Here is a 57,411-nt window from a genome sequence, read left to right as displayed (position 1 = left end):
ATTGGGCCCGATGAGATCGGGGTCCAAACCGGCTGCTCGCCACGCGTCCGGCAAGGACTGGCCATCGCGAGCGACGAGTTTGTGGGCCTCGGCTTTGCTGAGCTTGCCCGCTGCCAATCGCGACCCCAAACAAGGCATCCCGAACCGGGCGCCCTCTTCGTCGGCCATTGCGACGATGGCCAAGGGTTTCGACGGCGTGATTCCGGCGTCCCGCATTGTCGCCACCGCCACCAATGACGAGACGACACCGAGAGGCCCGTCGTAGGCTCCGCCGCCGGGCACGGAATCTAGATGTGAGCCTGTCAGGACGGCGTCTGGGCCGGGCGTCCCCCACCACGCCCAGATGTTGGCGTTCATGTCTGTGACGATTGTCAGCCCTATCTGGGTGGCCTTGGCTACGAACCATTCCCGCAGCGTCACCTCTTCGGGGCGCAGGCAAAATCGTGAGTAAGAGCCGTCCCCGTTGCGTCCGATCTCGGCGATCTCAGCCAGTAGAGAGGCTGCGGTCCAGGAGGTCATCACTTCACCAATCCGTCGATGAGGGCATCATCGACCAGGTACGGCAGGGTAATCTGAGCGTCGTCGTGTTCCCGGTTGAACTCGGTGGCTGTCTCGATGGAGTGATCGTTGCGTGCCCAGCCGCGTCGGGCCACCCCGCACATGACATCCCACAGCAGGGAGCTGCGAATGACGGCGTCGACCCGTTCGGAACCGTCAAGGACGAGGCCAAACCCGCCATTGATAGCGTTACCGATGCCCGTCCCTCCGCCGTTGTGCAGGGTCACCAGGCTCATGCCGCGCGCCGCATTGCCGGCGAAGCACTGGGTAGCCATATCGGCCATGACATTGGAGCCGTCTTTGATGTTGGCGGTCTCGCGGAACGGGGAATCGGTGCCTGAGACGTCGTGGTGGTCGCGTCCGAGCATGACCGGCCCAATCTCACCGTTTCGGACCATCTCGTTGAAGCGTAACGCGATGTCCATGCGGCCCTTCGCGTCTTGGTAGAGGATGCGCGCCTGGGTTCCTACCACAAGGTTGTTGGCCTCGGCGTCACGGATCCAGATGTAGTTGTCCCGATCCTGGCCTCGGCGATTCGGGTCGATGCAATCCATCGCGGCATGGTCGGTGGCAATGAGGTCGTCATGCTTACCGGATAGGCACACCCAACGGAATGGTCCGTAGCCGTAGTCGAAGAGCTCCGGCCCCATGATGTCCTCAACGTAGGACGGCCAAATGAACCCGTTTCGGGCGTCTCCGCCCTTGGCGATCTCGGTCACCCCAGATTCAAAAACGGTGGCCATGAAAGCGTTGCCGTAATCAAAGAAATAGGTGCCACGGTCGGTGAGGGTCCGGATGAGCTCATAATGCTTGCGCAAGGTCTCGTTGACGCGGCGGGCATACTCGTTACGGTCGCGGGCCAACAACTCAGTGCGCTGCTCGAAAGTCAGACCCTGCGGGCAGTAGCCGCCGTCGTAGGCTGCGTGGCAGGAGGTTTGGTCTGACAGCAACGGAATGTCGATGTTGTTATCGACGGCGTACTGCAGCAAATCGACGATGCTGCCGTGGTAAGCGATGGAAATCGGGGTGCGATCCTCGATGTGCTTTTTCGCCAGCGTGAAGACCTCGTCGAGGTCATCGGAGACGTGGCCCACCCAGCCTTGGTCAAGTCGGGTCTGGATGCGCGACATATCGACCTCGGCAATGATCCCGACGGCGTGAGCGATCTCGGCGGCCTTGGGCTGAGCCCCGGACATGCCTCCCAGACCCGATGAGACGAAAAGCACCCCGGAGAGGTCCCCGTCAGCGGGAATGCCCAACCGGATTCGCCCTGCGTTGAGAATGGTATTGAAGGTGCCGTGGACGATGCCTTGCGGGCCAATGTACATCCAGCCTCCGGCGGTCATCTGGCCGTAGTTAGCGACCCCCATCTCTTCACAGATCTCCCAATCTTTCTGGTTGTCGAAATGGCCAACCATGAGGGAGTTCGTGATGATGACGCGCGGGGATTCCGGGCGTGACGGGAACAGCCCGAGTGGGTGACCGCTCATGACGACCAAGGTGGTGTCCTCGGTGAGCTGAGAAAGGTACTTCTTGATGAGTCGGTATTGCAGCCAGTTTTGGCAGACACTACCGGTTTCGCCATAAGTGACGAGCTCATAGGGGTACAGGGCGACGTCGAAGTCGAGGTTGTTGTCGATCTGCACCTGGAACGCCTTGCCCTCGGTGCAACGGCCCTCGTACTCGTCGATCGGGCGTCCCTTAATATGCCCGGCGGGACGCCACCGGTAGGCGTAGATGCGGCCATAGGTGCGCAATTCTTCGAGGAACTCTGGGGCGGCTTTCTCGTGGAGTTCGGGGGGCAGGTAGCGCAGAGCATTACGCAGTGCGATCTTGGTCTGATCGGGGGTGAGGTGGAATCCGCGTGACGGAGCTCGTCGGATACCGGGCTCGAAAACCGGGTCAGGAGGGAACTCGGTGTCGAGCTTGATCGTCATAGCTGCGGTAGTGCTGCTGTTGTCGTACATCGTTCAGTTCCCCCAGATGCGTTCGGTGTGGCGCCGTTGTGGCACGACGATCCCGGCGAGGTCACACAATGGCCATGGGCGAATCGCGTCGGTGTGATCGCCGTGGGTCCCCTCGTCAAGGAGACACCCCTGACGGTATCACTATGGGCGGTCGGTCAGCTTCGCCTGCTGATATAACCCCAGACCAACCCATGATTTACCGCTATGGGGGCCGTGCCTGGAGAGCTCGCGGCATGATCGCAACCGCCGCGCGGTGATCGGGCCGGTATCGGGCTGGGCGTTAGTCCATGACGACGACGTCGTCGGCGCGCACCCTCGTGGCTCAGATGAGTGCGGCATTGCGCTCGTCGGGGCCATGAGCCCATGTGGTGGCATAGTCCGGGGATTTTCCAGCGTCGATGTGGCGGCGGATGAGTCGCTTCATCCGTAACTGAGGGGCAACGTTGACGTACCAAGCCTGTGCCAATAGCGGTGCCAGCAAGGACCATGGCTCGTCGTCGAGGAGCAGATAATTGCCTTCGACGATGACGAGAGGCACATTTTTCGGCACCGGAATCGCCCCGGCGATGGGCTCACCGAACCCGTGCTGGTACATCGGGGCGTATATGACCGGCTCCCGGGCGGCTGCCAGTCGTTGCACCAGTGACAAAAATCCCCAACTGTCGAAGGTATCGGGCGCTCCTTTGCGGTCAGCGCGCCCGAGGCGTTCGATTTGTCCCTGGGCAAGGTGGAAACCATCCATTGGGACGACGGCGCACTTATCGCCCAGCTGCTCATCGATGAGGTGGGACAGGGTTGTTTTGCCAGCACCTGGTTCACCGCACAGGCCGAGCACACGGCGACGCCCGGACCTCGCTAGGGCCCGGGCGCGTTCGACTGCTTGATCTGGGGTCACGTCAGATAACGTTGACGAGGTCGCAGACGAAAACTAGCGTTTCACCGCCCGCGATCACGCCGGGGATTCCTTGCGGACCGTAGGCGAGATGGTGGGGGATGACGAGTTTGCGTCGCCCGCCGACCTTCATGCCCTGGACGCCGTCATCCCATCCGGGGATCACCTGGCCAGCTCCGAGCTGGAAGGTTAGCGGCTCACCGCGATTCCACGACGAATCGAATTCACGGCCATTGCTCAGGGCCACTCCGACGTAATGCACCTCGACGAGGTTGCCGGCGGTGGCTTCAGGGCCGTCACCGACGGTGATGTCCTCGATGACGAGGTCCTCGGGGGCGGAATCGGGCAGGGTCACTTCGGGCTTGCTCATGACGATAACCCTACGGGATCACCGCAACGAGCTTGACGACGTCTGTCAGCCTTCGACGTTAATTAGCCCAGAGTGGTAGGCCTTGACCAGATGTCGCGGGACCCGCAGGATTTTGCCCTCAACGCGGATCTCAACCAACTGTGTTGGCGTGGTCTTCCACTGGGCCCGCCGATGACGCGTGGTCGAACGGGACTTCTTTCGCTTCGGTACTGCCATGGTCTCACCAGCTTGACTTCGTGATTCCGGGGAGCTCGCCGCGGTGGGCCATCTCACGGAAACGGATACGGGACACACCGGCCTTGCCAACATAGCCACGAGGGCGTCCGTCGACTTGGTCACGGTTACGCAGCCGCACGGGGGATGAGTCGCGCGGCAGAGTAGACAGTTTACGCGATGCTGCCATGCGTTCGTCCAATGAGACGTCGGGGGATGTCACGATGGCTTTGAGCTTGGCGCGCCGTTCGGCGTATTGGGCTACCAGTTTCTCGCGTTTTTTCTGGGCAGCAATCTTGGATTTCTTGGCCATTAGCGGGTCTCCTTGAATTCGACGTGACGGCGCACGATGGGATCGAACTTCTTGAGGACGAGACGGTCCGGCGTGTTGCGTCGGTTCTTTCGGGTGACGTAGGTGTAGCCGGTTCCAGCTGTCGATCGCAGCTTGATGATGGGGCGCAGCTGTGTGGACTTTTTGGCCATCAGATTTTCTCTCCTCGAGTGAGCATTTCGGCGACGACTTTGTCAACACCGCGGCGGTCGATCTCTTTTATGGCCTTAGGGGTCAGAGTCAGGGTGACTTTTCTGCCCAACGACGGCACCCAATAGCGCTTTTTATGGATGTTCGGGTTCCAGCGGCGCCGGGTGTGGCGTTGGGAGTGTGAGACGTTGTTGCCGAATCCTGGCTTGGTGCCGCGGACCTGACAGCGTCGTGACATGGGTATCTCCTGCCATTGGTTGCTTATGAGAATCATTATCATATACTGTCAGTGGCGAGATGAGAACTCGTCATACGCCGGAAGGAGACCAATGAAGCAAGGCATCCACCCCGACTACCATCCGGTGGTTTTCAGGGATATCTCGGCGGGCATGATCTTTCTGACGAGGTCAACAGTCACGAGCTCGACAGAAATCGAGTGGGAGGACGGCAACACCTATCCAGTCGTCGACGTCGATATTTCTTCGGCCAGTCATCCCTTTTACACCGGCAGGTCCAAGATCGTTGACGTCGCCGGGCGAGTCGAGAAGTTCAACCGGCGCTACGGCAAGAAGTAGGTGATGGCGTATCAGAGCCGCTCAACAGGCTGGAGGTGATTCATTGACGTGGTGATGAGGCAGGGAACCTGGACCCGACCGGCAACGAGGAGTGTGCCGTCGCCGGTCGGCATGCCGACTGATCCCTGGCATTGTCCGGTCCCTGGGCGCGGCATCCGCATTGGCGGGTGCCGCGCATTGCGTTTCTTGGCGCGTCGCTCCGTGGAGGGGCCTTGTGGTGCTAGGCCTCCTCGCGGAAGACGGGGATCTGGTCAGAGGAAGCGTCCGCGCAATACGACCAGCCGTCGTCAAACTCGGTGAGTGCTTTGATGGTGCGCACCCTATTGCGGATCATCCATCCGGCCATCCGGCCCCGAGCCGTCTTGGCAGTGAAAGAGATAACCTTCCAGCGGCCTTGACGATCCCGCGATTCGAATCGCGGTGAGATGACCTTGACGTCGATGCCTTCGACAGCCTGGAAATATTCCGCCGAGGCAAGATTGACAATGGCTTTCGGCCCTGGAGACTCTTCGAGGTCGGCTGCGACAAGGTCGATGATACGGTTTTGCCACCAACTGGCGACGGTGGTGCCACGGTCGGTGTGCAAGGGCGTACCCATTTCCAAGCGGTAGGGCTGGATGCGGTCGAGGGGCCGCAAGACGCCGTACAAGCCGGACAAAATTCGCAAAGTTTTTTGAGCCTCGGTCCAGTCTCGGGTGGAGAAGGATTGCGGATCCATGCCCCGGTAGACGGCTCCGTCGAAGGTCACTGCGGCTGGCCGGGCGTCGTCAGGGGTGCCGGGTTGGAAGCGGCGATACCGCTCGACGTTGAGGGTAGCGATCTCTTCGGAGACGTTCATGAGGGTGCGCAATTGTGCAACCGACTTGCCAGACATGATATTGGCCAGCTCGACGGTTTGATCAAGCAAGCGGGGTTCAGTGGTGCCGCGTATGGACGCGGGGCTTTCAAGGTCCAGCGATTTTGCGGGGGAAATCAGGGTCAGCACACGGGCAGCTTATCGGGCAGGTCCGGCACGAATACCGATACCTGAGCCCCCGGCTTTACTATGAGTGGCGGTCAGAGATAATGGCTGTGCGGAAAGGGGTTCCTGTCGCATGGAGACACCGAAATTCCAACGGTGCCACGAGGATTTTGTGTGCGATCACTGCGGATGGCAGGTCCGCGGTAACGGATACACCGACCATTGCCCCCACTGTCTGTGGTCGCTACACGTCGACAATTCTCCGGGAGACCGTGCAAATCCGTGTCGAGGCCCGCTGGAGCCAGTCCAAGTGGAATTCGGTCAACCCACCAAGGTGTATTACACATGCCGCACATGCGGCGCACAACGGAAAGTGCGCGCCGCTGACAATGACAGCTTTGACGCGATGCTGGACATTGCTAAGAATGCGACGGCCATGTTCTTCAGCCGTTAAACGGTGTGCGGCTGCTCACCGGCCGGATCACGCTCATCGACTGACGGAACTGCCCCCGTCAGTCGGTGAGGTCACTGGGACTAATATCGTCTGATGCCTTCTCGAAGACTTCCGCGAAGTGACACCGGCAGGCATGTTCGCTATGCCCGTCGGAGTGCATCGTCAGAGTGGTTTCCTTGTCCGAACACAGTGGCTGCGCCCGCCAACACCTGGTGTGGAACCGGCATCCAGAAGGCGGGTTTGCCGGGGAGGGCACATCACCGTGCAGCAGGATTTGGTGACGTGTTCCCCGTGCCGAAGGATCGGGCACCGGCACCGCCGACAGCAAAGCCTGGGTATACGGGTGAGTGGAGCGTTCGTAAATCTGCTCTTCGTCACCGATCTCCATGATCCTGCCGAGGTACATCACGGCTACCCGATCGGAAATGTGGCGCACTACCGACAGGTCGTGGGCGATGAAGATGTAGGCCATCCCTAGCTCCCGCTGCAATTTCTGAAGCAGGTTGACGACCTGGGCCTGCACCGAAACGTCCAGTGCTGACACCGGCTCGTCGCACACCAGCACCTTAGGGTTCAGGGCAATGCCTCGGGCAATTCCGATGCGCTGACGCTGACCACCGGAGAACTCGTGCGGGTAGCGGTTGATGTGTTCTGGGTTGAGCCCGACGAGGTCGAGCAGTTCCTTGACCCGTTCGGTTCGCTTGCCACGCGGTACGGCGTCAGGGTGGATCCGGAACGGCTCACCGACGATGTCGCCGACGGTCATGCGCGGATCCAACGAGGTGTAGGGATCCTGGAACACGATCTGGATGTCACGACGCAGTTTGCGCATCGCCGATCCCTTGAGGTCGGTGACGTCGCGTCCCTCAAAGGTGATCCTTCCTGACGTCGGCAGCTCGAGGTTTACCAGCAGACGCCCCAGTGTGGACTTACCGCATCCGGACTCTCCGACGACACCGAGCGTCTCACCCGGGTAGAGGTCGAAGCTGACCCCGTCGACGGCTTTGACGTGGCCGACGGTGTGACGCACCAGCCCAGACTTGAGGGGGTAATGCTTAGTGAGGTCGCGCACCGACAGGATCGGTTCAGCTGTGGTGTTAGCGGTCACGATGGAGGACCTCCTCGGTGTGGTGGCAGGCGGCCCAGCGTCCGGGCTCGACCTCAATGAATGCGGGGGCACCGCCGACGCGGCACTCCGGTGTGGCCCAACGACACCGCGGGTGGAAGGAGCATCCCGAGGGCAGATTTGTTAGGGATGGTGGCAGTCCGCCGATGGCGTAGAGCTCGGTGCCTTTTTGGTCCAGGCGCGGAATGGAATCCAGCAAGCCCACGGTATACGGATGGGCGGGGTTGTCATAGAGGCGGTGGACATCGGCGTGCTCGACGAACCGGCCACAGTACATGACCGCGATGTCGTCGGCTACGTCGGCCACCACCCCAAGGTCGTGGGTAATAAGGATCAGCCCCATGCCGGACTCTTCCTGGAGCTCCTTGAGTAGGGTCATGATTTGAGCTTGAACGGTGACGTCGAGGGCAGTCGTCGGCTCGTCGGCGATGAGCACCCAGGGATTGAGCGCGATCGCCATCGCAATCATGATGCGCTGACGCATACCGCCAGAGAACTGGTGAGGGTAATTATTAGCGCGCTCCTTGGCAGCCGGGATATGGACCCTCTCCATGAGGCGAATTGCCTCAGACATCGCATCGGAGCGGTTCATACCGCGGTGAATCCGGAACATTTCCGCGATCTGCCATCCGACCGGGAATACCGGATTAAGCGACGATAACGCGTCCTGGAAGATCATTGAGATGTGTTCGCCCCGGATCTGGCGACGCTTTTTCTCCGGCATCGTGAGCAGATCTACCCCGCAGTATTCAATGCGCCCGCCAGTGATCTGGGCTGGTGGAGAGTCGAGGATGCCCATAATTGCCTGCGCGGTCACCGACTTGCCCGATCCCGACTCGCCGAGGATGGCAAGGGTCTCGCGTTCCGACAAGGTGAAACTCGTCCCGTTAATGGCCTTGGCCACCCCGTCACGGGTGCGAAACTCGACGTGCAGGTCGTCGACCTTGAGGAGCAGCCCGTCAACCGGTTCTAGGTGAAGCCGGGCGCTAGTAAGTGTTTTTCGTGCCATGTCGAAACCTCAGTGCTGTTTGGGGTCGAAGGCGTCTTGTGCCGCCTCGCCAAGGAAGATGAACGCCAGCACCGCCAGCGACAGAAAAAGTGACGGAAATAGCAGCATAAATGGCGCTGATCGGACGTATCCCAATCCGGAGGCGTCAGAAATTGACACGCCCCACGAGATGGCTGGTTCCTGCAAGCCGATGCCTAGGTAGCTCAGCGTCGCCTCGATGGCAATGTAGGCGCCCAGATTGATGGTGGCCACCACGATGACCGGGGCCACGGCATTGGGCAGAATGTGCGAGCGGATGATTCGCCACGACGACGCCCCCAGAGCCCGAGCCGCCTGAACATAGTCGTGCGGTAACACCTGCAATACTGACGACCTCATCAGCCGTGCGATGGATGGCCAGCCGAGGATGACGATCGCTCCCACCACCTTGAGCACCATGACGAGGTAGGGGGTGCCTGGCTCGTTGGGGAAGGTGTACAAAATGATGATGCCGCCGAGCAGCAGCGGGATGGCGTAGAAAACGTCTCCGGTCCGGCTCAATAGAGTGTCGAGCCAGCCCCCGCGGAACCCCGCTATGAGACCAATAAAAGCGCCAAGAATGGTTGTTCCCAAGGTGGCGAGCACACCGACGAGGATCGACGATCTAGCCCCGTACACCGTCCTGGAATATACGTCACACCCCTGGATGTCGGTACCAAACCAATGCACCGGTGAGGGTATGTGTCGGGCTGCGGACAGGTTGCAGTCGGTGGGATCTTTTGAGGTGAAGACCGCTGGGATGGCGGCCATGACGAGGAAGATGACGATAAGCGTCACCGATATCCAGAACAGCGGATTGTGTTTGAGGGAGTTCCAGGCGTCATTCCAGACTGAGCGCGGTTTGGAATTACCTAGGACATCGTTGTCGCCGGGCGCGGGAGTGGCGATGGCTTCCGGGCCACTAGCGCCGAGAAGGTTCGTACGTGGCTCAGTCATGGCTGATCCTCGGGTCGAGCACCCCGTACAGCAGGTCGACGAGGAGGTTTGCGAGCAGATACACCAACACCAGACAGGTCACCGCCCCGACTACCGAGACGCCGTCGCGCTGGTTGATCGACCGGTAGACGTAATTGCCGATCCCGTTGATATTGAAGATGCGCTCGGTGACGATGGCACCACCCATCAGGGCACCGAAGTCATACCCGATGAAGGTGATGACGGGGATAAGAGAATTGCGCAGGGTGTGCACAGTGACGATCCGCGACGGTGACATGCCCTTAGCCTTGGCCGTACGTACATAGTCGGCCCGTTGGTTCTCTAGCAGGTTCGACCTTGTCAGACGCGCAACGTAGGCCACTGACAACGCTCCCAGTACGAGTCCTGGCAGAATGAGTGTTCCCCACGAGCCGTCACCGGCTGTCACCGGGAACCATCCCAGCCGCAAGCCAAAGATGAGCTGCGCCAGCGAGCCGATGACGAAAATGGGGATTGAGATGACGATGAGGGAGGACACCAGGACGAAATAGTCAATGAACTTGCCGCGCCGTACGCCGGCCCACACACCGGCGAGGATGCCGACGACGATCTCAACGAGCAGGGCAATGATGGCTAGCTTGATTGTCACTGGGTATCGGGCGGCGAGCTCTGAGACGACGGTGTTGCCGTAATAGTCGACACCGAGATTGCCGTGCAACAGTTTTTCCAAATACAGGCCGTACTGGACGAGTAACGGCTTGTCTAGGTTGTACTCGGCCCGGAATGCCGCCACGTAGGCCGGTGGGCAAGGACGTTCACCGCAACGTCCAGCCGTCGGGTCGCCGGGGAGGGCGAAGACCAAACAGAAGATGATGAACGTCGTCCCGATGAGCACCGGGATCATCTGAAGGATGCGTCTGACGATGTATCTGAACATGGTGTTCCTCACGACACCGTCGGTCCACCGAGGCTCGGTGGACCGACGGGTGCGTTCTCAGGGTGAATTACTTCACGCTGACCGACTGGAGGTCAATCGTGCCGAATGGAGTGAGCTTGACATTGGCGACCTTGTCTGACCACGCGAAGGGGCTCGACGTCGTCCACAGCGGGATGTTGGGTGGATTGTCCGCCAGCATTTTTTCAGCCTCTTGGTACAGCTCGTTCGCCTGTGCGGCATCGGTGGCCGCTGCGGCGTCCTTCAGCTTGGCGTCAAAAGCTTTATTCGAGTAGTCGTTGTCGTTGCTCGAGGCGCCGGTGGCGTACAGCGGGGTCAGGAAGTTCTCAATGGACGGGTAGTCCATCTGCCATCCGGTGCGGAAGAAGCCTTGGAGCTGACGCTTGTTGACCATGTCGCGCAGCGTTTTGAAATCCGGAGTGACCTTGAGCTGGCACTTGAGGCCAAGGTCGTTCTTCCAGCCGTTGCAAATGGCCTGCGACCATGCCTTGTGGTCACCATCACCGTTAACCGCAATTGTCAGGGTGCCGTTGTAGCCGCCCGACTTCTTGTACAGCTCGACGGCCTTGTCCTTGTCGTACGTGCACATCTCGCCGCACTGGCCCTTCTTGTACCCGTCGACGACGGGGGAGACCCAGCCGTCAGCAGGGGTCCGGGAGCCGGCGAAGATTTGCTTCGTAATCGTCGCTCGGTCGATGTCCATGCCGAGGGCCTGAATGAGGTCCTTGTTACCGGCAAGCTGCTTGTCCTTGCTGGAGTAGGTCAGCGTCTGGTTGATACCCGCCTGACGGATGCCCCAGCGGCCAGAGAGGTCGTTCTTCCACTGATCATTGGTGAGCTGATCGGTCGGGATGAGGTCGTTGATGTCGAGGTTATTGGCGACGGTGTCGTTGTAGGCCGGGCTAGCGTCGTTGTAGATCTTGAAAGTGACCTTGTCGACGTGGCCCTTGTATGACCCGGCGTAGTTCTCGTTCTTGGAGACAGTAATCGCTGTGGCGGTGTTGTCTGTGACCTTGTATGGCCCGGCGCCGATCGGCATCTTTTCCCACTTCTTGTTAGTCGGATCCTTGAGGAAGGCGTCCGGCAGCGGGGCAAAGGCGGTATAGCCCAGACGCATCTCGAGGTTAGAGACTTTCTCAGTGGTCTTGATGGTGAAGGTGTGGTCGTCGACGACCTTGAGACCGCTCATGGTGTTGGCCTTGGGCTTGGTCTTGCACGTTTCGTCACTACACTGCTCGTCGGCGTAACCCTCGATCGGCTCGAAGAAATAGGCGGACTGCTGAGCATTGGGGCCGTAGGCGGCCCAGTTCCAGCCGTCGACGAAGTTCTTAGCCGTGACTTCGCTGCCATCGGAGAACTTGTATCCCGGCTTGATCTTGACGGTGAAGGTCTGGTTGTCCTTCGTCTCGATGGACTCGGCGATGTCCAGCTCTGGCTTGGCGGTGTCGGAGTTGTAGTGGATGAGACGAGCAGTGACGGCGTCGAGGATATTTCCGCCGCATGTCTCGTTGGTGTTGGACGGAATAAGCGGGTTCTGTGGGGTGCAGCCGCGAACGGTGATCGATCCACCGTCCTTGGCCGGGGCACTGTTATTGCTACCGCCAGTGGCCGACGCCCCGGAAGCCGTGTCGTCCTTGGCTGCGACGTCCTCGCCGCAGGCTGACAATGCCATCAAGCCTGCGAGGGACAGCGCAATGAGTGGCCTCATTCGACGCATGGTGTCTCCTTTTTGCCTCACGTCGGCATCGAACCGACGGTTTCGGGACACCATGCCACCATGGGGCAGTATTCGTCAGCTGTTTCGAAGGGCTGAGACCATATCGTGACCAATTTGAAACATGTGTAAAGTCATTCCGCTTAAGTGGACATCAATCTCACGATGTGAAGATATCTGGGGCAGAACGCCGCGTCATTGCAGGCTTTGAGGACGGCTAGCCGGACAAGTCGTCGTGTCGCGAGGTGTGCGAAAGGGGCCCACGCCCGCAGGCGTGAGCCCCATTAAGCCCTCGTGAATCAGGAAATTTCGTCGACGAGGGCCTTCGTGAAGACGGGTAGATCGTCGGGGTTGCGCGAGGTGAGCAGTACCCAGCCGTTGCCAGGGCAGCGGAAGAGCTCCTTATCCACCCAGGTCGCTCCAGCATTTTCAAGGTCGGGGCGAATGGAGATGTAAGACGTCAACGTCTTGCCCTTGGCGACGCCGGCGTCAATGAGCACCCAGGGGCCGTGACAGATAGCCCCAATCGGCTTGCCAGCGGCTGCGAACTCCTTGACGAGGCGGCGTGCATCGTCGTCAATACGCAAAGTATCTGCATTAACGGTGCCGCCGGGAATGACGAGCAGGTCGTAATCGGAAGCATTGGCGTCGGCGAGCTTGGAATCGGCGCTCACCGTGGATGCCCAGTTTTTGTCGCCGGTGACGGTCTGAATGGACTCGCCGCTATTGGAAGCGACGGTCACGTCGATGCCGGCTGTCTTGAGAGCGTTGAGAGGATCGACGAGCTCGGCCTCCTCAACTCCAAAGTCGGTGACGGCGATGAGAGCGCGTGCCATAGTGGTTCCTCCTTCTTGTTGCGTTCGGTGAATACAACAAGCCCCCAGGCCGACGTATTCCGCGACTCGGTTTCCACAGGCTCGATCCTGGTGCCGCACCGCAACAGACGGAAAAGCGCATGACATGTGGCGATGAAAACCATCACCTGGCGCATCAGATGGTCGGGGTGACAGGATTTGAACCTGCGACCTCTTCGTCCCGAACGAAGCGCGCTACCAAACTGCGCCACACCCCGCGACCACGGTCATACTCCCCATGGGGAAGGCCGACGAATACTTTAACCCAGCTTGGCCGAAACCGCCAAGCCGACCTTCATCGGGGCCGGGGCATGAGGGTAAGCAGGGTCGCTTCTGGGCGGCAGAAGGTGCGATACGGAGCAAAGGGGGAGCACCCTATCCCGGCTGAAACATGCAACCATGCGGTGCGCCCATCGCAGGTGTGCTTCGAAAGCCCCTTAACACGGTCGGTGTCCAAATCGCAGTTGGTGATGATCGCCCCTGTGAAGGGCAAACACACCTGCCCGCCGTGAGTATGACCCGCGAACACGATGTCCATGTCGTCGCTCACCATGGCGTCGAGGATCTTGAGATAGGGGGCATGGGTGACGCCGATATTGAGGTCGGCATCACTGTCGGCTGGGCCAGCCACTTTTTCGTAGTGGTCGCGGTTGTGGTGGGCGTCGTCAGTTCCGCGGAAGGCCAATCGATGACCGGCCACCTCAAGCGTCCCCGAATTGTCGTTGAGGTCGAGCCATCCTGCAGTGGTGAAAGCCTGGCGAAGCTCCTCGTGGGGAAGCTCCGGCACCGCCTCGTCGGTCAGATGAGATCGTCCCCGCACAAGGTACGACAACGGATTCTTAAACTTCGGTACCAGGTAGTCGTTGGACCCAAACACAAAGGCCCCAGGCCGTGTCAACAGCCCCGACATGTCGTCGAGGAGTGGCTGGAGTGCCTCGGCTGAACAAAAGTTGTCGCCGGAATTAATGACGAGGTCAGGTTCAAGGGCGGCGAGTTCTCGGATGAACTTCCGCTTAGCGTTCTGGCGCACTAACAGATGCACATCAGACATATGAAGTATGCGTAGCGGTGCACTCCCGGGAGTGAGTATGGGCACCTCGACGCGACGGACGACGAACCGACGCGCCTCGATAGCTCCGTAGGCTAGACCAGATGCGCCGATCCCGATAACGCTAGCCGCTGCTACGAGCGCTGGTTTCATGGTGGTTCTCATGTCAGCGAGGCTTCGTCGCTCCAGGTGGGTTTTGTTGGCCACCACCGTTGTTACCCCCATTATTTCCGCCGTTATTTCCTCGGGCATTGCCATTCCCGGAATTTCCATTGTTGTTGCCGGGCTGGGGTTGATTATTGGGTGGATTCTGCTGGCCGCCGGGTTGGTCATTTCCAGGGTTGTCTGGTTGATTCTGCTGCGGCGGGGCGAACGTCGGTTGAGGCTCTGGCTTCGGTCCCTTCGATACCTTGAGGGCCACGGTGACTCCAGAGCGGGCCGACCCCTCGGGATCAGTGCCAAGGTAGGTACCGGGCTCCGTGTCGTCCCAGACACGCCACACATTAGTGCGGAATCCCGCCTTGCGGAGGGCATCCCTGGCCTGGGAATACGTCATTCCGTCAGTATTTGGAATCGGCATAAGCTTGCCGTAGCGCACCTCGTCAGTGGGAGACGCAAAGTCTGTCCTGGGCTTGTCCTGGAGGACAGCGACCATTGCTGCGCGGTAGATCTTGCCGGCGTCACTGCCACCAGAACCGTTGAGACGGACACCTGGAGTGGTCTCAATGCCCTTGATGGAGCGGGAGCTATCGCCACGGAAGTAGGAGTTGCCGCTGTCCGCAGCGATCATCGCTACACCGGCAGCTTGGGGGGTGTATCCGTTGAACCAAGCAGCCTCATGGGCGTCGGTGGTACCGGTCTTGCCAGCCTGCGGATAACCACCCGGAATCCTTGCCGCCGCACCTGTGGCATCCATGACGCCCGAGAGCACCGAATTGACTCCGTCAGCAACCCACTGAGGCATGACTCGCTTGCAGTTGCCGGTCGGAACCTTGATCGGTGAACCATTGCGATTCTTGACCGACTTGAGGATGATCGGGTCGCACTGGATGCCGCGTGAAGCAAAGGTTGCGTAGGCCGAAGCCATAGACATCGGGGACACGTAGGCGGTACCGAGAGTGAACGACGGCACGTTCTGGAAACTCTTGACGATATCCTTATCGCTGGAGAGCTTGACGCCAGTATTCTGAGCCATCTTGGTGACGTCACACATGCCGACGTCCTGCTCTAGCTGGACAAAGTAGGTGTTGACAGACCATGCAGCCGCTTCGCGCAATCCGATGTCCCATGAGTGTCCGGTCGAGTTGCGCACTCGGAATGGCCCCGACTTAAAGCTGCCCGTACAGTTGGTGAATTTTTCACCGGTGAAGTCCATGGGGGAAGACGCAGTGTAGTGCTTACTCATGGGTATGCCCTTGGCAAGGGCGGCAGCGATGGTAAAGGCTTTAAAGGTCGATCCGGCCTGGAAACCGGTGGCCCCGCCCATCGAACTGGGTGCCATGTAGTTGTAATAGGTCTGCCCGGACTTTTGCCCCATGACGGGGCGAGATTGCGCCATCGCCATAATCAGACCGGTCCCCGGCTGAATAATGGCCGTTCCAGCAAGAACAGGGTCCCTGGGTCCGACAACGTCGGAGACAGCCTTCTGGGCGGCGTCCTGAGTTTTTGGGTCGATATTCGTCTGGATCGTCAACCCACCGCGCTTGACCAATTTCGCTCGTTCCTCTGGGTTCTTACCCAGACTCGGCATCTGCAACAAGCTGCGATATGCGTAATCACAGATAAACGGGTACTTCGATGAAATGCAGCCGTTCTTCGGATAGAAAACCTTCGACTTGTCGAAGACGACCGCCTCGGCCTTCCGTGCCTGGTCAGTGGTAATGACGTTGAGCTGAGCCATACGCGCTAGCACGATATTGCGGCGGTTCATGGCGGCCTCGGGGTGGTTCACCGGGTCGTAAGCCACTGGATTTTGTACGATGCCAGCCAGCATCGCTGACTGGGCAAGGTCAAGTTTGGCGGCCGTCGTCCCGAAGTAGTGTCGCGCTGCGGCCTCGACGCCGTATGCGCCGTCACCGAAGTAGGCAATGTTGAGGTAGCGCTCCAGGACTTGCTGCTTGGAGAGCCTCTTCTCGATCGCCACCGCATAGCGCAACTCCTGCAACTTTCGGGTGATCGTTGGCTCCTGGGCGGCCTGTACGCCCTCCTCATTGCCCGCAGCTACCGCAGCCTCGATGCGAATCTGCTTGACGTATTGCTGGGTGAGGGTGGAACCGCCCTGCCGTGCTGATCCGCTGACGTTCGTTACCAGTGCGCGTGCGGTGCCTTTCAGGTCGATTGCGCCATGGGAGTAGAACCGGTTGTCCTCGATGGCGACCTGGGCGGTTTGCATCTGCTTGGAGATCTTCGACAACGGGACGTATTCCCGGTTCTCGTCATAGAAAGTGGCTAGTACTGAGCCATCGGCCATGAGGATGTGAGACTTTTGAGCCTGCGGGGTGCTGATGAGCTCGGCAGGCAGATCATCCATGCTGGTAGCGATGGTCTTGGTAGTTCCGCCGACCAGAGCCGCGACGGGCACGATGAATCCGGCCATGATCAGTCCGGCCAGGATGCTGACGATTCCGAACATGGCTAAGGGGTAGAGCTTGCCGTGCCTGTCTGAGCGCATGGCATTCAGAATACGTGAGGGTTCAGACATACCCCAGGATCGCGGGCACGTCGTCCACGGGTTTACCCCTTGTTCCTACTATCGTGGCAATCGCGCCTGATGGCCATATGTGCGTCACGGCGTCACGCAAGACACTGCGCGCTCCCGTCATCGCCATGGCGGAGAGGCCATACTGACGCCGGTTAGACTTTGGTGTCCGAACCTGGCAGGAGGGTTGATGACGCGAGTCGTCCAGAAATTTGGTGGGTCCTCAGTGGCTGATGCCGCATCGATTAAGCGTGTGGCGCGCCGCATCGCCGCGACGAAACAGGCCGGCAATGACATCGTCGTCGTCATCTCAGCAATGGGTGACACCACTGACGACCTCATGGACCTCGCTTTAGAGGTTTCCCCACAGCCCGCTCCACGAGAACTTGACATGCTCCTGACTACGGGTGAGAGGCAGTCTGCTGCCCTACTCGCGATGGCCCTGTCAGATATTGGGATCCCGGCACGCTCGTACACCGGCTCCCAGGCTGGAGTCATCACCACTGCAGCCCACGGTAATGCACGCATTATTGACATCACCCCTGGGCGGATCGAAAAATCCCTGGAGGCCGGGGATCTCGTCATCGTTGCAGGTTTCCAAGGGGTCTCCCAGACAACAAAGGACGTCACCACGCTGGGCCGAGGGGCGTCTGACACCACCGCAGTTGCCCTGGCCAGCTCCTTGGGGGCTGATTATTGCGAGATCTACTCTGACGTTGACGGTGTTTTCACCGCTGATCCACGCATCGTTAAAGGTGCCCGACGCATCCCGAAGATCTCTTACGAGGAGATGCTCGAAATGGCCGCCTGCGGTGCGAAGATCCTCCATCTGCGTTGCGTCGAATACGCTCGCCGCGAGAACGTGCCCGTGCACGTGCGTTCCTCGTTCTCTGACAAACCTGGCACCTGGGTCATGGACCCTGCCGACATCACGAAGGGATCACACATGGAAGAGGCCATCATCTCGGGTGTGGCCCACGACCGCTCGGAAGCCAAAATCACCATCGCTGGCCTTCCCGATGCGGTGGGGCGCGCCGCTCAGATCTTCGAGATTATCGCTCGGGCTGACATCAATATCGACATGATTGTCCAGAACGCATCTCGGGTCATGAATGGCCGCACCGACCTCTCCTTCACATTGCCGATGAGTGACGGACCGACGGCAGTCCGCGCCCTAACCGCTGTCAAAGACGAGTTGGGCTATGAACAAATCCTCTACAACGACCAAATTGGCAAGGTGTCGGTGGTTGGCGTCGGGATGAGGTCCCACCCCGGGGTTACGTCGACATTTTTCCGCGCCCTGGCCGACTCTGGCATCAATTTGCAGATGATCTCGACGTCCGAGATCCGTATCTCGGTGGTTGTAGACGCCGACCAGGTCGACGACGCCGTTCGTGTTGCCCATACCGCCTTCGGGCTCGACGCTGAGGGCGAAGCCGTCGTCTACGCCGGGACCGGCCGCTGAGGCAACAATGCCTGATTCCCATGGTGACGACGTTTACGACCACCTTCGTCTTCCGGAGGCGGCTCCACCAATCGACGTCTACGACAGTCTCGACATTGACGCCGTCACTGTTGGCGCCAATGTTTCTCGCCGGGGTCTGACCAGGCCTGACTCTGACGAGGATCGCACCCGGATCATCCCCAGGATTGAGGTCACTTCGCCAGCGGTCTCGGCGGCTTCTGCGGCCACCGGAGAGGGGTCGCTGCGCCGCGCCAGCATCGTTATGGCCGCCGGCACGATGGTGTCGAGGATTCTGGGGTTCGTCCGTACCTACCTGCTTACCGTCATCGCGGCTGGCACGTCACTAGCCCTTGACGCTTTCCAAGCCGCTAACACTCTGCCGAATGTGGTGTTCATTCTGCTCAGTGCGGGGGTCCTCAACGCCATCCTCATTCCGCAAATAACTAAGGCCATGAAGCAGCCCGACGGTGGCCAAGAATTTGTGGATCGATTGCTTACGGCGTCGTTCGCGGCTGTGCTCATCGTCACCATCGTGGCGACAGTGGCCTCTCCATGGCTTTTAGACCTTTATTTCTCGTCGAGCGGGGCGACTCGTCACCTCACCGTCTTTTTCGGATTTATATGTATGCCGCAGATATTCTTCTACGGTCTCTACGCGATCCTCGGCCAGGTTCTCAACGCTCGAAATCAGTTTGCGTCCTTCATGTGGAGCCCCGTGCTGGCAAATATCATTCAGATTGCCGGTTTGGTGTGGTTCCTGGTGCAGTTTGGAGCCCACCCTGATCCTGCTACCTGGACCCCTGAAATGGTATGGGTATTGGCTGGGACGACGACCTTGGGCATCGTTATGCAGGGCTTGTTCCTCATTATTCCTCTGTATCGTGGCGGGTTCCGATGGCGTCCTCGCTGGGGGATCCGCGGCTATGGGTTAGGGGCAGCTGCTCGTATCACCGTGTGGACGTTTACCGCATTGGTAATTGCTCAGCTCGCCGGCATCATCATGAAGAAGATGCTGTCTCACGTGCGTCTGGTGCATCCGGAGGTCTCGTCGTCAATTAGTGCCTATGACAACGCATTCCTGATCTTCATGTTGCCGCAGAGCTTCATTACGACGTCGATTCTTACGGCTCTTTTCCCACGGATGAGCCGCGCTAATGCTGATGGCAATAACTCCGCCATGAAGAAGCTACTGCGGCAGGGGTTGGAAATGCCAGCCCTAGCAATCATTCCGTGTTCTTTGGCAATGGTTGTGCTAGCGCGCCCAGGTGTGCAGACGGTGTTCTCACTCGAACCCGGGCAGGTTGGGTCCCTGGCAGGAGCTGTGGCGATCATGGGTGTGGGTCTGTTGCCCTTCGGCATCACAACCTTGCAGCAGCGTTATTGCTTCGCTCGTGAGGATGGCAAGCTCAACCTCATCATGCAGACGGCTAGCACAGGCACCCAGCTCATCATCTTGGTGACGATGTTTGCCTTTCCACCTCAGTACGCACTTCTTGTTGTGGCGGCAGCCCAGACCCTCGCCAGTCTCGTTGGGGCGGCGGCCTGGCTCGCGGTGGCGTCCCGGCAGCTCGGTGGTATTGGCATGGCTGAGGTCAACCAGCTGTGGATGAAACTCGCTGCGGCTTCGATCGTCGCTGCGATTCCGACCTATGTCGTCGCCCACGGAATTGACGCTGCGGGACACGGGACGTGGGTTGGGCACGCCGGTGGAACCTGTGTCGGCGGGGTGCTGTTCATTGCGCTATTTCTCGCGATGGCGGCGGTGCTGCACATTGACGAGGTTATCGACCTACTGAGGCCCATACTGCGTAAGGTGGCGCGTCGTTAGGCGCGGGTCGTGCACGCGTGATGTCAGACAGTCATCTGTGCCGCGATCAGCTCTGGCAGCCGAAGCCACTCTGATTGACGGCAGTACCACGGCAGTAAGCCTTGCCGGCGTCCATGCCGCCAGTATTGACGGTCAGTTCGGAGACTGTGACAAGGACGATACCTTTGTGGCGGAGTGCCTCGATAATTCCGGTGGTTGCATCAGCGGTCGATGGATAGGTGTCGTGCAGCACGATGATCGGCTGGGTGTACGTGGTGGCGTACTCCGTCACGGCTTTGGTGGTCTTGCCAGCATCGCGACTTTGCCAGTCATTAGAATCGGCTGCCCAGTTGACCATCGCCAAGTTTTGTGTGGCCATCGCGGCATCGACCCGCTCGCTGTGCGCGCCATATGGCGGACGGAAGAGCATCGTCGGGCGTCCGGTGAGCTTGCTCAGGGCGTTGACGGCATCGTTGATTTCGGTTGTGCGGCCCTGGGGGCCGAGGCCCGTCAGGGTCTTGTTGGTGGCGGAGTGGCTGCCAACCTCAAAGCCAGAACCGGCCAACAGCTTGGTGGTGTCTGGGTGATTGTCGACGTTCGTGCCGAGCTGGAAAAAGGTTGCAGCCGCTTTCGCGTGAATGAAGCCATCAATAACCTTCGGCGTCGTATCAGCGGGGCCGTCGTCATAGGTCAGGGCGACACAACGTTGCACGATGCAATCGACGCCAATAGCCGTCGAGGGATGGGTCGGGTTACCGCTCGCCTTGGTGGCTGGCTCTCCCGGGAGGGGTTTGGCGTTCGGAGAGTCAGATGGCTTCGGGCTCGTCTTGAGCTTGGTAAACCATGTCTCATTCGCCGACGGGGTACCGGTGAAAGGCGTCGGGTGTAGTGAGGCCCCGAGCGCCTTTTGGCCAAGCCCGCTGAGCAGCGGAGAAGCGGTTTTAGAGTCGATAAGAATGGTGCGTTGGGCGCTATCAATGGCTCCAGCCGGGAACCTCACAAGAAGGTCTCCCTTGGAGTCAAACGATAGTGCGGGCCCGGTGCCATAGGGAGCCTGCGGCTGCTGAAGTGCCGCCTCGGCCTTTTTGCCGTCGAAGCCATCGCGAGTAGCGGCCTTAACAACCTGTTGGCTGAACGTCGGCCACCCAGGCCACGAGATGAGGGCACTTGCCGACAGAGTCTGCTTCATCGTGGCGTCGTACCACAGCGTCGTCGTCGACAAGGAGGGCCCCTCACCCTTCGTCACTTCTGTCTGCAACTCGACCCCAAGCAGGTCTGTGGTTGAGGAGGTGAAATGGCCAGTCATTGAGACCTTTGTCGCGGAATCCCATGCAGCGCCGCGCAACGTGCGTTCCCGGACGACCTCGATGGCTTGGCTGAGATTGCGGGCGGTGGTGATGGTCGGTACTTTGACCGAGATGTCTGACGGCTTCTGGAACGACGTCGACGTCATCGACGCCCCCGAGACGTTGGCGGCGGCCACCGACGTGGATTTTAGGGCCGAACGAATGTCTGAGGGCGACGTGTTAGGGTCCCCGCTGTCGTGAGAACAAGCTGCAAGTGGGAGCAGGGCAGCCAAAGCGATGGCCAGGGCTCGAATCGAGCGACGCGGGGAGGCACTCACGATTCATAGATTAAGGCCCTCTTCAAGCCAGGGAGAATCACAACGCCGGTTGCCAACGACATTCTGGGAGAGTTCTTCGGATTCTCAGATGACAAATGGCCCGAGCGCACATGATGCCAATGATGCATGGCGGCGGTGGTTATTAGTGCACCGATAACGGAAAGACGAGGACGCCCATAAGGAGTGCCGAGCTGACGCAGCAGCACGCTGCCAACGGGACGAATCGCGTCAACACCCCGCACCAAAGGCTCCGCTTTCCATGGCGATGAGTTTGACGTCGACGACCGGTCTCATCGTCAGGAAGGCGAGCTGGGCGGTAGGGGAAAAGCTCGTTAAGGCTTGCATTCAGGCAGCCGCGATGAAGACCTTGGCAAGCGGGATGAGCAATTCCACCACGACGGGGGCGAGGCCTTCCCCGGCCGTGCGCGCCCCCTCGGTTGGATTCTCATCCTTTGCAGTTGTAGCCGCTCTGTTCTTTGACCGTGCCGTTGCAGTAGGCATGGCCAGCCTGGTAGCCGCCGGTGTTGAGGGAGATCTCACTGACGCTGACGATCGTCTTGCCCTTGGCCTCCAGATCCCTGTAGATCCGCGGTGCGGCGTCAATTGATGCTTTTTGAATATCGTGCTCGAGGATGATGGGTGCGGTGTAGGGCAGAGCCGTCATGACATTCTTGTATGTCATGCCAGGGTTACGGTTCTTCCAGTCCTCGCTGTCGATCTGCCACTGCACGATCGCCATGCCGTTGTCCTTGGCGACCTCGTCAACGGTGTCGTTGTGCGCGCCGTAAGGCGGACGGAAGAGCAGTGGGGTGGCCCCCATGAACCCCTTGATGAGCTGGGAGTTGTGCTCCAACTCGCGACGAATACGGTCCGGGGTCTTCACCGGAAGGTTCGGGTGGGTCACTGTGTGGTTGCCGATCTCCATGCCAGCGGCGGCCACCTTCTGTGCAGTTTCCGGGAAGGCCTTGATGCTGTTGCCCATCTGGAAGAAGGTGATCGAGAGCTTGAACTTCTTGATGGTGTCGAGTAGCTCCGGGGTCATCGCGCTGGGACCGTCGTCGTAGGTGACGGCGACGCAGTGTAGCACCCGACAGTCCGGGCCGACGGCTGTCGAGGGGCGAGTCGAGATGTCGGTGGACTCGAGGGACTCGTCGACTGGTTGCGACGTCGTTCCAGTGAACTTGCCGGGATTCGTCGAGGCTTTCTGGGCCTGGGTGCCGAAGCTGCTGAGCATTCCTCTAGCCTTGCCAGACGGTACGACGAGGGTGGTGGGATTGTCGCTGAGGACGCCCGAAGCGAAGGTGGCCAGGAGGTCACCGTCGTGGTCGAAGCCGAGGGCGGGACCGTTGCCGTATGGGGCGGACTTGGCCTTGGCGGCTGCGGCGATCGTGCTGCCGTCGAGGGACTGGTCCTTGCCAGCGTCCTGTAGAGCCGTTGTCAGGTCGGCCCACTGGTCAGCCTTGACGAGTGCCGGGGAGGAGTACGACTGCTTGGCTCCAGCTGAGTACCAGACGCTCGCCGGGATTGTCTGCTTCTTTCCCCTGATGGTCGTTGTGTTGGTCACTAGAACACCCAAGACGGCGTCGCTGGAGGCGATGATCTGGGAGGTGACGTTGACGTCAGAGGCGTCCTGTTGCCAGGAATCACGCAGCATACGGCCCTTGATAACCTCGACCGCCATACTGAGGTTCCGTGCCTTCGTGAAGCGGGGGTAGGTGGCGCTGACCTTTTCCGGGGTGGCCTTGAAAGTGATGTCAGTTGCGCCGGCCTGAGTGGCTGGAATACTCGGCAAAACGGCCTTGGGGCTTGCTGCAATGGGGGATTTCTCAGACTTAAAGCTCTTCTGGTCGCCCGGGGAGGAGCACGCGGCCAGTACTAAACAGCTTGTGAGAGTGGCGACTGCAACCCTACAGGGAAGGTTAGGCTTTGGTAACATAGGGTAGACCGTACCCCGTATGTTCAACTCATCGAAAAATGGTGAGCGGATCGTCACATCGAAGTGGCGCGGCAATGATAGTAATTTGTCATGTATGCCGTGGCGGCAAAAGGGCAGCGGCTAGGCCTGATGGCAAATCCGCCCATAGAGTGCCCGACATAGAGACCCCTGATTCTCGTTGTGGGTGATCTGCACGAAGATGTGACCATGCGTGAGTAGGTAAATACCTCATGCGCAGATGTGCATGAGGTATGGGCGCGATATGAGACTGGGGGTTGCGGCCAAATTCCGCAACCCCCGTCTATACCGGAAAACATGATTCACATGGTTATCCGTAATGCTCAGCGAACCTGACCTGCGGGAACCCAAGCGGCACCCTGGAGCTCACCGAGGTGGCCAACGTGCTGGATCTTCGGGGGCTGGCCCGGTCGATTGATAACGAAGCAGGCCTTGGCGGCTTTAAGGTTGTTGATGATATCTTGTGCAAGCGGCTTGAGATCACCAAGGGCGGATGTGTCGCCGAAAGCTTCACGGACGTTGTCGGTGATGATCTTGATGATCTTGGTGATGAGGGCGTTGGGGTGGACTAGCAGGGACGGGTCTTTAAGAACGGCGTCAACGATGTCCTTGGCGGACTTCACGGCGACAGTCTTGGCCTTGACGGCACCTTCCTTGAGCAGGATCTTCGCGATCTTGGCCTCAATCTGATGACGCTCTTGAGCATTGCGCTTGAGGCAGTCAAAATCGATCTGGATGGGGAGCTTCGACTTGTCTACGTTCGGCTTAGCGGGGGAAATAGGGGCAGGTATAGGGGAAATAGGGGCAGGTGCCGCAGCGTGGGCCGGGGCGGCCATGAGGGCGGTGCCAGTTGCGAGTGCGACCGCTGCTCCAGCGGCGACGAGGCGGTTCTTGGTCATGGGGGGTGTCCTCCTTATGTTCGTCAGCACCTGGTGGGGTGCGTGTGCCGGCTGAGTCCGGCTGACACCAAAAAGGTAAGAAGTCCCGTCTCAGCCGGTCCATCTCGCGGTGGAGTTATTGCACTTTTGTCTGATGAGGAGAAACGAATGGTCACCGACATGGGTGGATACCTGGACAAGTGGCCGTTGGGAAGAGGGTCTCCGACCCCGAAACGAGAGCCGTAAGGTGTGCCTAGCCGATGGGATCGTTGGCCAGGGCGGTGCGACAGCCCAGCGGGTGGCCTTCGCGGTTGCGTCCATGAGGAGAAGAATGTGGCCGGTGGGCAGTTGGAATCAACGCCAACGCTCAACGACATGCGGAGGGCCGTCATACGTGCATGGCAGAGCCAGCACCAGTCAGGCAGCAACGACACTCGACCACCGAACAGTCGCGCCTCATGAAAGGCTGATAGATAGCGTCGTCATCGTGATCCGACGATGCAGACCAATGTACGAAGGATGGTGCCTGAGTGATGACCGCCACCCTGCTCCTCAACACCTCGCACGACTTGGACTCTGAGTCCTGGTGGTCTACGTCGGCGTTTAGCGCCTGAGCTTCAATCGTCGGAAGGTCCAAGGCTAAAGCGCCTGACTGGTGGCGTCGCGGTCTCAGATGATCGCCTCTTCCGGGGTGTGGACGTTGGCGTCGCTCGGGCGCGTACTGACCGATCGTGTCCGAATGGACACTACTTCTTGTGTATTGGTGCAACTGATGGCTTCGCAGGCGAGGGAAGACCCCACTGGATGGGAGCCTCACGTTCGAGTAAATTCTTTGGAGGAATTTTGGTGACGCACTTTGTTTTCTTTATCCTGGGAAGCTCCGATCGGCATCGGCGATGGTTGCATACTCGGTTTTGAAGATTTCTGACCTTGGAAGCCACAACTCTCTCAAGCTGTGTGGCTGTGCCGTCGGCTGCGTGCAAAGAACCACTCAAGAATGTCGGTGGATCATCTGATCTCGCGACATCGGTTGAATGTGATGCCGCCACCGGGCGAGTTCGTCTGGTTTTGTCGGGTGACTCTAACCACGTGTCCTCGCTGCAGGAACATCTATGTGCGCTCGCGGATAGAGATCAATATCATATAGCCGGGGTGACAACTATCTGCTCGTCTCGCTCGTCCCAAGTGGCAATGGCGGAAAGATGGATTCTTCCGATATCCCGCATCTATCGAAAACCTATAGAGACAGGAGATCATGAAACTGAAATAATGTGTCCTGGCCGTATGCCGGGATGTACTTTGTCGTGCTCAGTAGTGGCTAATCCTACTCTGCTTTGTACTTTTGGGCGCATATAGTTGTACTTTCGGATGTATATCAAGATCTCCCACTCCTCGTGGTGAGAGCGTTCTATATAATGCTGGCTAATGGTGAAGGCTCTTCTTGTTAACGGGATTCCATAGGAGAAGAGAATTATGAAGGTTAATAAGACTAACCTTCATAAGGTCGTCATTATAGCTTTGGGGCTGGCCGCTGCAGCTCCGGTGGGTTTAGCCACTAGCGCCCACGCCGGCAGTAATCTGTGCCCGTCTGCGGAGGTATGCCTTTACCGTGACAACGACTTCCTCGGGTTGATGGGTTACCGTCGTGCAGGGCTGGGAATCATGAACATCAGTCCCGGAAACAATGACGCGATGTCGTCGTACGAGAACAAGTCGGGTACCAACGCGCGTTGGTATCACGACGCCAACGGTCGTGGAAGGTGTGTCAACATGCTGGCGCACCGTTCGGACAATGACATCAACACCTGGGATGACGACGAGCTGTCGTCGTGGGCCACGAACGGTTCCTGCTGAACAGGTTTCGAAGGGACGAGAATGATCGCTGCGGTTGGAGTATCCAAATCCTTCGGTGTTGGTGCGGGTCGGGTTGAAGCGCTTCGAAATGTAGATATTGAGTTTTCGTCGTCGGGTCTACACGCCCTCATGGGGGAGAGCGGGTCGGGGAAGAGTACGCTAATCAATCTGCTCGCCGGTCTGGATGTCCCCGATGCCGGGGAAATTGAGGTGAACGGTACATGTGTCTCCGAATTTGATGAGGCGGCACGGGCTCGGCATCGGCTTGAACACGTGTCGGTTATTTTCCAAGACAACAATCTCATCGCGGAGATGACAAACATCGAAAATGTGGCCCTACCACTGTGGGCGCGTGGCCAAGGCCGTGCCCAAGGTCGCAGGGCTGCTGCGGACGCTTTGGCTCGCCTCGGAATTGATCAACTGGGTGATCGTCGGCCGTCAGAGGTGTCGGGGGGTCAGCGTCAACGCGTGGGTGTCGCCCGTGCGTTGGCTGGCGGGCAACGAGTTCTGTTGGCCGACGAACCAACCGGGGCGCTGGACTCAGCCAACTCGGAGGAGCTTTTCAAGGTCTTCACCGCTCTGGCGCACGAACAGTAAATGAGTGTGGTGGTTGCCACCCATGACCCGATCGTGAGCCGGTTCTGCGACTCAATGACAGTGCTGCGCGATGGGCAGGTCGTCACGTGAGTCACAGTCTGAACATCGCACTGTTGAGGATTTGGAGTCGCAACCGCAGCCGCTTCACCGCGGCCGTACCGTTGCTGGCTGTGGTGGCAGCGTTCGTGGCGTTGTACGTCGCTGTGTCGTCTTTCGCGCTCAGTGGTGCTCAGGTGGCGGATCGCGAGCTTGGTCCAAGTGGCGCCTCCGTGGTCGTCCATCAACCACAGGCCACCCGCTACCCGGATCGCGCCGTCCTGAAGGCGATGGCGGCAGCCGGTGCCAAGAATGTGCGCGTTGGCGTATACGGATCAGATCTCCAGATCGACGGCTTTCGCTCCACGGGTCTGTCCACCGGTCCGCAGGATCGTCTCGAATACATGGAGTGGCAGCAGGGGAGCAAGCCCTCCCGCTACGCGCTTGCGGCGGGACGGTGGCCCAGTCGATCCGGTGAAGTCATGATGTCGGAGACGCTCTTGGTGCGTCTTGGTAATCCCTCCACCATCAGAGCATTCAGCAACTCCACTCGTCTCGCCGTGGTCGGAACCTTTCGGGACGTCTATGCCACCAAGGGGCTGGAGGTTGTGGGCGCACCTGGGACTTGGCAGCAGATGTCGGCCGCCGCGTCAACCGGGTACCCCGACCTCACCTCTACGACCCAGTACCTGTGGGACGGGGTTGAGCTGGACGCCATGATTCCTGTGATCGCAAAAGCATCTGGTACGCCAGTCGATCACCTGCACGCGGGAGCTTTGGATCGTGCGTTCCTGCAGGGCCGCGCCCAGCGGTCCCTGTTCGCGCATAGTTCATACCTGATCATGATCCCCTGTCTTCTCCTGTGTGGTGCCGTTCAGCTGACCACGACCACTCGACTGTCGAGATCCCTCCAGATAGAACGCGCCGCAATGCTTCGCATGGGTATCCCCATGTCGGTGACCCCGATCCCCACTCTCGGTGTCGTTCTACTTGTCTGTCTCGGAGCATGCTTAGCTGGCGTCGGAATCGGCTGGCTCGCCGGGCAAGTGATACGGCTTGCAGTTTTGCCGCACTTTATGACTCAGCCACTCAGCCCCGCAGCCCCGGTGCTTCTTCTGGGATTGTCACTCTTGGGGCTCACCGTCGTTCTTTCACTGCTGAGTATCGCCATCTTCCAGAACGTATCGTGGCGTCCGGGGCAGGGATCCGCTCGATTTGCCTCCCTGTTGAGTTGGAGCCGACGAATCGGCGCGGTGGGGCTGCTAATGACTGCCTTGATCACTGTCTATGGTGCACGTCAGCTCGATGGTGCTGTCAAAAGCGTTGTTCTCAGTGCCCTGGGTCTGGCTCTGGTCGTGCCCGACATCCTCACAGGACTCATCGCCGTGCTACATCTGCCATCCTTGCCCGGGTGGCTGGCGCTGACCAATGTGCGCGCCGACCGGCGCAGGGTCCGGGCCTTGGGATCAGCTCTGTGCATGTGCCTTGCGATCCCAGCGAGTGTCACTGTGATCATGGCGTCCTACTTGAGTTCCAGCGCCGCGATCAGCATGGCGATCCCTGGACAGTTGGTTGTTCAGTCTCCCAATGGCCAACCGTTGCCAAAAAATCTGCCGCAGCGGATACAAGCCGGTGCGGGGCTTCCTGCGCCGCTGGCGGTCCACATCCTAAACGGCCAGATTTCCTCCACGGGAACTCCGGGGGCACAGGGAGTCATGGTAGTTGCCCAGCCATCAGAAGCTGAGCGTGTTCTTGGCGTCACGCTGGACCAAGGGCAACGCACCGCATTGCAGGACGGTGCGATGTTGGGCTTTGACGAATTCCCCGGCACCGTGGAGCTTTCCTTGGACAACGGGCGGCGCGTTGGCGTGTCGTCTCGGCACGTGGCTGTCCCCCCGACGTGGAGTTTCATATATGGCGGAGTTTTGCTGGAGGGTTCTGTCACAGCGCTGCATGCGGCATCCATGCCCGACCGGTGGGTCTATGTCGGAGTTGACGAGGCCCAGATCGCGAAAGCAATCGAGTTCGTCCACACTCAGAAGTTGGACCCGCGCGTTCTGACGTACTACAAAGCCCCGCCGAAGCCGGAACTCCCCCCCCAGTTTGTGGGCGGTGTGCTTGGCGCTGCTTGTCATCGGAGTCATCATCACTATGAGCGTGTGTTCTTCCTTTGGCGAGACCGCACGGGGCCAGAGTCGACAGCTCCTGGCCATCGGCTTGCCATCACAGTTCTGCCGTAAAGTTCCCATTATCCAGAGCCTGCTACTGGTGGCGACCTGCGGACTTCTTGCGAGCCTCGTCGCTGTAGGCCCCGTGGTCCTCGCGCACGGAATGTCCCACTCGCTTCACTTGTCGGTCCCACATGACTGGATCCTGGGCTGGGTGGCAGTCCTCGGCCTGCTGGCATTGATTGGTCCGTTGATGGGGTTGCGGGGTATCCGCGCCAAAGATCGCCTCGCCGATGACTTGGCGTGATGTGCGTGCGCAAGGGTCGGTCCCGTTGGTCGGCAGCGACCTCCCCACGTGAGCGTGCGCCCCAGGCCAATGGTGTATTCAGTGAACAGAAAATCCATGTAGAACGCGAAAACTCCCGGCCAGATGACCTCCGACCGGCAGTTGCGTAAAGCAATCGGACTCACTTACGTGAAATGCCCGTTGTGCGCGAGAGAGGAGTTGAACCTCCACGTCCCAAGGGACACTGGCACCTGAAGCCAGCGCGTCTGCCATTCCGCCACTCGCGCATCAGGATCGTCCGACAGTAAGACCATCTGACAAACCCAACTCGGAGACGGTAGCACGGAGATCACACGGAAGTGAAATCGACGGCGATACCTGCACAAACTTCTGTCACTCTGGCTCCGTCCGGTGGGCGGCGGTGTACCGAATCTGCGGTGTGACTACCGAGTAGCCTTTCCTCGTGCTGTCTTTTCTCGCTGCGGCCTTCGCGCTCGGTATCGCCGGCTTTGATCCGTTGGGATCCTTTGTATTGTTGGCAGCACTTGGACTCGGGGTGAGGCGGCGCGGCGTCGTCACTCTCCTCGCCACGTCAGTAGGGACGTCCGCTATCTTCGGGATTGCCGGGGTGCTTGGCTTGGGGGCGCTGCTTACCCGGTTGGGCATCCGCGAGCTCCACGTCCCCCATCTGGTCTGGGTGTGGCTGGTGGCCATCCTTGGCCTAGCTTTTATCGCCTGGGCAGCGTGGCGGTTGCGCCCGGGGGCTGCGACGCAGACCTTCGATGGCGATACCTCCGCAGCGCCACGCTCGACGGCACCTAGAGCACTGGCCGTTAGCGGACTCCTGGTAGGACTGTCGTCTCTCATCGACCCAGCATTCTGGGCAATGCTTGTGCACGCAGCACATCTTCCGCATCGCAGCTGGGCCGTCGTCGAATCGCTCATCTGGGTTGCCTGTAGCCACAGCCTGCTCATCGTTTTAGTGATCGCGTATCTCGTAGGAGGGCCAGACCGCGTCGCTAGCGTCGTGACGGGTATTCGAGAAGATCACGCGGTAGCGGTTCACCGTGGTATTTCAGCTCTGCTGGCTGCTTTTGGTGCCGTTCTGCTGGCAGACGTTATTGGCGTCATGGCCACCGGGCAGTGGTTCTTTGAGATCTAACCCGCTCAGCGCACATGGCGGCGACGGTGACGGCGTCGGCTGGTGCGTCCCAAGAGCCACCCCGCCCCTATTCCAACCACACTGGCGCCAATGGCCACCCCAATCTGGAGCGGTCCCCAGTCGCGAGTGGTCAGTGTCATCGTCGATCCGTGAGGCAGTGGTGTCCCCTTCGCCTCGGCGGCGCTGATGGCGTTAATTCGCTGAGCGACGCGGTCCAACGACTCTTCCATGACGGTGCGGGTGTAGCTCATGTGGATCGGACGACCTTGATTGAGTTCGTCCTGCCATGTCGACTGCAAGGTGAGGATGCGTGTGAGAGCCGGTGCGGTATCGCAGACCGGATCGCCTTTCATGCACACCGAATATGTTTCTGGATATGCCTCTGCGGGAATTGCGGCTCCCGCCCTTGCCATATCGGCATCGAGGGCGCTCTGATTGATGGAGTTTTGGCTCAGGCCAAGTGTCGCTTCGATGATGGCTCGCATCTGGGTGTCGCGGTTGGCGCTAGGGGTGGTGTTCGCACGCTCGCGCAGGTAATAGAGGATGGCGGCCATACCAATTGCTGTCCGATCTGCGTCACCGCTGACCTCCTGGACATTCTGACCGGGGTAGTGGTCAGGGTTCCCGGCTAGAATGGCGCCTGCTAAACGCTGAGGAGTATCGGTCTGGGCGAGGGCCTGCGTGATGGCTTGCGACCCTTGGGAAAACCCGGCGAGAACCACCCACTCGTCGGGGCACTGCTCCTTCTCGGCGTTGAGCAAGGCTATGAGTTTTTTCGCTCCTAGGGCGGCTGAGTCGAAGTACTCGGTGGGCGGCATGCGTGGGTCAAAAAGTAGGCCACTCAGGGATGCTTCTTGCAGGGTGTGGGGGTCTGCTGCTGGATAATCCAGGTACACCTGACGAACACTTCCCTTGCCGCGCCATTTTTGAGCTAGGGCATCACGGACTGACGTAATCGTGTCGCCATAAGGCGGGTTCTCTCCTGAACCTCGCACGCCTACGAACATGACAGACGCGCATCCCATGGTGGAGGCCCTATCGGAGGATACCGGGGTAGAGCTCCAACCCACTCCCGCGTCGGTCGACGAGTTGGGAGGCTCACGCGCGTCCCTGGTGGTGGGGCTTGCTGGTGTGGCGTTGGCAGGCGCCGAAAACACACCCAACGGAACGAAACTACAGGTCACCAAGGCTACGAGGATGACGAGGATGGGAGGTGTCTGCCGAGGCTTCACAACGTCAGTTAAGCAGGTGCCGCGGACAGCCGCGTCGATGGCTCACGACTGCTGGAACGTTCCGGTGATTGATGCGGAATCCAGTTCGGTGGTGTGGATAGCGAAGCGCACCTGGACGTTTGCGGCATCGTCGGGGATGTCGAGATGTTCGCTCGGTATGGCATGGACAGTGTGAATATAGCGGTGGGCGGGCCCAGGCGGGGGGCAAGCTCCGGAATAGCCGTCTTCCTGATAGTCGTTGGTCCATTCGCGTACTCCGGCAGGTAGCGGGCCTCCTTCATCAAGTGAGGTGATGTCTGCCGGGATATCGGCGAGGATCCAGTGCCAGAAGCCTGATCCGGTCGGGGCGTCAGGGTCGTAGATGGTGATTGCGTACGACTTCGTGCCCGCTGGGCCAGGTGTCCAGCTGAGCTGGGGGCTGACGTTATCGCCGCCCGCATCGGCGTGGGCATAGGCCAGCTTGATTGGCTGACCGTCGGCGATGGATGTGCTGGTGATCTCCATGGGTCGTGTCCTTTCCCTGAGCGTGTGTCCATCATGCCAGCCTCCACAACAAGGATGACCAACCGGAGGAGGCGGGTGTGTGGTGGGGATGACCACTGGCGGTGTATATACTTCATCTTGTGCTGGTTCCTATCGCCAGAACCACATGTAGGGGCAACTCGTCGTGTGGCGGTGATGGGACGTAAGAGGGAATCCGGTGTGAGACCGGAACTGCCCCGCAGCGGTAACAGGGAACGACGGCGACATCACGCACTGGCCCTTCGGCTGGGAAGCGTCGCTCGGTAGGAACACGTCCGATGACGGAAAGCCCTGGAGTCCGAATACCTGCCGGTACCCGGGTTGTAGGCCCGGTACGACAACGGGCGCGCGGGACGACCCGGAGCGATCCCTGCTCCACTCGTGCGCTGCTTCGAGGAGTGAGCATGTCGACGATGCCCGACGGCCAAGTCGCTATTGAGCACAGCGCAATCCACCATCATGGGGTACCGACGTCTATTCGCAAACGTGACGGCAGGGTGATCCGCTTCGACTCAACGAGGATCATCGAAGCCGTCCGTAAAGCATTTGCGGCGTGCGGAGATGACGCCGCTGAGCTGCGGGCATCTGAGGTCGCCCTCGAGGTGATGTCTCGGCTGAGGGAGGTTGGCGACGAAACCCCCGACGTTGAGGCTATTCAGGACCTCGTCGAGAAGGCGTTGATGAACCAAGGGCACGATGACGTTGCCAAGGCCTACATTTTGTACCGGCAGCGTCGTACCGTCGCCCGCGACCAGCAATCGGCTTTGATGCGTACCCTGCGCGAGATCACCTTCGCGTCTGCAGAGGAAGCCGACGCCAAGCGGGAGAACGCCAACGTTGACGGCAACTCCGCCATGGGGTCAATGCTGCGATATGGCACCGAGTCGGCAAAGCAATTCAACCTGCTCGAGGTACTGGATCCCGCCCACGCCGCAGCGCACCGTGACGGGGATATTCACATTCATGACCTTGACTTCCTCACTCTGACGACTACCTGCTGCCAGATCAACCTCACCGATCTTTTTGAACACGGCTTTTCCACCGGTCACGGCGTACTGCGCGCTCCGCAATCCATTGGGTCGTACGCAGCCCTGGCATGCATCGCGATTCAGTCCAACCAGAACGATCAGCACGGCGGTCAAGCGGTGCCGAACTTTGATCGAGACATGGCCCCGGGCGTCGCCAAGACCTTCAGGCGTGCTGCTCAGACTGGTTTGACGAGAATTTTTGAGGCTCTTGGAGGCAACGAGGACAAGGCCGATGAGGTGCGAGAAGCAGCGTCTTCATGGACGTTGGAACCCGATGACGGTGGCCTAGCTGGCGAACGAGAGCAGGTCCGGCGGCTGTTCGCTGAGCTCGTCGACGACACCGATCGCCTCGCCGAACGGATTCGGCGTCAGGCTGTTGAGGAGACCCGACGCCAGACATATCAGGCAATGGAGGCCCTGATCGCCAATCTCAATACCATGAATTCGCGGGCCGGAGCGCAGACACCATTTTCGTCAATTAACTACGGCACTGACACCAGCCCGGAGGCACGCATGGCGGTGCGGTGTCTTTTGGAAGCGACCGAGGCCGGGCTGGGTGGCGGGGAGACGGCAATTTTTCCCATCCAGATTTTCCGGGTCCAGAAAGGGGTTAACCTCGACCCCGGCGATCCCAACTACGACCTGTTTCGGCTCGCATGCCGGGTGAGCGCCAAGCGGCTCTTCCCGAACTTTTCATTTCAGGACGCCCCGTTTAATGCCGAGTACTACCGGCCCGGCCACCCCGAGACCGAGATCGCGTACATGGGCTGCCGCACCAGAGTGATGTCGAACGTTCACGACCCGGCGCGAGCTCAGACCTGGGGACGCGGGAATCTGTCATTTACCTCCATCAACTTGCCGAGGCTGGCAATCGAGGCCCACCACGACGTCGACGCCTTTTTTGGTGCCTTCGACCGGATGATCGACCTGGTTATCGACCAACTGCTCGATCGTCTCAAGATCCAGTCCCACAAACTGGTGCGAAATTTCCCCTTTCTCATGGGGCAGGGGGTCTGGATTGACTCCGAGGGGCTGTCAGCTGACGATTCTGTCGCCGAGGTGCTCAAACATGGAACGCTGTCGGTAGGGTTCATCGGACTAGCTGAGACGCTGACAGCGTTAATCGGTGCCCACCACGGTGAATCGCGGGATGCCCAACAGCTCGGTTTACGGATCGTTGGGCATTTGCGTGACCGCATGGATGAGGCCGCCGCGCGCACCGGTTTGAACTTTTCAGCGTTGGCTACCCCAGCCGAGGGGCTATCGGGCAGGTTCGTCCGGATGGATCGACGCCGCTACGGATCAATCCCAGGCGTTACAGACCGGGAGTACTACACGAATAGCTTCCACGTGCCGGTCTGGTATCACATCGGCGCGGCAGACAAAATTGCCATCGAGGCTCCCTACCACGTCTTGACGAATGGAGGTCACATCTCCTACGTCGAGCTGTCAGGCGACCCCGCTCGCAATGTCGACGCTTTCGTGGCGATCGTGCAACATATGGCCGCCAGCGGCATCGGATACGGATCCATCAACCATCCTGTCGACCGGGATCCACAATGTGGGTTTACGGGGATTATTGACGACGAGTGCCCACGGTGCGGCAGGACCGAAGCGTCCGGTCCCTTTGACCGCATTCGCCGTATTACCGGATATCTGGTGGGCACCTTGGATCGGTTCAATGATGCGAAGCGCGCCGAAGTGCGAGATCGCGTCAAGCACGGATGAGAATCGCTGGGATTGAGCCGGAGTCAATTGTTGATGGTCCCGGCATCCGATTCACGGTCTTTACGCAAGGGTGCCCGCTGCAGTGCCCTGGGTGTCACAATCCGGCCACCTGGGACCCTGACGGCGGTCAGGAGGTTGGCGTCGGCCAGATCATCGAGGCTATGGCGTCGGCGGTGCTGGCTCGTGGGCTGACCCTGTCTGGGGGTGAGGCCAGCCGCCAGCCCGGTGACTGCGCACAGCTGGCCCGCGCCGCTCACGAGATGGGGTGGGACGTGTGGGCATGGTCCGGCTACACCGTCGAGGCGTTGATGAATCAGGCGCGCCGCAATGGTGACCTAGCCGACATGTTGGGGCAGATCGACGTCGTGGTGGACGGCCCTTTTCAGCTCGCTCGACGCACCCTCGCCCTGAACTGGCGGGGCAGTAGTAACCAGCGAGTGATCGACGTGCCCGCCACCTTGCGGGTTGGCCGGGCGGTGGAATGGGCGGGCAGCCCGCGGTGAGCTGGCAAGGGGCGTCAGTCCAGCCGCGTGAATACTCTGGTCCGCAACACTAGATCGTCGGCCTCGTCACATTCGTCGAGGTCGACAGTCGCGGTGATTGACCAGTCATGGTTGCCGGCAGGGTCGTCGATGATCTGACGAACGAGCCACACCCGACTATTGCGACGTCCTGATTCGTTTTCGATCATGAACAAACCGGGGGCACGGGCATCAGGGCCGTCGTTGATCTCGTCGTGTTCGTCCCAGTAGTCGCCGAGGGCGTCCTCCCATGCGTTGGCCGTCATAGCCGACCCATCGGGTTCGAGGGATCCTAAGGCTTCGAAATCGTCGTCGGCAGCCAGGATAACCTTGCGGAACATCGCATTGCGCACCATCACTGTGAATGCCCGCTGGTTGGAGGTGAATGTTCGCACTGGCCGGACCTCTTCGGGCTCGGCGTCGACGGGATGGGTGAGCTCCTCCCACTCGTCGATGAGGGAAGAGTCGGTGGAGCGAATGACGTCACCGAGCCATGCGATGAGGTCGCCGAGTTCGTCGGTGCGTTCGGATTCGGGCACCGTCTGGCGTAACGCCCGGTAGGCGTCAGTCAGATAGCGCAACACGAGTCCCTCACTGCGTTGCACTTTGTAGTAGGCGCAGAATTCACCGAAGGTCATGGCGCGCTCGTACATATCGCGCACAATCGACTTGGGTTGCAGGGCGTCGGCGGGGATCCACGGGTGGCTCGGGGCGAAGATGTCGAAAAGTGCATTCAGGGTGTCTTCGAGGGGGCGGGGCCACTCGATCTGTTCGACAGCGGCCATGCGGTCCTCGTAGTCGTAACCGTCCTCCTTCATCCGCGCGATGGCCTCGCCACGAGCAGCGTGCTGTTGGGCGATAAGGACAGTCATGGGGTTGTCAAGGGTGGCTTCGATGACACTGACGACGTCGAGGGCATGCGTGGGGGACTCTGGGTCGAGGGTAGCGACTGCTTCGCTGGCAAATGCCGACAGCGGCTGATTGAGGGCAAAGTCATCCTGCAAAGCCTCGTTCATGGCAAATCGGCGACCCCCGGGTGTGGGCGCATCGAGACGATGGACGACCTCAGAACGCAGCAGCGACAGTCCAATCTGGACGGCTCGGCGGTAGAGACGGCGCCGTTCAGTGACAATCGGGGTGGCAGCCTCGACGAGATGCTGGACAGCACGAGCGGTGTCCTCGTCGCGCTGCAACAGGTTGAGCAGCATCGCCTCAGTGATCTTCATGCGAGCATGGAGGGTCTCGGGGGCGGATTCAATGAGCTTGGTGAACGTTTCTTCGGAGTAGTTGACGAACCCCTCCGGCGGCTTGTGACGCTGCACCTTGCGACGCTTCTTCGGGTCGTCTCCGGCCTTGGCAAGGGCTTTCTGGTTGGCGATGACATGTTCAGGCGCTTGCGCGACGACGTAGCCAACCGTGTCGAATCCAGCCCGTCCGGCTCGCCCGGCTATCTGGTGGAACTCGCGGGACTTGAGGACACGGGTGCGTCGACCGTCAAACTTTGTCAGGGACGTGAACATGACGGTGCGGATTGGCACATTGATTCCGACGCCGAGGGTGTCAGTGCCGCAAATAACCTTGAGTTTGCCTTGCTGGGCCAGAGTTTCGATAAGACGGCGGTATTTTGGCAGCATTCCGGCATGGTGAACGCCGATTCCGGCTGTGATGAACTTGCGCACAGTCGACCCAAACCCTTTCGCGAAGCGAAAATCGGCGATTTCGGCGGCGATGGCGTGGCGCTCTTCGGTGCTCACCAATTTCATCGACGTCATGGATTGGGCACGTTCTAACGCTTGTTTCTGGGAAGGGTGGACGATGTAAACCGGAGCTTTCTGATCGGCCACGAGCTCTTCGATGGCCTCGTGGTCGGGCTTCATAGACCACGAATATTCCAGCGGGACGGGTCGGACGACCCCAGTGATGACACTCGTGGGGCGACCGGTGGCAGTTGTTAGGCCAGCCGAGAGGTCGGAGACGTCACCGAGGGTGGCGCTCATAATGATCTGTTGGGCCTGCGGAAGCTCGGACAGTGGCACTTGCCAGGCCCAGCCGCGATCGGGGTCGCCGATGAAGTGGAACTCATCCATGACGATCTGGTCGACGTCGGCGTGACGGCCCTCGCGTAGAGCGACGTTCGCGAGGATCTCGGCGGTGCAGCAGATGATGGGGGCGTCGGCGTTGACCGAAGCGTCGCCGGTGACCATGCCGACGTTGGCGGCACCAAAAATGTCGCACAGACTGAAGAATTTTTCGCTGACGAGCGCTTTTATGGGGGCGGTGTAATAGGAGCGCCCACCGGCTGCTACGCATGCGAAATGGGCGGCAGCGGCGATGAGAGATTTCCCGGATCCTGTCGGAGTCGTGACGATAACGTGATTGCCCGACAGTATTTCCAGTATTGCCTCTTCTTGGTGCTCGTACATTGAGATGCCGTCGGCGGCGACAGCTCGTTCGATGTGGTCCAAGGCCATGTCGGCGTCGAGGGGACGCGCCCCAGGGGAGTCCCAGCCCGGTTGGCGTTCCCCACGGTCGGTAGTGACGGGAGCATGACCGTCGACCATGTCGTCAAGGGCTTCGGCTAGTCGCACGGTGTCTCCTTGGGGTCGGACGATTTAGAGGGGGCTGTGGCCAATGTAGTCGGCTTGGCACATATACGCGCTGCGGGCCCCAAGACGGCCTTGGGACCCGCAGCGACGTGAACGATGGACTGTGTCGGAACCGGTGAGTCAGCGAGCAGCGGGGGTGCGAGTTTCAGCGCTGATGAACCATGCCTGCTGTTCAAGCTGCTGAATGAATCCGTGCAGAATATCGGCAGAGGTGGGATCCTCCTCGTCAATCTGATCGTGGACCTCACGCATTGTTCCGGTGACAGCTTCGATTGACGCGGTGATGACCTTGATGGCGTCGTGGGTTAGGACCTCACCCTGCGGGGATTCCGGCAGAGTGTTGTTGGCAGCGACGACCGCAGGACGACCGTCTGGTGCGGCATGAAGGGCGCGCATCCGCTCGGCGACTTCGTCAGCTCCCTCACGGGCAATCCCGACGACCTCGTCAAGGTTGAGGTGAAGATCACGGAAATTGGGGCCGACGATATTCCAATGGGCATGTTTGCCAGCCAATTCTAGGGCGATGAAGTCGACGAGAACTTTTTGAAGGTTCGCGGCAAGGGTTTCAGAAGCCTTGAAACCAGACTCAGCATTTTCCAGCTTGGTGGTGGTCTGTCCGGCGGGATTTGGAACATTCACGGTGTTAGCCATGCGACATCTCCTTCGTTCGTGGTGGCAAAGCGCCGACTGTCGGCGTACATATATGACAACAGAGTTCTAGTCTGTTGTATTCCAGTGTATTCCGGTGAAAGTACGAAAACGGGACGGTCGAGCATCCCGATGACATCAGGGAGGTGTCGCCATGGGGCATGATGTGACCCATGAGCGCACAGGTTGATGATTCGGGTCGTACTGACGGTCGACTGGCTTTTCCTGACGAGGTGGTGGCGGGGAAGATCATCGCGGTGCTCCCCGACGTCCCGGCAGCCGACCTTATGGCCCCTGTTGAGGCGATGATCCAGGAAAAGGTGCGTGCCTTCACCCTTCCCGTTGCTGATGCTGAGCGTCGTCGCGCCGTCCTCGCGATTTACCGCCGTCGCGCCGTCATTGGTGTCCACGGGGTGATGACTGTCGACGACGTCCCCCGACTTGTCGACGACAAGGTCGCCTTCGCGCTCCCGGTAGCCGCAAGCGGTGAGGTCCTCGACGCGCTGCGCCAGGCCGGCATTCCTGCGGCCCCCGACGCTTTGACGCCTACCGAGGTGCGGGCTACTTGGGGCCGTGGTGCTGACGCCGTTCAGGTTGCCCCTGCTGACATGGGGTCGGCTAGCTACGGTGACATTCTCACCCGGATGGCTCCCGACGCTGCCCTCATACCGCGTGGTGGCGTCGGGTCTTATGCGTTGCGACGTTGGCTGGCTGCAGGTGCCCTTGCCGTCTGTCTTGATGACGTCCTCGTCGGGGATGTTTGCGAAGACGGTATTGTCTCGGCGCTGCGTGAGCGTTGCCGTTCCGTCTTGCAGGTGGTTGCAGACGCTAACGCCTGAGGTGGTGAGCCATCGGTCGGTACGTTTAGCGCTGGCTCGGTCCATCCCAGTCGTCAAAGAGGGAGTTGCCGTCCCCCTCGCTGCTTCCCTTGTCACCGCGGTGACGGGTGAATGACCCTAGCAGGACTCCGAGCAGCAGAACACCGATGACGATGGCGAGTATTAGGAGTGGCTTGCGCCCGCCGAAGGAGTCCAGGACGCTGCGATGCGCTACCGGGATGGGGCTGGACGAGGCCATGGGGATCCGACCATCTTCGCTAGTAGTCGGCGTCGGAGAGCTAGGCGTCGGGGTGCTGGGGGTGGGCCGAAGCGATGGCGTCGGTGTGGGGCTTGGGCTGGCTGATGCTACCTGTACCGTGATGGTCTGTTGTGAGGCTCCATAGCGGGAGTCCACCAGCTTGACCGTTACATTGAAAGGTCCGTGAGGGGCATCCAGTGGTATCGGGACGACGGCTTGGTAGTTTCCCTGCGGGTCGGTAGGGGTTGTTAAAGCTGCTTGGCCGTCATCGCCGAGCACTATCGCCACGTGGCTGTCGGCGACGGGACGGTGATCGAAGAGGGCGGCTTTGCCGGTGACGTTCAGTAACGCCCCGGGGGCGGCGGTCATTGGCTTGGCAGCGGCGGTGAGGAGTGTGGGCTGCGGGGGCATCGAGAAAGTGCCGCTTACTGAGGCCGCTCCGACGCCGGTGGCACCGTCGAAGGTAGCCAACAGCTCATGGGGGCCATTTTGCATAGGCGATGGCAACCGCAAGCTGGCAGACCATGATCCGTCATCGCGCGTCATGCCAGCAGTGAAGAGCTTTCCGTCTACCGCAAGGTTAATGAGGGCTTGTGAAACCGGTTGTCCGGTTTGGGTTCGCAACGTTCCCTTGGCTTCGAGTGTGCCCGACTGGTCGAGGGATGCACTCATCGACAGATTTCCAGGGGGTGTTGCCCCTGGAGGTGCAGCATGAGCTATTGAAGCCAGTAAAGGTGTTGGCACAGCAAACGGGGTTGGCGCTAGGGCGACGAGAATCGACGCTAGGGCAACAGCTCGACGATATTTCGCGCCCACGTGTCCTCCTTTAGTCGATCGCGAACATGATAAGCGAGGTGAGACGATGTCGTCGCCACCCCATCTCCTAGGCTGGGGCTATGCAGACTCCCATCGACGCTACGTCCACCCCCGCATGGGGCACGCTCTTAGACCTGAAGTCCGACTTCGTTGACGGGCCGTACAAGCTGCGCCGTTTGTTTGACGCTGACCCGCACCGCGCTGAGCATTACACCCTTGACGTCGCGGACCTGCACGTCGATTTATCGAAGAACCTCCTTACCGACGAGATTCGTGACGCTCTCCTCGAACTGGCTGCGCAGACTCACGTCACCGAGCGTCGTGACGCAATGTATGCCGGTGAGCACATCAACGTTACTGAGGACCGCGCCGTCCTCCATACCGCGCTGCGTCGTCCCCGCACTGACGAGCTGCATGTTGACGGACAGGACGCCGTTGCCGATGTTCATGAGGTGCTCGACAAGATTTACGCCTTCGCGGGAAAGGTGCGTTCGGGTGAGTGGAAGGGGGTCACCGGCAAGCCGATTCGTACTGTCATTAACGTTGGCATTGGCGGCTCCGATCTTGGCCCGGTGATGGCCTATGAGGCCCTCAAGCCCTACGTCAAGGATGGCCTGGAGTGCCGCTTCATCTCCAACATTGACCCGACCGATGCTGCTGTCAAGACCGCCGATCTTGACCCCGAGACGACCCTGGTCATCATTGCCTCTAAGACCTTCACCACTCTGGAGACTCTGACCAATGCCCGGTGCGTGCGTGCGTGGCTGCTTGACGGCTTGGTCGCTGCCGGTGCGATTGCCGACGCCGAGCAGGCTCGACGTGACGCCGTCGCCAAGCACTTTGTCGCCGTCTCAACGGCCTTGGACAAGGTCGAGGAGTTCGGCATCGATCCAGTGAATGCTTTTGGGTTCTGGAGCTGGGTGGGTGGCCGCTACTCGGTGGATTCCGCCGTCGGTACGTCGCTTGCCGTCGCGATCGGACCGAAGGGTTTCGAGGACTTCCTGGCCGGATTTCACGCCGTCGACGAGCACTTCGCCACCACCGAGCCGGAGCAGAACGTCCCGCTGCTTATGGGCATGTTGAACATCTGGTACGTCAACTTCTGGAAGGCCCACTCGCATGCGGTGCTTCCATATTCACAGTATTTGCACCGCTTCCCGGCTTATTTGCAGCAGCTGACTATGGAGTCGAATGGCAAGTCGGTGCGCTGGGATGGTTCAGCAGTGACTACCGACACCGGCGAGATTTTCTGGGGCGAGCCGGGCACTAACGGTCAGCACGCCTTCTATCAGCTCATTCACCAGGGCACCCGCCTCATTCCGGCTGATTTCATCGCGGTGGCTAATCCAGCCCATCCGACCAAGGATGGCGCTACCGACGTCCACGAGCTGTTTCTGAGTAACTTCTTTGCCCAGACGGCTGCTCTGGCCTTCGGTAAGACCGCCGACGAGGTGCGCGCCGAGGGCACTGACGAGGCCATTGTTCCCGCTCGGGTTTTTGCCGGAGACCGTCCGACGACGTCAATCATGGCTTCCGAACTATCCCCGAAGGTGCTTGGTGAGCTCATTGCCCTTTACGAGCACATCACTTTTGTGCAGGGTGCCGTCTGGGGTATCGACTCTTTTGACCAGTGGGGTGTCGAATTAGGTAAAAAGCTTGCGCTGCAAATCGCCCCGGCTGTGTCCGGTGACGATGACGCCCTGAAGGCTCAGGATTCGTCGACGGTCTCGCTAGTGACGTGGTATCGCGAGCACCGTCGGTGATCATTGTGGGTGGTGTTTGGCGGCAGGGATATACCGTCAAACACTACCTAAGAAAAGCTGTACTTTCGTATAGGTCGTGAACGTTTCGTTCGATCTGCGGCCATGATGGTATGCTCTTGCATACCTTCGATGGGGAAGCATTCAATGAAGAATTAATGGTATGAAAGATTAAAGGTTACCTTCTTATGTGAGGTTTGGTGGCGCAATTATTAGTTATGCTGGTGTGTATTCTGGATCAAGGTTTCTGGATCTCTCTGTAAAGGAATTTAACGCAACAGCTAAGCTTACAGACTAGGGCAAACTGGGTTGTCATAGTTTATGAAAATTACTGCTGGGTTGCTAACTGAAGGGAAGGTCTAGCGCGTGGATGTATTATTGATGTCGAGTGAGTCTTGGATTATCTCGATCCTGATCGTCGCGGTCGTTATTCTTGTGGTCATTATTGGTCTCCTAGTGGTTAACTTCCGCAAAGGCGATAAGCGGTAGGGATAGCGACAGAGTTTTGGATAGGCGGCGTGGTGTCGTGGTGACCTCTTTGTGCTACCACATGCTATTGCAGTCGCTGGATGCCAAAACACGGGTTATACAGTGGGAGTGTGAGTTCGTGCCGCCGACACCCAATTCGCACTGTGGTCGTGTCGACATGCATTGCTGCCTTTGTTGCACTGTTGGGGCCTTGGGCGCTGGCTGGGGCGCTGTCATACGGCAAGGTTCACGACGTCGCTGACACTGAACCGCGCGATGTCGCCATTGTCCTCGGTGCCCAAGTCCTGCCCTCGGGTACCCCGTCGGCCTATCTGCGAGGACGCCTCGACGTTGCTGCCGATCTCTACCGCAGCGGCAAGGCCAAGGTCATCTTGGTGTCGGGGGACAACCGAGAGACTCATTACAACGAGCCCAAGGTGATGAAGACGTACCTCGTCAGCAAGGGAGTTCCGGCGGCCAGGATCGTCGAGGACTTCGCTGGTCTCGACACCTACGACACCTGTGTTCGGGCTCGACGGATCTTCGGGGTCGACCGGGCCATCATGGTGACACAGGACTACCACGAGATTCGTACCGTCGCGACGTGCCGGATGACCGGGCTTGACGCTGTCGGGGCCCCTGATCGCACCCAGCCTCGCGACACGGTGTGGTGGAAGGGTTGGGCCCGCGAGTTCGGGGCGCGCGGAAAGATGATCACCGACGTCGTCAGTAGCCGCGAACCGACTCTGGGAGAAACCGACGACGGGGTCCGCGAAGCCCTCAACTCACGATGAGTCAGGGATGCATCACCACGATGCTATTCAGGGGTGGAAGAATCCTCCTGCTGTTGGCGATCAACCTCGAAGGAAGTGTCGACGATGCGGGTTTTTTACCCGAGCGTCTCGGTACCGCCGCTATGGTCCAATTCGATCATGGTCACCCCGGCGATGCGCGCCTCTGCGATGGCACTTGGCGGTGCACCATAGGTCGTGATGATTGCATCCAGGTCGGCGATGGATGCGAATCGGTGCGCCGCCGTGTGGTTGAACTTGTCGGCCGTTGCGACAAGGAAAACTCGCTGGGCTGAGGCGATGGCAGCACGTTTGACCTGGGCATCACCCCATCCGGCGACGGTGAGGCCAGCGTCGGGGTTTGCGGCACATGTACCAATGACAGCGGTATCGAATCTCATGGCAGCGACTGCTTCGGTGGCGCCGGCGCTGGTGAAGGCCAGGTCGTCATGGTCGATGGGTCCACCAGGGACAATGACTTGGTTTCCTGGCTTGCTTGCGAGCGCGGCTGCGGAGTGGAGGGAGACTGTCATTGCGGTCAAGTTCTTTCCCGATAGCTCTTCGGCTACGGCGAGTGCAGTGGTGCCGTTGTCGACGAAGACGCTCTCTCCCGGTTCGATGAGCTCGGCCGTGGCCTTGGCCAAAGCGGATTTGGACTCAATGCCTGAGGCTTGGCGCAGGGCGAAGGGATAGTCAGCCCCACGATGAGATACCGGGGCTGCGCCACCGCGGAAGCGTCGGATGACACCCTGATCAGCAAGTTCAGCGAGGTCTCGTCTGACGCTGACTGAGCTCGCGCCAGTCAGCTTCGCGAGCTCGTCGATGGAGTGCGGTCCAGAGCGCACCGCCTCAATGATCATTTTATGGCGCTTTGATCGTTGCATGTGATCATTCTGATACATATCTTGATCGCGTGGTACCCGAATTCAGGACCGGCCCTCGTGGCGTTGCTGGCGTAGGAGCCTTTTTCATCAGCAATGGCGCGGTCTTCGCCGCCTTACTACCCTGGTACCCCCTGGTTATGGGCCGACTGGGCCTGAAGGCCTGGGAGTTTGGCCTCGTTGGTGCTTCATTTGCAGTCGGAGCTATCGTCTCCTCCGTCTTGCCCTCGCGATTGATCGCCCGCTTCTACGCGGTACCTGTGGCAGTCGTAGGCACTGTCGTCCTCGCGGCCGCGGTTGCTTTGGCTGGCTGGTCAGGTTGTGGGTTCGCTTTGGCGGCATGCATATTCTTCGCTGGTTTCTTCGACGCGATTGTGGACGTCGCCCAGAACGTCGTCGGGGTCGCTGTCCAAGACAACTCGGGCCGCTCGATCCTTTCATCTATGCATGCGTTGTGGAGCTTGGGTGGCGTCATCAGCGGTGCTGCTTCGACAGCAGCCGCAAGTGCGGGCACTGACATGCGTCTCTACCTGGCCGTGGTCGGCTTCGTCTGCATTATCCTCGTCGGGATCGGTGGTCTCCTCGTTGGTAACGCTCCCGTGATGCCGAAGAGCAATGACGAACCTAGCGCTTCCAGCGGGAAGGGCCGGTTGCAGTGGTGGTTCGTGCTCCGGGCTGCCCTTCCGCTCGCCGTTATTGCGACCTGCGGGACCACCATCGAAGACGTGGCGAACAACTGGTCTGCCATCGCCGCAGTGCAGATTGGTAACGTTCCGGCAGCGAGTGCGGGCGTCGCGTTCAGCGTCATCATCGGTAGTCAATGTCTGGGCCGCTTCAGCGGTGACTTTCTCATCCAGAAGTGCGGCAGGATACGGATCGCTCGTTTCGGCGGAGTCTTTATCGTGTTCGGTGGTCTCGCCATCGTGACGGCGCAGGAACCTATCCGACTCATCATTGGACTGGCTGCAGTGGGATACGGGGCGGCGACTCTGGTCCCCAGTGCTTTGGGTTCGGCCGCTCACATTCCCGGCGTGAGCTCAGCTTCGGGTGTCACTCTCGTGAACTGGATCATGCGCGTGGGATTTCTCGTCACCAGCCCCTTAGTCGGCGTGATCACTACAGCCACAAGCTTGCGGTGGGGCCTGTCCGTCCTGTTGCCGATCGGCTTTGTAGCCGTCGTGCTCGCCAGCACGCTCAACCCGGTAGAGAACGTTCCTGCACCGAAAGGCCGAGATGCGCCCAAACGTGACGTCACTATCTCGCCGCCGGGATGAGGTTTCCGATATTGACCACCCCGGACATATACAGGAATACATGGAAAGGACAGAATGATCATGAAGAAGCTGCTCATCGACTACGCGGAAGTGATTTCTAGGCCGTTTCCCGATACGGCGATGACTGAACTCGCTCAACGCGCGGCGATATCTGCCTCGGATTTCCGACAGCGGTACTGGGAATACCGAGAGCCTTATGATTGCGGACAGTCGCCTCGCGACTACTGGCAGAAGGTACTCGGCGCAGATTACAAGCTCGGTGATGAGGAACTTGCCGCCTTTGTTCGCATCGATGTAGACGGATGGCTCAACCTTGACCCAGCCGCTGTCGAGTGGTTGACCAAGCTCAACGAGTCAGGTGTCCGCCCGTGGCTATTGTCGAACGCTCCGCATCCCTTAGCTGAGGCGATCGCTGATCTTCCGATTGCTTCGCTCTTCAATGGGATGCTTTTCAGCGCTCGCCTCGGCATGGCCAAGCCCTCTCAGGGGTGTTTCGTCGCAGCAACTCGTGCCATGGAGGCTCGGCCTGAAGACATAATGTTTATCGACGATCGCTCGGCTAATACCGACGCTGCCGCTGAGTTTGGAATGAGCACTTTCCTTTTTAGGGGAGAATTTCCTGGCTTGCCTCTCGCTTAAGCCGATATTAAACTTTTCCGACTAAATTCAAAGTAGTACCACGAAGCAGGTGAACCTTATGCCGGATACGTCAAACTACCTATACTATAACGTTTCCGATCTCACGGTTGTCGATGCAGAAGGTCTATACGTCCGTGATAAGGACGGTAACGAATTTATGGACTGCTCGGCGGGGACTTTCAACCTCAGCCTCGGATACCGCCACCCGGCGGTCGTGAAAGCCATCAAGGAGCAGGCCGACAAGCTGATTCATGTCAGCTCGAGTTACCAGACCCACCCGATCAACGAAATGACCAGTACACTCGCTGAACTTGCGCCTGCCGGCCTGGACCACGTGCACCCTAAGGTCTCCGGCGGATCCTCCGCGAATGAGGGGGCGATCAAGATGGCTCAGCGCGTGACTGGTCGCACCGAGGTGATCACTCTCTTCCGGGCCCATGTAGGTCAGACCATGGCCATGACAGCGCTCTCAGGCAACCAGTTCCGGAAAACGCCCTTCCCAACGTTGCCGCGGTTCGGGATACAGGTTCCAGACCCCTACTGCTACCGGTGCTTCTATGGCAAGGAACCTGAGACCTGTGGGCTGTTGTGCGCAGACCGAATTGTAGATTTTATCGAATACGCCTCCCAGGGTGAGATCGCGGCCGTGCTCATCGAACCGATTTCCGGCAACGGCGGAAACATCGTCCCACCGGAAGGATACCTTCAGAGGGTCCGTGAGATTTGTGACGCGAGGGGCATCAAGCTCATCTTCGACGAGGTCCAGACCGGAATCGGACGCACTGGACGCATGTTCGCCTCGGAGCATTTCGGCGTGGTTCCGGACGCTATCACCGTCGCTAAGGGTCTTGGTGGCTCTGGCGCCCAGGTCGCAGCGATCATCACCAACGATGGCCTCCTCGGCTTGGAGCCCGACCATCACTCGTTCACTTACGGTTCGAACCTCATTGCTGCCGCCGCAGCGAATGCCACTCTGAAGATCATTCGTGAACCTGCCTTCCTACAGAACGTGACCATCGTTGGTGACTACATCATGCAGCGAATGCGTGCCCTTCAGGCTCAAGTGCCCATCATCGGCGACGTTCGCGGCGTTGGGCTGATGATCGGTCTCGAGCTCATCGACGCCGATGGGTCTGAGAATGTCGCTGCAACCAACCATATAGCCAAGATGGCGCGGAAGTACGGATTGCTGATGCGGACCTCGCGCTACGGGCGCGGCAATGTGTTAAAGATCCGACCGGCGCTGAACATCACTCTTGACGAAGCCGAGACCATGTGTGACCGTCTCGAACAGCTGATCCGGGGGGGAATCACGATGAAGAGGCTTCTGTTTAATGCTGCAACGGCCATCCGTAGAGCAGCTCACAGCAACCGCGCTCAGCGCGGGGCACCATCTGGTCACGACTCACCCGGTGGCGATGCGCAGTTTGACATCGACCTTATTGCCGAACAAGCCCTGTGGCGATATCTCGAACGTGCGAGAACTCCTTTGGCCGTCTATACCGAGGATGGAGCGCTGCGTAGTGTTGGTGACGGCGATCCCGAAGCGTTCCTTATCGTCGATCCCATCGATGGAACGCGTGGTGCCGCCGCCGGCTTAGAGAGCTCCATGATCTCCTTAGCCGTCACCCGGACTAGCGACCCCCCTCGGTTGCGAGACATCACTGATGCCTTGTTGATGGAATTGACCACCGGTCGGTGGATGTACGCGCATGGGGATAGCTTCGAAGCCCACGGTTACCCCTATACGGTGCCGGCACAGACCAATGTGACCGAGCTGAAACGAATGTTCTGGTCCATTGAGTTTAATGGTCACCCAGTGCATCTGATGAACGACGCCTACGGCCACCTCGTCGATATGTCCTCGAACACTGGCGGGGTCTTCATCTTCAATTCTTGTGCTTACTCCATCAGCCGAATCATTACAGGCCAACTGGATGCGTACGTCGACGTCGGAAATCGCATCTTGCGGGACCACCCGGAGACTCGAATTGACTTCGAGCGCGCTGGGCGGGGCAATATTTTGCATCTGTTCCCCTATGATGTTGCTGCTGCCGTACCGATCGCTCAGGCGGCAGGCATCATCATTACCGACGCGTACGGCGACAGTTTCGACAATATGTCGCTGACTGATATCAGTTCGGAGAACCAGCGCTCATGCATCGCAACATCTACACGCGAGCTGCACGAGCAATTGATCGCTGCGATTCGTTGGTAAGAAAGGACATTTTTCATGCTAGCCCTGAGTCTCGGAGACGATGCGCGCTCTCTGCACTTGGTCACTGTGCAAGCGCCCGAAGCCACACGCCCTGATGATGTCATCGTTCGCATTCTGCAAAGCGGCATCTGTGGAACCGATCGAAGCGTCCTCGTCGGTAAATTCGACGCGCGACCCGGTGTCATCATGGGACATGAAGCTGTCGGGATCGTCGAAGGCACTGGCGACTGGGTGACCAACGTTAAGCCCGGAGATCGCGTCGTTGTGAACCCAACCCTGTTTTGCGGAGAATGCCTCGAGTGTCGCAAAGGTCGATTCAACCACTGTGTAAACAAGGCTAACAACGAAATCGGCATCGATCGGGACGGCACGTTTTGCGAGCAGATTGTTCTTCCAGCGCAATTCGTCGTACCCGTCCCCGACGAGATCAGCACCGACCGTGCAACGCTCATCGAACCGTTTTGTTGCGCCCTGTCGAACGTCACAGCAGCAGGAGTCCAACCCGGTTCACGCGTGATCATCTTGGGAGGAGGGCCCGTCGGGGCACTGGCCAGCATCGCCGCAGCGCTTTCTGGAGGTCAAGTCACTCTCGTTGAGGCGAGCCCCCACCGACGCGTACTGCTACAAGGGGTTTTCGATCATCCGGATATGCCGACTGTTTCTATCCTCGAAGCGAACAGGCCGCCAGAATCACAACCGCGAGCAGACGTGGTCATTGACACGGTCGGAAATCTTTTGGAGACCGCTGTGTCCCTGTTGGCCCCCAAGGGCACGGCTGTGGTGATGGGGTATAATTCGTCAGCTGAGGCGCGATTGCTACCCATCGACATCCTCTTCGGTGAGTATCGGATTATCGGTGCCGGCGACTATAACTACCCGATGTTCCAGCGCGCGTTCGACACGGGAATTCGTATCCCGCTGGAGCGTATTATCACTCACAAGTTCGGACTTAGTGAATACAAGCAGGCTTTCGGTTTCCTATCCGTCAATCAGGAAAACGCCTACGATGCGTTGAAAGTCGTCCTAGAAAGCCGTCTCTAAGGGGTCCCATGATAACGATTGTCGGCGAATACCCCTACTATCGAGCACGAATTACTGACTGGGTGGTTGATCTTGCGCGCCTGCATAGCGAGGGCATCGAAGCGATCAGCTTTTACATCCCGTGGCGCCTCCATGAACGTTCCAGCGGCGACATTGACTTCACTGGGGCGGACGTCTCTAATGCTAACCTCGACCAATTCTTCGACTTGCTCCGAAATCAGGGGCTCAAGGCCGTCGTCAAGCCGGGGCCCTTCATTCACGCAGAAGTTAGATACGGCGGGCTTCCCGATCGGATCGTTCATTGCTCCGATTCGGAGAAGGACTACCGGTTCTCTAGCTTTGGGATCGGATTCGGCGAAGACCCACCGCTCTCCTCGGTCGACTCCAGCTTTCTTACGGAGGCGATCACTTGGCTGGAGATAGTTCGTGATCGACTCGTCGTGCCGAACCTTGATATCGTCGCGGCGGTGCAGATCGGTAACGAGGGCGTCTTCAGCGATGCGGCCAAACCCACGGACCATCCCCGCCGCTCTCCGGTCTCAGGGATTGATCAAGTGTTGTCGACGTTTAGCAACGTCTTTGCTGACGTACCGGTGAAGCGGTATATCAACCTACCTCTACCCGATCCAAGCATCGCCAATCATCTCGCCTACGACTGGTGGGTCACCCGGGTTCTGCCGCTAACTGAGGTGGCAGGCGCCAAAGGCTATACTGCGTGGGCTGGGCCAACTAGCACTTCGGACGAGGCACTCGCGCGTACGCTGATGGCTAGCCCTCACTTCGATATGGGATGCGTCGAAGAGAACTGGGGGCATGTCTGGGATGGATCGCACTACCGTTCTGCAGACGTGCTGTTGCATCATAGCGTCCTCTCTCTGGCCCTAGGGTCTTCGACTCTGTCGATCTACACGGCATGCACCACCAATTCCATGGACAGCACTCTTCAGCCGACTACTACCGATCTGCTGGCTGAAGGCATGGAGCCGAAAGCCTTCACAGGGGTATACTGCCCTGCCGCCCCGCTTGCGGCCGGGGGAAAGGATGGGGAGACCCTCGATGGCCTGCGCAGATTGGTCGCATTACGAGATGCAATTAATGAGACGGGCACGAGGTGGTCAATTTGCTACGATCTGGACCTGATAATTGACCCGGGAGCCGCGTTTATTACTTGGCGGGTTGCGGGGATCGTGAAAGATTTGTTGGTGCGCTATGGACTGCACGCGCGGACGATTTTCAGTTCCGCTGCCGAGGTCGGTTCAAGCCGCCCGGCTGTGCGCGTACAGACGGCGGGAGATCCGTGGGAGTCGGACGAGTTGCGCGTGACTGTGCGACGCGGCGGCCGAGATGTGGAATGGATTCCTATGGATGCCATGCAGCTGGACGCCGAGTCAATCTGGCGTATATTGCAGCTGACGCCAAAATTACCGTCGCTGGATTCGAATTCCTCATATCGTATTAGATGGGTAGCAGGTGATGACTCAGATGCGTGCTTGGACTTCATTTTCAATCGCGCTAGCGAGAAGGTGGACGTGCGCTATGGCATCGAGTCATCCTCTGGGGGGGTCGGTGGTAAATCATTGTTTACGCTTGGGCCCTACGGTGTGTTAGTGCTATTATCGATGGATGGCGTTAGGTGGGAGGAAATTTCTGATCTACGGTGATCTGTAGTTAAGCAGTTCGATATTTTCCACCTAGTGAAGTTGTTCGGTTTGAGTGGATCTTTGAGTGCGAGATGTTACAAGCGCTGGACTAGTTTATTGATTCAGCAAGATTGCGGCCCAAATGCTATATTAATCGTCCGCGAAAGCTAGACTCGGCAAGTGGTGATATTTAGTGATATCACACGTATTTCGAAGCACATCGTGGTGGGGACTTGTCGTGGCGAATCCGCGCTGGAGCGGAGTCGCAATAGGTGCGCCCGCTCACTTTCGGAACAGCGAAAGCGTAAATGCCAGATTTGACAATGCAGAGTAGGATTATCGCCAGTCTTGATTGGCGACATGATTCAGCCTTAATTCGGCAGTAATACTTGAGATAGTCGGAACCTGAATTGGTGACGAGAGGAGGTCGGCATCATGAACGCTCACGCTCGTCCTTCAGTCGCTATCATCAGCATGTTGCTACCAAGATGCGCCAACGCACATCAAGGCTCTTGGCTGGCCAACGAGTCACGCTACGATCCCGCTCCTGACGGTCACCGCGCGCCTCAAAATAATCGGAACACAACTCCCCGGAAAGGAAACTGATTTTTCAGTCCGTTTTCCGGGGAGAAGTCCAGATCAAACAGTCGATATCAGAAGTCGGCAGTGGCCGGGTCCCCGCCGATGCGGTTGCCATGATCTAGGCCGTCAATAGCGGCGATCTGCTCGTCAGACAGCTCGAAATCAAAGACGTCGAAGTTCTCGACGATGCGCGAGGGGGTCACCGACTTCGGGAAAACAATGTTACCGATCTGCAGGTGCCAGCGAATGACGACCTGAGCGGGCGTCTTGCCAGTCGCCTTGGCAATATCGGCGAGGACGGGGTTGTCGAGGTCCTTGGACTGGCCCAGTGGGCTCCAGGCCTCCGGGTTAATGCCCCGCTCGGCGAGTTCTGCTCGGAAGGTCGCCTGGTTGAACGAGGGATGCATCTCGATCTGGTCGACGCTCGGAGTTGCCCCTTCGATGGCGTCAAGATGCTCGGTCTTAAAATTCGACACCCCGATGGAGCGCGTCAGACCCTCGGACTTGAACTCCTGCAGGGCGTTCCACGCCTCGATATAGGCATCACCGTACTTCACCGGGGCTGGCCAATGGATGAGATAAAGGTCGACGTGGTCGAGGCCCAGCTTGGTCAGACTCGTCTCGATAGCCTTGCGAGCATCGTCGGCGTGGTGTGCGTCATTCCACAGCTTGGTGGTGACGAAAAGGTCTTTGCGATCCAGGCCAGAGGCGGCGAGCGCGCGGCCCACACCCTCTTCGTTACCGTAGATGGCTGCGGTGTCGATATGACGGAATCCCGCTTCCAGGGCAGCATTCACGGCCCTTTCGGCCTCGTCGGCGGGAACCTGCCAGGTGCCAAAGCCCAGCTGGGGGATGACAACACCGTCGTTGAGAGTAGTGGTGGGAACGCTCATAAATCCTCCCTGTCGAAACATCCGTATTGCTAACGTCAACGTCCCGGTGTAGGTGTTTGTTCCAAAAACGTCACTACGGGGCCTGTGGCGCCTCCGACTGTGACGAGCTGGCCCTCTCGTGGGATAATGCCGTCATGTCGTCTCTTCCCTCTCAGCTTGCTGCCCGGATTGAGTCCGTTACCGGGATTGATCCGCAGTTGCGCCCGGCTACTAAGCCACAATTCGGGCATTTCCAGTCCAATGTCGCCTTGCGCCTGGCTAAGGAGGAGAAGCGTCCGCCACGCGACGTCGCCGCCGACATCGTTGCCAAGCTGGACGTCGAAGACCTGTGCGAGACCCCCGACATCGCTGGCCCGGGATTTATCAACCTGCGGTTGCGCTCTGACGTGTTGGCTCGCGTCGCCTCAGATCTCATCACTGACCCCAACATTGGGATCGCCCAAGTGGAAGAGCCTCGGCGTGTCGTCATCGACTACTCGGCTCCCAATGTTGCCAAACAAATGCACGTCGGCCATCTACGCTCGACAATTATCGGCGACTGCTTCAACCGAGTGCTCAGCGCCCAAGGCCACACCGTCATCCCGCAAAATCACCTCGGTGACTGGGGTACTCAGTTCGGTATGCTCGTCGAATACATCATCGAAAACCGGATGGACCTGTCCGAATTCGACCTTCCCGGCGTCGAGCAGCTTTACAAGGATTCTAAGAAAACTTTTGACGCCGACCCTGAGTTCGCTGATCGTGCGCGTCGTCGCGTCGTCAAATTGCAAAGCGGCGATGAGGAAACCCTACGTATTTGGCGGACTCTTATCGACGTCTCTCTGGAGGGGTTCAACGCCAATTATGCACGTCTTTCAGTGCTGTTGACTGACGACGATCTGGCTGGTGAATCCACCTACAATGACGACCTACCGCGCGTGGTAGACGAGCTTCAGGCTGACGGTTTAGCGGTCGAAGATAATGGCGCACTATGCGTTTTTGTTGAGGGGCAGGATGCCCCAATGATCGTGCGTAAGAAAGACGGCGGTTTCGGGTATGACGCTACCGACCTTGCTGCTATCCGTCGTCGCGTCGGCAAACTTAAAGCCGACCGCATTATTTACGTCACTGATGTCCGCCAGAGCCATCACTTCGAGGTGCTCTTCCAGGTGGCCAGGATGGCTGGATTCCTACCTGACGACGTCGAGGCTGAGCATGTCGGTTATGGCATGGTGCTCGGCTCGGATGGTCGTCCTTTCAAGACTCGTGAGGGCGGCACGGTTACGCTGGCTAGCTTGCTCGACGAGGCTGAGACACATGCGGCCCCGAATATCGCTTTAGCCGCCATTAAATACGCCGATTTATCGAACGGTCTGCAGAAGGACTACGTCTTTGACGCGGAGCGGATGGTGCAGACCACTGGCGATACCGGCCCGTATTTGCAGTACGCGCACGCCCGCGTTTCACAGATTCTGCGCAAGGCGGCCGCCGAGGCTAACCCGAACGTCGATCCCGAGGCTGACCTGGAGTCGATGGTGTGGGGCCGCATTAGTGTGCTCGATGAGCCCGCTGAGCAACAGCTTGCCCTGTTGTTGTCGAGGTTCGGAGAGGTCGTAGAGGTTGTTGCCGCTGATTTGACCCCACACAAGCTATGTACCTATCTCTACGAGTTGGCTGGCGCGTATTCGGTGTTCTATGAGCAGTGCCCGGTATTGCGTAGCACCGGGGAGGTGCGCGGATCGCGTCTGGCCTTGTGCGCTGCGACGCGGCGAGTGCTTGGTCGTGGCCTTGACCTGCTGGGTATTGACGCCCCAGACCGCATGTGATTATTGCGTAACAATGCGAATGCCGCAGTCTTTCGGGGCTGCGGCATTCGCTGTATGGGGGCAGATTTCGAGCGTTCCGGCGTCGGTACGAGGGGGTGGCGGGTCTGCTACTGTAGTGAGAACGATTATCAATAACCTGCTATCGTGAAGGATAGGAAGATTATGAAGGTCAGGAACTCGCTGCGAGCTCTCAAGAACCAGCCTGGTTCCCAGGTGGTCCGTCGGCGGGGGCGCGTTTACGTCATCAATAAAAAGAATCCGCGACTCAAGGCTCGCCAGGGCTGACGACGCCACTGTGCCGGTTGCCTGCCCCCTTAGGCGGCCAATCAGTGAACATGCGCGCTGAGGGTCCGGGCGTCGACGAGGTGTAGGTGCATGAGTTTGCCGATGATGCCGCGCTCAGTCACCAGGATCGAGACTGCCTCAATGAAGAGGACGGCACCGCCGATAGAGGCGAAAGCTCCGACAGCCGTGGTACCGAGAGTGGCCACGATGAACGCGAGACCGATGATGACTGTGTGCCCGCGACCTGCTGGGCGTCCGTTGGCGTCCACCCAGGCCAGCTTACGGGAGCATGTTCCGAGGGAGACGCCATGGCGCCCTAGGAGGGATACCACCACATAGCCAGCGCTAATCCCCAATAGGAGAACGGTGCCTACGGGGTGAATGGCGTGCTCGATAGCTGGCTTTTGGCTGACGTCGCGGGACCCATATATGAGTGTGGCGACGGCAAACAGGCCCAATCCCACCAAGGTAAGCAGAAACACCCAAACAGCATCGCTGAGCAAGGCAATGAATCGTCGTCCGCGAGTCACCGGTGCCGGCTCACCAGTGGGGAGGTCCCGCTCCTTTCGGAGTTTGTAGCTGAGCGTCGGGGCGAGGAGAACGAGAAAGATCACAACTGAGACGACGGTCAAGATGGACTCTTGCTTGGTCATGAGTTCCTTTCATGTGCGGCAATACCCGCCCACTGTGTCGCTGCAGAGGATCGTCGCACATCGTCCCACGGTATGAAAACCGTGTGATACACGGTTTTGAGCTCATAGCCGGTGCGGAACCCCAAAAAGTCGTGATCGCCCGTCGGCTCGGACAGGCGATCACCACGATGCTCATGTGCCGTCAGTCGGCGTTCTTTGCCTTCTTGGCAGCCGTGACAACCTGTTCCTCAGTGGCGTCAGGATGTTCTAGACGCCACTGGGCCTGCCAGGCTGCACCGATAATGCCGGCGCGATTGAGCAGCTTCGCTGGGACGATCGGCGTCTCCAGCGTGAGGTACTTGAAGAACTTTGAATGATCTTTAGAGACGCCCCCACCAACGACAAAGAGGTCGGGGGAAAAGAGCATTTCGACGACCTCGTAGTAGCGCTGGAGACGCTTGGTAGCCCAATCCCGATAGGACATGTGTTTGCGGTCTTTGACTGACGACGCAGCGCGAGTTTCGGCATCGTGACCGTCAATTTCGAGGTGGCCGAGCTCGGTGTTCGGCAGCAAGATGCCATTGTTAATGACGGCTGAGCCGATGCCGGTGCCCAACGTGGTAAGAATGACGACCCCCGGCACGCCCCTCGCAGCCCCGTAATGGACCTCGCCTAAACCCGCGGCGTCGGCGTCATTGAGGACGGTCACCGGTCGACCGAGAGCATCACTGATGTATTCCTCAGCGTGCAGACCGGCCCAACCCTGATCGAGGTTCGCGATGAAAGGGATGACGCCGTGGCGCGCCGGAGCAGGAAAGGAGATGCCGACGGGCCCGTCACCGATGGTGGGGGCAAAGTTGTCGACGATCTCACGCAACACGGTGACGACGTTCTTGGGGGACGATTTTTCAGGAGTGGGGATGCGGAGCCGTGGTTCAGCGAAGTCACCGACTTCGAGGTCAACCGGGGCTCCCTTGATCCCGGAACCGCCAACGTCAATTCCCAGCACCTTGCTCATGGTCGACAAGCGTAACGGGTGAAGGCTGGTCTAGGGGAGGTTGATTGGATAGTTCCCGGGTGCGGGCGGCACGGGTGCGGTCCATCTGGGCGACGGCGAAAGCCCGGGCATCCATCGCGTCGAGATGCGGACAGCTGACCCTCACCGGACCAGGTGAAATGTGTACGTCGACATCAGCTAACCCGAGCGTGCGCTGTAACGGTCCCTGAGACAGGCCTACGGACTGTGAGCGAGCATGGGGAACGACGCTGTGCCTGCGAGTGAACAGACCCCGGCGCGTCACGACGACCTCCTCATTGAATCCCCAACCAATGATCTTTCGGTCAAACCACCGAAACCACCGCGCTCGTCGTGGAATCGGATGGAGGGGCACTGCGTCGAGTCGAAATCCCGGCCATAGTGCGTCAAGAGCAGTGCGCACTTGCGCATCGTTTCCGATCGGCAAGAGCACCTCAGACTGCTCGACGTCGGACAGGCTGGCTCCACCGAGCACCGTCATCGTGACGCGGGACATCCCAAACGGGCGCCACAACAATGGCTGCGATACCTGAATCGCCTGCACGCGGCGTACCGGAACCGTGCGCGTCGTCAGGCTGGTGAGACCATGGACCGCTTTGAGCGTTCCCGGTGAGCGCAAGAGAGCGAA

49 protein-coding genes, 2 tRNA genes, 4 pseudogenes and 1 riboswitch (2 of these 56 cut by a window edge) are annotated in these 57,411 nt (G+C 59.3%); of the genes and pseudogenes, 22 read left to right on the top strand and 33 right to left on the bottom strand.

Annotated features, from left to right (window positions below; all coding sequences use genetic code 11):
- The 8 genes from FYJ43_RS10055 to rpmB form a co-directional block, all read right to left on the bottom strand.
- On the bottom strand, window positions 1-519 hold the 5' portion of the coding sequence (locus tag FYJ43_RS10055; RefSeq protein WP_154564334.1) for an allantoate amidohydrolase. The gene continues 678 nt to the left of window position 1, outside the view; the window shows 519 of its 1,197 coding nt (coding positions 1-519); its start codon is at window positions 517-519; its stop codon lies off the left edge, out of view.
- Window positions 519-2,525, bottom strand: coding sequence for a urocanate hydratase (locus tag FYJ43_RS10050; protein ID WP_195839959.1), 2,007 nt, complete (start codon window positions 2,523-2,525; stop codon window positions 519-521). Before FYJ43_RS10050 ends, FYJ43_RS10055 begins: the two co-directional genes overlap by 1 nt.
- Before the next feature lie 322 nt (window positions 2,526-2,847).
- Window positions 2,848-3,420 (bottom strand): nucleoside/nucleotide kinase family protein, encoded by a 573-nt coding sequence (locus FYJ43_RS10045; RefSeq protein WP_326833541.1) that lies wholly within the window; start codon window positions 3,418-3,420, stop codon window positions 2,848-2,850.
- 1 nt (window position 3,421) lies between these two features.
- Window positions 3,422-3,787 (bottom strand): FKBP-type peptidyl-prolyl cis-trans isomerase, encoded by a 366-nt coding sequence (locus tag FYJ43_RS10040; RefSeq protein WP_154564332.1) that lies wholly within the window; start codon window positions 3,785-3,787, stop codon window positions 3,422-3,424.
- Window positions 3,788-3,832: 45 nt separating this feature from the next.
- Entirely contained in the window at window positions 3,833-4,003 is a 171-nt protein-coding gene (gene rpmF, locus FYJ43_RS10035; RefSeq protein ID WP_154564330.1) for a 50S ribosomal protein L32, read from the bottom strand.
- Window positions 4,004-4,007: 4 nt separating this feature from the next.
- Window positions 4,008-4,313 (bottom strand): 30S ribosomal protein S14, encoded by a 306-nt coding sequence (gene rpsN / locus FYJ43_RS10030; protein ID WP_154564328.1) that lies wholly within the window; start codon window positions 4,311-4,313, stop codon window positions 4,008-4,010.
- Entirely contained in the window at window positions 4,313-4,483 is a 171-nt protein-coding gene (gene rpmG / locus FYJ43_RS10025; protein ID WP_002528180.1) for a 50S ribosomal protein L33, read from the bottom strand. The genes rpsN and rpmG overlap by 1 nt, the downstream gene beginning before the upstream one ends.
- The gene (gene rpmB, locus FYJ43_RS10020) at window positions 4,483-4,719 is read right to left on the bottom strand and encodes a 50S ribosomal protein L28 (protein ID WP_154564326.1); all 237 of its coding nucleotides are present in this window, start codon (window positions 4,717-4,719) and stop codon (window positions 4,483-4,485) included. Before rpmB ends, rpmG begins: the two co-directional genes overlap by 1 nt.
- Before the next feature lie 91 nt (window positions 4,720-4,810).
- Between rpmB and FYJ43_RS10015 the strand changes: the two genes are divergently transcribed.
- Window positions 4,811-5,056, top strand: a complete 246-nt coding sequence (locus FYJ43_RS10015; protein WP_154564324.1) for a type B 50S ribosomal protein L31 — start codon at window positions 4,811-4,813, stop codon at window positions 5,054-5,056.
- 220 nt (window positions 5,057-5,276) lie between these two features.
- On the opposite strand, the gene FYJ43_RS10010 is transcribed toward FYJ43_RS10015, so the two are convergent.
- Window positions 5,277-6,041, bottom strand: a complete 765-nt coding sequence (locus FYJ43_RS10010) for a YaaA family protein (RefSeq protein ID WP_326833540.1) — start codon at window positions 6,039-6,041, stop codon at window positions 5,277-5,279.
- Window positions 6,042-6,150: 109 nt separating this feature from the next.
- On the opposite strand from FYJ43_RS10010, the gene FYJ43_RS10005 reads away from it, so the two are divergent.
- Window positions 6,151-6,471, top strand: a complete 321-nt coding sequence (locus FYJ43_RS10005; RefSeq protein ID WP_154564322.1) for an RNHCP domain-containing protein — start codon at window positions 6,151-6,153, stop codon at window positions 6,469-6,471.
- A gap of 58 nt (window positions 6,472-6,529) precedes the next feature.
- Here FYJ43_RS10005 and FYJ43_RS10000 read toward each other — a convergent pair whose 3' ends face one another.
- The 9 genes from FYJ43_RS10000 to FYJ43_RS09960 all read right to left on the bottom strand — a co-directional run bounded on the left by FYJ43_RS10000 (window position 6,530) and on the right by FYJ43_RS09960 (window position 16,832).
- The gene (locus FYJ43_RS10000; RefSeq protein WP_326833539.1) at window positions 6,530-7,579 is read right to left on the bottom strand and encodes an ABC transporter ATP-binding protein; all 1,050 of its coding nucleotides are present in this window, start codon (window positions 7,577-7,579) and stop codon (window positions 6,530-6,532) included.
- Window positions 7,569-8,606, bottom strand: coding sequence for an ABC transporter ATP-binding protein (locus FYJ43_RS09995; protein ID WP_154564320.1), 1,038 nt, complete (start codon window positions 8,604-8,606; stop codon window positions 7,569-7,571). Before FYJ43_RS09995 ends, FYJ43_RS10000 begins: the two co-directional genes overlap by 11 nt.
- A gap of 9 nt (window positions 8,607-8,615) precedes the next feature.
- The gene (locus FYJ43_RS09990) at window positions 8,616-9,533 is read right to left on the bottom strand and encodes an ABC transporter permease (protein ID WP_326833560.1); all 918 of its coding nucleotides are present in this window, start codon (window positions 9,531-9,533) and stop codon (window positions 8,616-8,618) included.
- A gap of 40 nt (window positions 9,534-9,573) precedes the next feature.
- On the bottom strand, window positions 9,574-10,497 hold the full coding sequence (locus FYJ43_RS09985; RefSeq protein ID WP_154564316.1) for an ABC transporter permease: 924 nt from the start codon (window positions 10,495-10,497) through the stop codon (window positions 9,574-9,576).
- A 67-nt stretch (window positions 10,498-10,564) separates the two neighbouring features.
- On the bottom strand, window positions 10,565-12,232 hold the full coding sequence (locus FYJ43_RS09980) for a peptide ABC transporter substrate-binding protein (RefSeq protein WP_154564314.1): 1,668 nt from the start codon (window positions 12,230-12,232) through the stop codon (window positions 10,565-10,567).
- A 296-nt stretch (window positions 12,233-12,528) separates the two neighbouring features.
- A complete protein-coding gene (locus FYJ43_RS09975; protein WP_154564312.1) occupies window positions 12,529-13,065 on the bottom strand; it encodes a type 1 glutamine amidotransferase domain-containing protein in 537 nt (178 codons plus the stop codon).
- A gap of 159 nt (window positions 13,066-13,224) precedes the next feature.
- Window positions 13,225-13,301: transfer RNA gene (locus FYJ43_RS09970), tRNA-Pro, on the bottom strand.
- Window positions 13,302-13,378: 77 nt separating this feature from the next.
- On the bottom strand, window positions 13,379-14,296 hold the full coding sequence (locus FYJ43_RS09965) for a metallophosphoesterase (RefSeq protein WP_229771696.1): 918 nt from the start codon (window positions 14,294-14,296) through the stop codon (window positions 13,379-13,381).
- A 1-nt stretch (window position 14,297) separates the two neighbouring features.
- A complete protein-coding gene (locus FYJ43_RS09960) occupies window positions 14,298-16,832 on the bottom strand; it encodes a transglycosylase domain-containing protein (RefSeq protein ID WP_195839958.1) in 2,535 nt (844 codons plus the stop codon).
- 187 nt (window positions 16,833-17,019) lie between these two features.
- Between FYJ43_RS09960 and FYJ43_RS09955 the strand changes: the two genes are divergently transcribed.
- Window positions 17,020-18,294, top strand: a complete 1,275-nt coding sequence (locus tag FYJ43_RS09955; protein ID WP_154564308.1) for an aspartate kinase — start codon at window positions 17,020-17,022, stop codon at window positions 18,292-18,294.
- 7 nt (window positions 18,295-18,301) lie between these two features.
- Window positions 18,302-20,122 (top strand): murein biosynthesis integral membrane protein MurJ, encoded by a 1,821-nt coding sequence (gene murJ / locus FYJ43_RS09950; protein WP_154564306.1) that lies wholly within the window; start codon window positions 18,302-18,304, stop codon window positions 20,120-20,122.
- A gap of 46 nt (window positions 20,123-20,168) precedes the next feature.
- Here the strand turns inward: murJ and FYJ43_RS09945 are convergent, their stop codons facing one another.
- A complete protein-coding gene (locus FYJ43_RS09945) occupies window positions 20,169-21,554 on the bottom strand; it encodes a polysaccharide deacetylase family protein (protein ID WP_326833538.1) in 1,386 nt (461 codons plus the stop codon).
- Here FYJ43_RS09945 and FYJ43_RS09940 point away from each other — a divergent pair.
- A complete protein-coding gene (locus FYJ43_RS09940; protein WP_154564539.1) occupies window positions 21,469-21,648 on the top strand; it encodes a hypothetical protein in 180 nt (59 codons plus the stop codon). The two genes, FYJ43_RS09945 and FYJ43_RS09940, sit on opposite strands and share 86 nt — an antisense overlap.
- A 219-nt stretch (window positions 21,649-21,867) precedes the next feature.
- On the opposite strand, the pseudogene FYJ43_RS09935 reads toward FYJ43_RS09940, so the two are convergent.
- From FYJ43_RS09935 to FYJ43_RS09925, 3 genes and pseudogenes are all read right to left on the bottom strand, one after another.
- Window positions 21,868-22,064, bottom strand: a pseudogene (locus FYJ43_RS09935) (permease); the annotation flags it as partial.
- A gap of 106 nt (window positions 22,065-22,170) precedes the next feature.
- Complete coding sequence (locus FYJ43_RS09930) at window positions 22,171-23,661, bottom strand: polysaccharide deacetylase family protein (RefSeq protein ID WP_154564302.1); 1,491 nt, start codon at window positions 23,659-23,661, stop codon at window positions 22,171-22,173.
- Between the two features lie 341 nt (window positions 23,662-24,002).
- Window positions 24,003-24,578, bottom strand: coding sequence for a hypothetical protein (locus FYJ43_RS09925; RefSeq protein WP_154564300.1), 576 nt, complete (start codon window positions 24,576-24,578; stop codon window positions 24,003-24,005).
- Window positions 24,579-26,030: 1,452 nt separating this feature from the next.
- Here FYJ43_RS09925 and FYJ43_RS09920 point away from each other — a divergent pair.
- The 4 genes and pseudogenes from FYJ43_RS09920 to FYJ43_RS09905 all read left to right on the top strand — a co-directional run bounded on the left by FYJ43_RS09920 (window position 26,031) and on the right by FYJ43_RS09905 (window position 29,519).
- The gene (locus FYJ43_RS09920; RefSeq protein ID WP_154564298.1) at window positions 26,031-26,411 is read left to right on the top strand and encodes a peptidase inhibitor family I36 protein; all 381 of its coding nucleotides are present in this window, start codon (window positions 26,031-26,033) and stop codon (window positions 26,409-26,411) included.
- Between the two features lie 129 nt (window positions 26,412-26,540).
- Window positions 26,541-27,098: pseudogene (locus FYJ43_RS09915) on the top strand (ABC transporter ATP-binding protein).
- Window positions 27,095-29,284, top strand: coding sequence for an ABC transporter permease family protein (locus FYJ43_RS09910; protein WP_154564296.1), 2,190 nt, complete (start codon window positions 27,095-27,097; stop codon window positions 29,282-29,284). Before FYJ43_RS09915 ends, FYJ43_RS09910 begins: the two are co-directional and overlap by 4 nt.
- 28 nt (window positions 29,285-29,312) lie before the next feature.
- Window positions 29,313-29,519, top strand: coding sequence for a hypothetical protein (locus FYJ43_RS09905; RefSeq protein ID WP_154564294.1), 207 nt, complete (start codon window positions 29,313-29,315; stop codon window positions 29,517-29,519).
- A 183-nt stretch (window positions 29,520-29,702) separates the two neighbouring features.
- On the opposite strand, the gene FYJ43_RS09900 is transcribed toward FYJ43_RS09905, so the two are convergent.
- Window positions 29,703-29,785, bottom strand: a tRNA-Leu gene (locus FYJ43_RS09900).
- Window positions 29,786-29,961: 176 nt separating this feature from the next.
- Between FYJ43_RS09900 and FYJ43_RS09895 the strand changes: the two genes are divergently transcribed.
- The gene (locus FYJ43_RS09895; RefSeq protein ID WP_326833537.1) at window positions 29,962-30,660 is read left to right on the top strand and encodes a hypothetical protein; all 699 of its coding nucleotides are present in this window, start codon (window positions 29,962-29,964) and stop codon (window positions 30,658-30,660) included.
- Window positions 30,661-30,665: 5 nt separating this feature from the next.
- On the opposite strand, the gene FYJ43_RS09890 is transcribed toward FYJ43_RS09895, so the two are convergent.
- Window positions 30,666-31,730 (bottom strand): cutinase family protein, encoded by a 1,065-nt coding sequence (locus FYJ43_RS09890; protein WP_326833559.1) that lies wholly within the window; start codon window positions 31,728-31,730, stop codon window positions 30,666-30,668.
- 204 nt (window positions 31,731-31,934) lie between these two features.
- The gene (locus tag FYJ43_RS09885) at window positions 31,935-32,396 is read right to left on the bottom strand and encodes a YbhB/YbcL family Raf kinase inhibitor-like protein (protein ID WP_154564292.1); all 462 of its coding nucleotides are present in this window, start codon (window positions 32,394-32,396) and stop codon (window positions 31,935-31,937) included.
- 106 nt (window positions 32,397-32,502) lie between these two features.
- Window positions 32,503-32,742, top strand: a riboswitch (cobalamin riboswitch).
- Window positions 32,743-32,818: 76 nt separating this feature from the next.
- Between FYJ43_RS09885 and FYJ43_RS09880 the strand changes: the two genes are divergently transcribed.
- Both FYJ43_RS09880 and nrdG read left to right on the top strand, forming a co-directional pair.
- Window positions 32,819-35,170, top strand: a complete 2,352-nt coding sequence (locus tag FYJ43_RS09880) for an anaerobic ribonucleoside triphosphate reductase (RefSeq protein ID WP_407643734.1) — start codon at window positions 32,819-32,821, stop codon at window positions 35,168-35,170.
- Window positions 35,167-35,673 (top strand): anaerobic ribonucleoside-triphosphate reductase activating protein, encoded by a 507-nt coding sequence (gene nrdG / locus FYJ43_RS09875; RefSeq protein WP_154564290.1) that lies wholly within the window; start codon window positions 35,167-35,169, stop codon window positions 35,671-35,673. Before FYJ43_RS09880 ends, nrdG begins: the two co-directional genes overlap by 4 nt.
- Window positions 35,674-35,687: 14 nt before the next feature.
- On the opposite strand, the gene FYJ43_RS09870 is transcribed toward nrdG, so the two are convergent.
- A complete protein-coding gene (locus tag FYJ43_RS09870) occupies window positions 35,688-38,279 on the bottom strand; it encodes a DEAD/DEAH box helicase (RefSeq protein ID WP_326833536.1) in 2,592 nt (863 codons plus the stop codon).
- Between the two features lie 138 nt (window positions 38,280-38,417).
- Window positions 38,418-38,948: a Dps family protein gene (locus FYJ43_RS09865; protein ID WP_154564288.1), complete on the bottom strand. Its 531-nt coding sequence runs from the start codon at window positions 38,946-38,948 to the stop codon at window positions 38,418-38,420.
- A gap of 170 nt (window positions 38,949-39,118) precedes the next feature.
- Here FYJ43_RS09865 and FYJ43_RS09860 point away from each other — a divergent pair, with 170 nt between their 5' ends.
- Complete coding sequence (locus tag FYJ43_RS09860) at window positions 39,119-39,784, top strand: bifunctional 4-hydroxy-2-oxoglutarate aldolase/2-dehydro-3-deoxy-phosphogluconate aldolase (protein ID WP_154564286.1); 666 nt, start codon at window positions 39,119-39,121, stop codon at window positions 39,782-39,784.
- A gap of 25 nt (window positions 39,785-39,809) precedes the next feature.
- Here FYJ43_RS09860 and FYJ43_RS09855 read toward each other — a convergent pair whose 3' ends face one another.
- A complete protein-coding gene (locus FYJ43_RS09855) occupies window positions 39,810-40,694 on the bottom strand; it encodes a hypothetical protein (RefSeq protein WP_154564529.1) in 885 nt (294 codons plus the stop codon).
- A gap of 224 nt (window positions 40,695-40,918) precedes the next feature.
- On the opposite strand from FYJ43_RS09855, the gene pgi reads away from it, so the two are divergent.
- Window positions 40,919-42,601 (top strand): glucose-6-phosphate isomerase, encoded by a 1,683-nt coding sequence (gene pgi / locus FYJ43_RS09850; protein WP_154564284.1) that lies wholly within the window; start codon window positions 40,919-40,921, stop codon window positions 42,599-42,601.
- Between the two features lie 629 nt (window positions 42,602-43,230).
- Window positions 43,231-43,860 (top strand): SanA/YdcF family protein, encoded by a 630-nt coding sequence (locus FYJ43_RS09845; RefSeq protein ID WP_326833558.1) that lies wholly within the window; start codon window positions 43,231-43,233, stop codon window positions 43,858-43,860.
- Window positions 43,861-43,955: 95 nt separating this feature from the next.
- Here the strand turns inward: FYJ43_RS09845 and FYJ43_RS09840 are convergent, their stop codons facing one another.
- Window positions 43,956-44,741 carry a DeoR/GlpR family DNA-binding transcription regulator gene (locus FYJ43_RS09840; protein WP_195839957.1) on the bottom strand — a complete coding sequence of 262 codons (786 nt, stop codon included), beginning with the start codon at window positions 44,739-44,741 and terminating at the stop codon, window positions 43,956-43,958.
- 29 nt (window positions 44,742-44,770) lie between these two features.
- Between FYJ43_RS09840 and FYJ43_RS09835 the strand changes: the two genes are divergently transcribed.
- Genes FYJ43_RS09835 through FYJ43_RS09810 form a run of 5 tightly spaced genes read left to right on the top strand, consistent with a single transcriptional unit; the run spans window position 44,771 to window position 51,571 of the window.
- Complete coding sequence (locus FYJ43_RS09835) at window positions 44,771-46,012, top strand: MFS transporter (protein ID WP_195839956.1); 1,242 nt, start codon at window positions 44,771-44,773, stop codon at window positions 46,010-46,012.
- Window positions 46,013-46,066: 54 nt separating this feature from the next.
- Window positions 46,067-46,651, top strand: a complete 585-nt coding sequence (locus FYJ43_RS09830) for an HAD family hydrolase (RefSeq protein ID WP_154564280.1) — start codon at window positions 46,067-46,069, stop codon at window positions 46,649-46,651.
- Window positions 46,652-46,709: 58 nt separating this feature from the next.
- Window positions 46,710-48,869, top strand: a complete 2,160-nt coding sequence (locus FYJ43_RS12345; protein ID WP_229771694.1) for an aminotransferase class III-fold pyridoxal phosphate-dependent enzyme — start codon at window positions 46,710-46,712, stop codon at window positions 48,867-48,869.
- A gap of 15 nt (window positions 48,870-48,884) precedes the next feature.
- Window positions 48,885-49,910, top strand: coding sequence for a zinc-dependent alcohol dehydrogenase (locus FYJ43_RS09815; protein WP_154564278.1), 1,026 nt, complete (start codon window positions 48,885-48,887; stop codon window positions 49,908-49,910).
- 8 nt (window positions 49,911-49,918) lie between these two features.
- Window positions 49,919-51,571: a beta-galactosidase gene (locus tag FYJ43_RS09810; protein ID WP_154564276.1), complete on the top strand. Its 1,653-nt coding sequence runs from the start codon at window positions 49,919-49,921 to the stop codon at window positions 51,569-51,571.
- Between the two features lie 632 nt (window positions 51,572-52,203).
- Here FYJ43_RS09810 and FYJ43_RS09805 read toward each other — a convergent pair.
- On the bottom strand, window positions 52,204-53,025 hold the full coding sequence (locus FYJ43_RS09805) for an aldo/keto reductase (protein ID WP_154564274.1): 822 nt from the start codon (window positions 53,023-53,025) through the stop codon (window positions 52,204-52,206).
- A 56-nt stretch (window positions 53,026-53,081) separates the two neighbouring features.
- Here FYJ43_RS09805 and argS point away from each other — a divergent pair, with 56 nt between their 5' ends.
- Window positions 53,082-54,830 (top strand): arginine--tRNA ligase, encoded by a 1,749-nt coding sequence (argS, locus tag FYJ43_RS09800; protein ID WP_195839954.1) that lies wholly within the window; start codon window positions 53,082-53,084, stop codon window positions 54,828-54,830.
- A gap of 162 nt (window positions 54,831-54,992) precedes the next feature.
- The gene (gene ykgO, locus FYJ43_RS09795) at window positions 54,993-55,115 is read left to right on the top strand and encodes a type B 50S ribosomal protein L36 (RefSeq protein ID WP_023032003.1); all 123 of its coding nucleotides are present in this window, start codon (window positions 54,993-54,995) and stop codon (window positions 55,113-55,115) included.
- Between the two features lie 41 nt (window positions 55,116-55,156).
- Here the strand turns inward: ykgO and FYJ43_RS09790 are convergent, their stop codons facing one another.
- From FYJ43_RS09790 to FYJ43_RS12340, 3 genes and pseudogenes are all read right to left on the bottom strand, one after another.
- On the bottom strand, window positions 55,157-55,768 hold the full coding sequence (locus FYJ43_RS09790; RefSeq protein ID WP_154564270.1) for an RDD family protein: 612 nt from the start codon (window positions 55,766-55,768) through the stop codon (window positions 55,157-55,159).
- 181 nt (window positions 55,769-55,949) lie between these two features.
- Window positions 55,950-57,033 (bottom strand): annotated as a pseudogene (ppgK, locus tag FYJ43_RS09785) (polyphosphate--glucose phosphotransferase).
- Window positions 57,034-57,087: 54 nt separating this feature from the next.
- Window positions 57,088-57,411, bottom strand: a pseudogene (locus FYJ43_RS12340) (PH domain-containing protein) (its annotated part continues 147 nt past the right edge of the window); the annotation flags it as partial.

It is taken from the genome of Cutibacterium porci (assembly GCF_009696315.1).
GTDB classification, from domain to species: Bacteria; Actinomycetota; Actinomycetes; order Propionibacteriales; family Propionibacteriaceae; genus Cutibacterium; species Cutibacterium porci.
Note: the sequence above shows the minus strand (reverse complement) of the source record. Positions and strands in the feature narration are given on the sequence as shown.

Excerpts from the sequence above, each read along its gene's own strand:
- FYJ43_RS10050 (WP_195839959.1), bottom strand. The coding sequence starts at position 2,525 with ATGTACGACAACAGCAGCACTACCGCAGCTATGACGATCAAGCTCGAC.
- FYJ43_RS10040 (WP_154564332.1), bottom strand. The coding sequence starts at position 3,787 with ATGAGCAAGCCCGAAGTGACCCTGCCCGATTCCGCCCCCGAGGACCTC.
- rpmF (WP_154564330.1), bottom strand. The coding sequence starts at position 4,003 with ATGGCAGTACCGAAGCGAAAGAAGTCCCGTTCGACCACGCGTCATCGG.
- rpsN (WP_154564328.1), bottom strand. The coding sequence starts at position 4,313 with ATGGCCAAGAAATCCAAGATTGCTGCCCAGAAAAAACGCGAGAAACTG.
- rpmG (WP_002528180.1), bottom strand. The coding sequence starts at position 4,483 with ATGGCCAAAAAGTCCACACAGCTGCGCCCCATCATCAAGCTGCGATCG.
- rpmB (WP_154564326.1), bottom strand. The coding sequence starts at position 4,719 with ATGTCACGACGCTGTCAGGTCCGCGGCACCAAGCCAGGATTCGGCAAC.
- FYJ43_RS10015 (WP_154564324.1), top strand. The coding sequence starts at position 4,811 with ATGAAGCAAGGCATCCACCCCGACTACCATCCGGTGGTTTTCAGGGAT.
- FYJ43_RS10005 (WP_154564322.1), top strand. The coding sequence starts at position 6,151 with ATGGAGACACCGAAATTCCAACGGTGCCACGAGGATTTTGTGTGCGAT.
- FYJ43_RS09995 (WP_154564320.1), bottom strand. The coding sequence starts at position 8,606 with ATGGCACGAAAAACACTTACTAGCGCCCGGCTTCACCTAGAACCGGTT.
- FYJ43_RS09985 (WP_154564316.1), bottom strand. The coding sequence starts at position 10,497 with ATGTTCAGATACATCGTCAGACGCATCCTTCAGATGATCCCGGTGCTC.
- FYJ43_RS09980 (WP_154564314.1), bottom strand. The coding sequence starts at position 12,232 with ATGCGTCGAATGAGGCCACTCATTGCGCTGTCCCTCGCAGGCTTGATG.
- FYJ43_RS09975 (WP_154564312.1), bottom strand. The coding sequence starts at position 13,065 with ATGGCACGCGCTCTCATCGCCGTCACCGACTTTGGAGTTGAGGAGGCC.
- FYJ43_RS09965 (WP_229771696.1), bottom strand. The coding sequence starts at position 14,296 with ATGAGAACCACCATGAAACCAGCGCTCGTAGCAGCGGCTAGCGTTATC.
- FYJ43_RS09960 (WP_195839958.1), bottom strand. The coding sequence starts at position 16,832 with ATGTCTGAACCCTCACGTATTCTGAATGCCATGCGCTCAGACAGGCAC.
- FYJ43_RS09955 (WP_154564308.1), top strand. The coding sequence starts at position 17,020 with ATGACGCGAGTCGTCCAGAAATTTGGTGGGTCCTCAGTGGCTGATGCC.
- murJ (WP_154564306.1), top strand. The coding sequence starts at position 18,302 with ATGCCTGATTCCCATGGTGACGACGTTTACGACCACCTTCGTCTTCCG.
- FYJ43_RS09940 (WP_154564539.1), top strand. The coding sequence starts at position 21,469 with ATGGCTTGGCTGAGATTGCGGGCGGTGGTGATGGTCGGTACTTTGACC.
- FYJ43_RS09945 (WP_326833538.1), bottom strand. The coding sequence starts at position 21,554 with ATGACGTCGACGTCGTTCCAGAAGCCGTCAGACATCTCGGTCAAAGTA.
- FYJ43_RS09930 (WP_154564302.1), bottom strand. The coding sequence starts at position 23,661 with ATGTTACCAAAGCCTAACCTTCCCTGTAGGGTTGCAGTCGCCACTCTC.
- FYJ43_RS09925 (WP_154564300.1), bottom strand. The coding sequence starts at position 24,578 with ATGACCAAGAACCGCCTCGTCGCCGCTGGAGCAGCGGTCGCACTCGCA.
- FYJ43_RS09920 (WP_154564298.1), top strand. The coding sequence starts at position 26,031 with ATGAAGGTTAATAAGACTAACCTTCATAAGGTCGTCATTATAGCTTTG.
- FYJ43_RS09885 (WP_154564292.1), bottom strand. The coding sequence starts at position 32,396 with ATGGAGATCACCAGCACATCCATCGCCGACGGTCAGCCAATCAAGCTG.
- FYJ43_RS09880 (WP_407643734.1), top strand. The coding sequence starts at position 32,819 with ATGTCGACGATGCCCGACGGCCAAGTCGCTATTGAGCACAGCGCAATC.
- nrdG (WP_154564290.1), top strand. The coding sequence starts at position 35,167 with ATGAGAATCGCTGGGATTGAGCCGGAGTCAATTGTTGATGGTCCCGGC.
- FYJ43_RS09865 (WP_154564288.1), bottom strand. The coding sequence starts at position 38,948 with ATGGCTAACACCGTGAATGTTCCAAATCCCGCCGGACAGACCACCACC.
- FYJ43_RS09860 (WP_154564286.1), top strand. The coding sequence starts at position 39,119 with ATGAGCGCACAGGTTGATGATTCGGGTCGTACTGACGGTCGACTGGCT.
- FYJ43_RS09855 (WP_154564529.1), bottom strand. The coding sequence starts at position 40,694 with ATGAGTGCATCCCTCGACCAGTCGGGCACACTCGAAGCCAAGGGAACG.
- pgi (WP_154564284.1), top strand. The coding sequence starts at position 40,919 with ATGCAGACTCCCATCGACGCTACGTCCACCCCCGCATGGGGCACGCTC.
- FYJ43_RS09840 (WP_195839957.1), bottom strand. The coding sequence starts at position 44,741 with ATGCAACGATCAAAGCGCCATAAAATGATCATTGAGGCGGTGCGCTCT.
- FYJ43_RS09830 (WP_154564280.1), top strand. The coding sequence starts at position 46,067 with ATGATCATGAAGAAGCTGCTCATCGACTACGCGGAAGTGATTTCTAGG.
- FYJ43_RS12345 (WP_229771694.1), top strand. The coding sequence starts at position 46,710 with ATGCCGGATACGTCAAACTACCTATACTATAACGTTTCCGATCTCACG.
- FYJ43_RS09815 (WP_154564278.1), top strand. The coding sequence starts at position 48,885 with ATGCTAGCCCTGAGTCTCGGAGACGATGCGCGCTCTCTGCACTTGGTC.
- FYJ43_RS09810 (WP_154564276.1), top strand. The coding sequence starts at position 49,919 with ATGATAACGATTGTCGGCGAATACCCCTACTATCGAGCACGAATTACT.
- FYJ43_RS09805 (WP_154564274.1), bottom strand. The coding sequence starts at position 53,025 with ATGAGCGTTCCCACCACTACTCTCAACGACGGTGTTGTCATCCCCCAG.
- ykgO (WP_023032003.1), top strand. The coding sequence starts at position 54,993 with ATGAAGGTCAGGAACTCGCTGCGAGCTCTCAAGAACCAGCCTGGTTCC.
- FYJ43_RS09790 (WP_154564270.1), bottom strand. The coding sequence starts at position 55,768 with ATGACCAAGCAAGAGTCCATCTTGACCGTCGTCTCAGTTGTGATCTTT.